Here is a 47571-nt window from a genome sequence, read left to right on the forward strand (position 1 = left end):
CCGCCAGGCGTGAGCGCCGCGCATCTGGCCGCCGTCACGCTCGCCTGCGCGTGCGCGGCGGGCGCGGTCCTCGGCATCGGCTACACCGCGCTCGCCGGTGTGCTGATCGGACGGTTCTTCAAACGCGCGGTGTCCGAGCCGACCGACTTCGTGCCGGTCACCATCGTCAAACCGCTGCACGGCAACGAGTGGGCGCTGCTCGACAATCTCTCGAGCTTCTGCCGGCAGAACTATCCGGGGCCCGTGCAGTTTCTGTTCGGCGTGCACGACTGCGCCGATCCCGCGCTGCAAGCCGTCGACGAGTTGCGGCGCCTGCATCCCGAAGCGGACATCACCGTAGTGGCCGATGCGCGCCTCTATGGGCCGAACCGCAAGATCAGCAACATCCTCAATATGCTGCCGCAAGCGCGGCACGACGTGCTCGTCTTCGCCGACAGCGACGTGAGCGTCGGAGCGGACTATCTGCGCCACGTGATCGGCGAACTGCAGAAGCCCGGCGTGGGGCTCGTCACCTGTGCGTATCGCGGACAGCCCGATCCCGGTTTCTGGCCGCGCCTGTCGGCCAAGGCGACCAACTATCAGTTCCTGCCAGGCGTCGTGACGGGCCTCGCGCTCGGGCTCGCGCGCCCGTGCTTCGGCCAGACGATCGCGATGCGGCGCGATACGCTCGACAACATCGGCGGCCTGACGCCGTTCGTGCGGCATCTGGCGGAAGATCACGCAATCGGTGAAGCGGTGCGGCTGACCGGCGAGAAGGTGGTGATTCCGCCGTTCACCATCTCGCATGCCTGCGTCGAATCGAGCGCGGCACAGTTGATCGAGCACGAGTTGCGCTGGAGCCGCACGATCCGCCGCATCGATCCGCTCGGCCATCTTGGCTCGGCACTGGTTCATCCGTTCGCGTTCGCATTGCTCGCGGTTATCTTCTCGGCGGGCGGCTGGTGGGCGTGGTCGCTCGCGCTGGCCGCCGTCGGCGCGCGGCTTGCCCTGAAGCTGCTGTCCGATCGCGCGTTGAAGCAGGCGCATCGTGACCTGTGGCTGCTGCCAATATGGGATATCGTATCGTTTGCGATTTTCGTCGCGAGCTTCTGGTCGTCGCGCGTGATCTGGCGAGGCTTCAGCTTCAAGGTGGACGGCGACGGCCTGTTGTCGGCGGCGCAGGACGAATGACGGACGAAGGGCAGCCTGGATCGGCAATGATGAGTCGTATTTTCGAAGCAGCTTTCAAACGCGAAGCAACGCGCCAGAAGCGCGCGTACGAGGTGGGCGCGTGATGAAACACCTCGGCCGCGTCGCCGCGCTAGTTGGCCTGCTGGTCTCGCTCTGGCTCGTCTGGCAGGATAATCCCGCCGCCGTGCTCGGCGCGCTGCGCGCGGCCGGCGTAGGACTGCTGCTGGCCGCGCTCGCCCACGTGCTGCCGATGCTCGCCAATGCCTGCGACTGGCGTTCGTTGATTCGCGGCGCGAACCGTCCGGGCGTGTTCCAGATGCTGCACCTCGTGTGGGTGCGCGAATCGGTCAACAGCATGCTGCCGGTGGCGCGCATCGGCGGCGAAGTAGTGTCATTTCGCATGCTCAGGCGTTGGGGCGTGCGGCCGTCCACGGCGGTGGGCAGCATCATTGTCGACATGCAGCTCACGGTGATCAGCCAGTTGCTCTTCACGATGGTCGGCATCGGCTTCCTGTTCGCGCATGCGCATTCCGATACGCTGCGGCTCGCCGGACAACTGGCATGGGGCGTGGTGGTGCTCACGCCGCTCCTCGTGCTGTTCTCGCTCGTGCAGCACGCCAGTCCGTTCGAGCGCATCACGCGTACACTCAATCATATGACGAGCGGCAAGCTCGCCGCGCTGGTCGGACAGTCGGCGCAGATCGATCAGGCCATCAAGCTGATCTGGCGCAGGCGTGGCGTGGTGGTGCGTTATCTGTTTTTCTGGCAACCGTTGCAGTGTTTCCTCACGTCGCTGGAAATCTGGCTCGCGCTGTACTTTCTCGGCGTGCACGTCACGCTCGTCGAAGCGGTGGTGATCGAATCGCTGATCCAGGCGATCAGCAGCGCGGCCTTCTTCGTGCCGGGCGGGCTCGGCGTGCAGGAGGGCGGCTTCATTCTGATCGGCGGCGCGCTTGGCCTCGATCCCTCCACCTGTCTCGCGCTGGCCGGCGCACGGCGCATTCGCGACCTCGTGATGTTCGTGCCGGGGCTGGTTGCGTGGCAGTTCGCGGAGTCGTCGAATCGGGCGCCGCAGCGAGCCTTCGAGCGCGCACCTTAGCGAGACGAACGGACAGGGCGCGCGGACGGCGTGGCGCGTATAGCGAGCAACTGCGGGTGAGGGGGAGGGCGCGCCGTCAGTTCGCGTCGCGATCTTCTCAGCTCACCTGAGCATAGGCGGGAAACGACACCTCGACCGTGAGGCCTCGTTCGCCGATGCCCGCACCCAGACGCAGGCTCGCGCCGAAGTGCTCCGCGATCCGCGCGACGATCGACAGTCCCAGCCCGCTGCCGGTGGCCTGATTGCCGGTGGCGCGAAAGAAACGATTCGTCAGACGGTCGAGATCGTCGGGCGCGACGCCGGGGCCGTCGTCGCGTACGCTCACCTGCACGCGGTCTTCGGCGTGCTGCACGGCCACTTCTATGTTGCCGCCGGCTCGGCCGTACTTGATCGCGTTATCGAGCAGATTGTCGAGCAGGATGCCGATCAGCACGGGCTCCGCGTTGATCTCGGCGCGCATGTCGCCCTTCAGCATGACGTGAATGTTTTTCTGCTGGGCGTTGCGCTCGTTGGCGAGCAGCGCGTCTTTTGCCACCGCGGCGGGTTTGAGCGGCGCCGTCGACATGGTTTCGTGCGCGTCCAGACGCGCGAGCAGCAGCAATTGCTCCGCGAGCCGCGCGCTGCGATCGACGCCTTGCACCACGCGTTCCATTGCCAGCCGTTGCCGCGCCCCGTCCGTTTCGGCCAGTGCGACCTGTGCCTGCACCTTGATCGCGGCCAGCGGCGTTTTGAGTTCATGAGAGGCGTCGGCGGTGAACGCGCGCTCGCGCTCCAACGAGTGCAGCAAACGCGACAGCAGCAGATTGATCGCATCGACGAGCGGTCGCACCTCGGTCGGCGCGCGGCCGATATCGACCGGTTCCAGCCGGTTCACGCCGCGCGTACGGATCGCACCCGAGAGCACCCGGAGCGGCGCGAGGCTCCAGCCGATGCTGAACCACACCAGCACCGCCAGCACCGGCAGCGCGATCAGCGTGGGGCGGGCGATCCGGCTCGCGACGCCGCTCACCAGGTCGCTGCGCGTGTTGGCCGGTTCGAAGACGCGCACGGTGTGGCCGAGCAGCGTGTCGCGCAAGGTGAACGAGTGATACATCTGGCCGCCGAGCGTGATGTCCCGCGCGCCGCTCGCGGCCGGCACCGGAAGATCCCATGCGTTGAGCGCGCGCAATTGCGGGCTGCCCGCCAGCACTTCGCCGTTCGCGCCGCGCACCTGAAAGAGGGCGTCGCGGGGCAGCGAATCGTCGTCGTCACTGTCGTTGGCGCCGGGATCACCGCCTTTTTCTTCTTCGCGCACGTCGATGCGCGCGTTGGCGAGCGTGGTCAGATTGCGCTCATCGAGCAGCGCGAGAATCTGCGCGAGTTCGGCGAGCCGCGCCCCTTCCCATTCGCTCACTTCGCGGACGGCCTGGCGATAGCTCGACACGAGCGCAATGCCCCACATCAGCACGATGCTCGCGAGAACCAGCAGCACGAGCCGCCGGCGGATCGACGCGCCCATCATTCTTTCTCCACCACGTAGCCGATATTGCGCACCGTCTTGATCAGCTTCGCGCCGAGCTTCTTGCGCAGATTGGACACGTGCACCTCGATCGCGTTGCTCTCGATTTCTTCCTGCCAGCCATACAGGCTTTCTTCAAGACGCGAGCGCGACTGCGGTATGCCCTGGTTGGTCAGCAACTGCATCAGGATGGCCCATTCGCGCGAGGTGAGCGGCACGCGTTTCGCGCCCACTTCGACGGTTTGAGCGGCCGGATTGACCGTCAGGTCCTGATAGCGGATCTGCTCGACGCTGCGGCCTTGCGCACGGCGCAGCAGAGCCCGGCAGCGCGCGATCAGCTCGGTCAGGTCGAAAGGCTTGCCCACGTAGTCGTCGGCACCCGCTTCGAGGCCATCGACCCGATCGACCACCGTGCCGCGCGCGGTCAGGACCAGCACCGGCACGTGCTTGCCCGAATCGCGCAGCCGTTTGAGCAGATCCATGCCCGATACGCGCGGTAACCCGAGATCGAGCACCACCAGCGCGTACGCGGTGGTGTCGAGCGCGAGACCGGCCTTGTGGCCGTCGCGGGCCCAGTCGACGGTGAAGCCGGCTTGGCGCAGTCCTGCTTCGACACCGCAGCCGATCAGATCGTCGTCTTCTACGAGGAGTACGCGCATGGGTCCATTCGTTCCATTCGATGTTTTTTGCATGGCGGCCGGCAGGTCAGGTGTCGAACCGCAGCCCGAAGTTTAACCATGCTGTTCATAACACGCTTTATACGCCTTCTTCCTTAAGGTTTCCTTCAGCTTGAATCGCTACTATCGGCCATCAACAGAACCTTGCCGCGGCGCCATTGCAAGCACGCGGTCTCGCGTCTGTTGCAACGTCTTTGCAGTTCAATCGTAGGCATCTCGATGGAATGGACGGTCGGCCGTTTTTCGGGCCGACGGGTCGCGCCGAGGCAAGGCGCCAGGCATTTCGTCAGGCAACGAGACCGAGTCATGAAGCCAGTCACCGTCGATATGCTGCGCGCCCACCTGCTGGTGGCTTCGCTTACGGCCATGGGCGCGGAGTTGCTCGTGTGCCTCGGGCTGCTGGTGTGGCCGGTTTCGGAGCACGCCTTCGGTTCCACGCCGTTCCGGCTTTTGGCCGTGGCGGTGATTGTCAGCGGTGTGATCGTCACGCGCCAGTTCGCGCACGCCGCTTTCGACTTCGCTCTGCAGGGTCATTACGCCACAGGCGCCGGCCGGCCCGCACGGTCTGTCGCGGTCGCCTCGAACTGTCCGCGGCGCTGGCTCGTGATTCTTCATCTGCGCCTGACCGGCAGACCGTTCGTGCTCGCCGAGCATTGACGGAATGGGACGATGGCGGCGCACGCATTAACAGCATGCCAATGGGTCCTGCTCGGCGGATGCGTCGGCGCTTCGCTGTACGCGCTGCTGGCGGCGGTTGCGATGCCGTTTTTCGCCTCTCGCCGGCGCGTAGCGGGTAGTCCTGCTCAAGGCGCTTCGCGCAACTCGCATGCGTTGTATCCCTTCAAACATGTCGGTGTCAGCGTGCTCAAGCCGCTGTGCGGCGCAGAGCCACGGCTCTACGAAAATCTGCGGACCTTCTGCGAGCAGCGCCATGGATACTTCCAGCTGGTGCTCGGCGTGTCCTCGCCCGACGACCCGGCCATTGCCGTGGTCCGCCGGCTTCAGGCGGCCTATCCATTGCACGACATCGAACTCGCGATCGATACGCGCGTGCACGGCAGCAATCTCAAGGTCAGCAATCTGATCAACATGGCGGAGCGGGCCCGCCATGAGGTGATCGTGATCGCCGATAGCGACATTGCCGTCGAAGACCATTATCTAGACAGCGTGGCCGCGCCGCTCGCGGATCCGCGCGTGGGCGTGGTCACGTGTCTTTACGTGGCCCAAGGTGTCGGAGGTTTCTGGCCGCGCGTGGGCGCGCTCTTCATCAACGAATGGTTCGCGCCGTCGGTGCGTGTCGCGCACGCGGCCGGTTCGCGCAGTTTCGGCTTCGGAGCGACGCTCGCTTTGCGGCGCGCGACGCTCGAGCGCATCGGCGGTTTCGAGGTGCTGAAAAACTGTCTCGCGGACGATTACTGGCTGGCCGAACACGTGCGCGCCCTCGGGCTGCAAACCGTACTCTCGCGCGTGATCGTGGCCACCGACGTGATCGAGCCGACGTTCTCCGCCCTGTGGCAGCGCGAAACGCGCTGGCTGCGCACGATCCGCTCGGTGAACCCGCTCGGCTTCGCGTTCCTCTTCATCACCTTTCCCACGCCCTGGCTGCTGACCGGCGCGTGGCTCACCGCCAGCCTTGCTGCGAATACGTCCCATGCGGCCCACGTGTGGGCCGAACTCACGTGCGCAACCAGCACGACGATCGGCCTCGCTGCCCGTCTGCTGTTGCATTGGCGCTCCGCGCGTCATGGGCGTACTTTCTGGCGTGATCTGCCGCTCGTGCCCTTGCGCGATGCCTTGCTGGCGTTGCAGTGGCTGGCGGGCGCGTTCGGCTCGCACGTGGTGTGGCGCGGTGCGCGCGTGCCCGTCGAGACTTCCACGTCGAGGGCGGCACGCGGCGGCGCGATGAACGTGATGGATGTCGCGGAGGCGTCCGATGGTCGCTAAGCCGCGCGGACTCATCGTGACCGCCGACGATTTCGGACTGCACGCGCGCGTGAACGAGGCGGTCGAGCGCGCGCATCGCGACGGCGTGCTCAGCGCCGCGAGCCTGATGGTCGGCGCGCCGGCCGCCGGCGACGCGGTGGCGCGCGCCCGTGCGTTGCCGCAACTGCGGGTCGGTTTGCATCTGGTGCTGGCTGACGGCGTCGCGAGCGCGCCGCGCGAGCGGATTGCGGCTTTGGTCGACGAACATGGCCGCTTTGGCAGCAACATGGTGTGGGACGGCGTGAGGTTCTTTTTCTTGCCGCACGTGCGCAAGCAGCTTGCGCGGGAAGTTCGCGCGCAGTTCGAGGCCTTCGCGAACACCGGTCTGACGCTCGATCATGTCAACACCCACAAGCACTTTCATTTGCACCCGACGGTGCTCGGGCTGATTCTGGACATCGGCCGCGAATACGGAATGAAGGCCATGCGCTTGCCGTTCGAGGCGAATGCGCCGCCATGGTTGCGGCCGTGGATCGCGCGGGTCGAGGCGCGTCTGGATCGCGCGGGCATCGCGCATAACGATTATGTGGTGGGGATCGCGGATAGCGGGCGGATGGACGAGGCGGCGTGGCTTGCGGCGCTCGCCGATCTGCCGCATGGGGTGGGGGAGATTTATTGCCATCCGGCGGTGGCGGGCGAGCGGGCGTTGAGCGACGGCATGCGCGATTACCGGCACGAGGCGGAATTGCAAGCGCTGTTGTCGGCGAAGGTTGCCATGGCGATTCGCGCGGCGGGAGTGCGGGTCGGCGGGTTTGGGGATGTGCTGGCCGGGTAGTTTTGCGGTCGGCGCCGGCGCTAGAGGGCCTAATGTTTCCCGGACGAAAGCGCCATAGGTGGCTCGCTCGACGCATCTCCAGACGGGGGACTCAGCGTCGCGTCCAGTTCCGACGCGCTCGACACCTGGCGCAATTCATCGGCGATGATCGACACGAGCGCATCCGCCGCGGCGCTCAACGGGCGTCGCGGATGGGTCACGCACACGATATGCCGCACGATGCGCGGCGCGAGAATGGGGTAGGCGCGCAGGCTGCCATGGCGCACCCCGCGCTGCACGGCGATACGCGGCAGAATGGTCGCGAAATGGGTACTCTCCACCAGTTTCACTATCGTGCTCAGCACGTCGATCTCGAAGCGCGGCGCGAGCAGCACGTCTTCATGCTGTGCAGCCGTATCGAGCACGCCCCGCAAGCCATGACGCTTGGTCGGCAGCACCAGTTCCAGTTCCGGCAGTTGCGCGAGTTCGATCGCGTGCGGCAACTCGGGTCCGTGCGCGGCGCTCGTCACCAGCACCATTTCCTCGTCGAGCAAGGGCTGCGCGTCGAGTGAGAGACGTGCGCGCGGTTTGTTGATCAGCGCCGCGTCGAGCTGGCCGCCCGCCACCCAGTCGATGAAAGTCGCGCTGTAGCCGTCCGCCACGGTCACTTCGACATGGGGGTAACGCGCGTGGAAACGCGACAGCGCATCGGCCAGCACGCTTTCCGTCACCGATGCGATCAGCCCGATCGACACATGCCCGGTCACCACCTCGTCGCGCTGCACGAGTTGCTGACGGGCGTGCGCGAGATCGCGCATGATCGGCAGAAACAGCCGGTACATCAGCCGGCCGGCCGCTGTCGGCGCCATGCCGTGCGCGTTGCGCTCGAAGAGCTGCTGGTGCAGTTCGTCCTCGAGTTTGGCGATCTGCATGCTGAGCGCGGGCTGCACGATGTTCAGGCGTTTTGCCGCCCGCGTGACCGAACCGTCCTCGAAGAGCGCGATGAAATACTGGATTTGCCTGAGGTCCATGTTGGTATGAATAAAACATCAGCAAACGTAATGAGAACGGCGCGCCGTATCAGATGAAAACGGGAGCCGCGCGCCACCAATGCCTGCAAAGCGTGGCTGCGGCCCTCCGCCATGGTCGGCGACCCGCGCGGTGGCTCGCGGTCTCCATTGATATCCTGCCTACAATTGCCTGTCATTGGTGCTAACACGCATATCATCAGGAATGATCCAGCGCATCAATAATCAATATTAGAAGTTATAAGCCGATCTCGTTACGCTTCCGTCATCAACTGGCCGTCCGGTTCGGACATGAAGCCGGGGCACGGATGGAGACGTAAATGAATACTCGCGATGCCGCATCGCCCGGCACTTTCCACCTGAGGTGGGGCCGCCCGTCGGGCGTGCTCACGCTGCGTGACTGGCTGGCGCACCTGGCGCACACAGGCCGGCTGGCCACGATCGACCAACCGGTTGCGCTCGAACACGAACTCGCCGCGATTGCGAAGTGCCTCGACGGCACGCAAGCAGCTTTCTTCACAAAGCCGGGCGCTCACGACGTGCCGGTGGTCAGCGGTTTCATGTCGCGCCGCGGCTGGATCGCCGAAGCAATGGGCGTGGCCGAGGCCGATCTGCTCGCGCGCTTTCGCGACGCGGCCGATCAACCGGTTGCCTCGAAGGAAATTCCACGCGCCGAGGCGCCCTGCCAGCAGGTCGTGCATACCAGCGGCATCGACCTTCACCAGCTGCTGCCGATTCCCACGCACAGCGAACACGACAACGGGCCGTATATCACCGCCGGTCTCGTGATTGCGCGTAATCCGCGTACCGGCGTGCAGAACGTGTCGATCAACCGCATTCAGGTGCATGGGCCGGACCGCATGGCGATCCTGCTGCTGCCGCGCCACTTGTACGCCTTCCAGAAAGCCGCGGAAGAAGCGGGTGAGGCGCTCGACGTCGCCATCGCGATCGGCGTCGATCCGCTGACGATGCTCGCTTCGCAAGCCATCTCCCCAATCGATTCCGACGAGCTCGAAATCGCCGGCGCACTGCATGGCGCGCCGCTGCCGGTGGTCAAATGCGTGAGCAACGGCGTCGACGTGCCGGCCTACGCCGAGATCGTGATAGAAGGGCGCATTCTGCCCAACGTGCGCGAACTGGAAGGCCCATTCGGCGAATTCCCGAAGTACTACAGCGCGCAGGAAGCGCGCGAGGTGATCGAAGTCACCGCGGTGACGCATCGCGAGAAGCCGATTTTTCATACGATCGTGCCGGCGGAAATGGAGCATCTGCTGCTCGGCGCGATTCCACGCGAGGCGACGCTGCTCGCGCATCTGCAACGTAGTCATCCCAACGTGAAGGACGTGCATCTGTCCGTGGGCGGCGTGTGCCGCTATCACCTGTGGGTGCAGTTCGAGAAGAAGCGCGAAGGCGAAGCGAAGAACGTGATTCTGTGCGCATTCGGCGCGCACTACGACATCAAGCAGGTCGTGGTGGTCGACACCGATGTGGACGTGCACGATCCGGCCGAAATCGAATGGGCCATCGCCACGCGCTTCCAGGCCGACCGCGACCTCGTCGTGATCGAAGGCGCGCAAGGCTCGCCGCTCGATCCGTCCACCACCGTCGGTCAGCCCGAGGACGCGCCGCCGCATCTGCAAGGCGTGAGCGCCAAGATGGGATTCGACGCCACGCGGCCCGTGGTGTATCCGTCGCACGTGTTCACGCGGGTGCGCATTCCGGGGCAGGACACGGTGAATCTGGAGACCCTCGTGGCCGCCGACAACGCCGCGTTCGACACGTATCTGGGTGGCGCACATGGCTGAGTACGGACACCAGCCTCAGCGCATCGTCGTCGGCATCTCCGGCGCGAGCGGCGCGCTGATCGCCGTGCGTCTGCTGGCGGCGTTGCGCCGCCTCGGCACGCACGAAACGCATCTGATCGTGTCGGCCTCCGGCGCGGTCACGGCGGCGCAGGAACTCGGCATGACGCGCGGCGACCTCGATCGTCTCGCCGACGTGGTCTACAACGTGCGCGACATTGGCGCGGCGGTGGCGAGCGGTTCGTTCATCACGGCGGGCATGGTGATCGCGCCGTGCTCGATGAAGACGCTCGCGGGCGTGGCCAACGGTTTCGCCGACAACCTGCTCACGCGCGCCGCCGATGTGATGCTCAAGGAGCGCCGCCGGCTCGTGCTGGTCGCACGCGAAACGCCGCTCAACCTCGCGCATCTGCGCAACATGACTTCCGTCACGGAGATGGGCGGGATCGTCATGCCGCCGGTGCCCGCTTTCTACGCGCATCCCAGGACGATCGAGGACGTGGTCGATCACACGGTAGGCCGTATTCTCGATCTGTTCGGGATCGAGCATCGCGAGATCGCGCAGCGTTGGAGCGGACTCGCGGACGAATTCGCGGCGCGCCGCTCTGGAGACGACGAATGAACCAGCGCGACTTGCTCCATTCGGGCGACGCGTCGACCCAGGAACGCCCCGCTGAGCCGGCGTTGGAGAATCGCCCGCAGCGGCATCTAGGCCGCCCGATGGAGCGTCTGGAGGATCCAGCGATTCTCACCGGCCGCGGCCGTTATGGCGACGACATCGGTATCCGGCCCGGCACGCTGCACGCCGCGATCTTGCGCTCGCCGCACGCGCATGCGGAACTGGTGTCGATCGATACCGATGCCGCGTCGAAACTGCCCGGTGTGCACGCGATCCTGACCCGCGACGACCTGCGCGCCTGGTCACGGCCCTTCGTGGTCGGCGTGAAATCGCCGATGGAACAGTGGGCGCTTGCCATGGACCGCGTGCGCTATGTCGGCGAACCGGTGGCGGTGGTGCTGGCGCAATCGCGCGCGCTGGCCGAAGACGGTCTGGATCTGCTCAAGGTCGAGTACGCGATGCTCGAGCCGGTCACGTCGATCGAACAGGCGGCGAGCGATCAGTCGCCGGTCTTGCACGAGAAAGTGGGCAGCAATGTGATCAGCGACCGGCACTTCCGCTACGGCGAGCCGGAAGCCGCGTTCGAGCAGGCGCCGCATCGCGTGAAACTGGTCGCGCATTATCCGCGCAATAGCTGCGCGCCGATCGAATGCGGCGTGGTGATCGCGGAGTATCTGGCAGGCGACGAAGGCTATGACGTCACATCGAATTTCATGGGGCCGTTCTCGCTGCACGCAGTGATGGCGATGGCGCTCAACATCCCGGCCAACCGTTTGCGGCACAAGGCGCCGCGCGATTCGGGCGGCAGCTTCGGCGTGAAGCAGGCCGTGTTTCCGTACGTCGTGCTCATGTGTCTCGCCTCGCGCAAAGCGGGCGCGCCGGTCAAGTGGGTCGAGGATCGACTCGAACATCTGAGCGCGGCGACCTCCGCGACCGCGCGCGTTTCGACGCTCGAAGCGGCCGTGGAAAACGACGGCCGCATTACGGCGCTCGCTTACGACCAGCTCGAAGATTGCGGCGGCTATCTGCGCGCGCCCGAACCGGCCACGTTCTACCGCATGCATGGCTGCTTGACCGGTGCCTATGCGATCGACAATCTGCTGGTGCGCAACCGCGTCGTGCTGACCAACAAGACGCCGACGGGTCTGGTGCGCGGCTTCGGCGGACCACAGGTGTACTTCGCGCTCGAACGGCTGATGCAGCGCATCGCGCTCGAACTGAATCTCGATGTGCTCGACGTGTACCGCCGCAATTTCGTCGCCGCCGATGCGTTCCCGTATCGCGCCGCGGCCGGCGCGCTGCTCGACTCGGGCAATTATCAGGAAGCCTTGCGCCGCGCACTCGCCGAAGGCAATTACGAAGAACTGCGCGCCCGCCGCGACGCGGCACGCCGGCAAGGGCGGCTGTACGGCATCGGCTTTGCGGCGATCGTCGAGCCGTCGGTGTCGAACATGGGCTACATCACGACCGTGATGCCCGCCGAGGCGCGCAAGAAAGCCGGGCCGAAGAGCGGCGCGATCGCAAGCGCGACCGTGAGCGTCGATCTGCTCGGCGGCGTGGTGGTGACGATTGCATCGACGCCCGCGGGCCAGGGGCATATGACGGTGTGCGCGCAAGTGGTTGCGGACGTGCTCGGCGTGTCGCCGCATGACGTCGTCGTCAATGTCGAGTTCGATACGCACAAGGACGCGTGGTCGGTGGCGGCAGGCAATTATTCCAGCCGCTTCGCCGGCGCGGTGGCGGGCACGGTGCATCTCGCGGCCGTGCGCGTGCGTGACAAGATCGCGCGCATCGTGTCGAAGCAGTTGGGTTGCGCGCCGGACGAGATCCGCTTTGAAGATGGCCGCATCTTTGCGAAGGGCGCAGAAGATCGCGCGCAGCCGTTCGGCCGTGTCGCCGCCAATGCACCCCATTGGGCGCCCGCGCTGTTGCCCGAAGGCGAAGAGCCGGGCTTGCGCGAGACGGTGTTCTGGAATCCGCCGAACATGGCCGCGCCGGACGAGAACGACCGCATCAATACGTCGGCGGCCTACGGTTTCGCTTTCGACATGTGTGGGATCGAAGTGGATCGCGCCACGGGCCGCGTGCGGATCGATCGCTACGTCACCGCGCATGACGCCGGCACGCTGCTCAATCCCGCGCTCGCCGACGGCCAGATTCGCGGCGCGTTCGCGCAAGGGCTCGGCGCGGCATTGATGGAAGAGTTTCGTTACGGCGCGGACGGCAGCTTCCAGTCGGGCACGCTCGCCGACTATCTGATGCCGACCACCTGTGAAGTGCCCGATCCGGTGATCGTGCATCTGGAAACGCCGTCGCCGTTCACGCCGCTCGGCGCGAAAGGACTCGGCGAAGGCAACAACATGAGTACGCCGCCATGCATCGCCAATGCGGTCGCGGATGCGCTCGGGGTCGACGACATTCGCTTGCCGCTGACGCCGTCGAAAGTGATGGCGCTGATCGGCATCGACGACCCGGAGCCGTCGCGTCCCGAGTTGCGTGAAGCGCGCGCGGCCAAACCGGCGACGCCAGGTGGCGGCAAGGCGCTCACCGCGCAAGGCAGCGTGGATTTGCCGGCATCGCCAGCAGCGATTTTTGCCGTCCTGCTCGATCCGAACGCGCTCGCCAAAGTGATACCCGGCTGCCATGCGCTCGAAGCCGAAGGCACGAACCAGTATCGCGCCGACGTGACGGTCGGCGTCGGGATGATCAAGGCGCGTTTCGAAGCGAAGATCGGCCTGTCGGAAATCGACGCGCCGCATCGGCTGCGTCTGGCGGGCGCGGGCATGTCGTCGCTCGGCAGCGCACGCGGCAGCGGCCTCGTCGAACTGACGCCGAGCGAAAACGGCACGCGTCTTTCCTACGACTACGAAGCCCAGGTGTCGGGCAAGGTCGCGGCGGTGGGCGGACGCATGCTCGAAGGCGCGGCCAAGGTCGTGTTGCGGCAACTGTTCGAATCGCTCGGCCGTCAGGCGGCGGGCAAGCCGGTTCACACCGGCGGCTCGTGGCTCTCGCGCCTCTTGGCCCGTTTCAGGAGACAGTCATGAAACCCGCGTCGTTCGATTATCTGCGCGCCATGACGACGCAGCATGCACTCGACGCCCTCGCGCAAAGCGGTGAGGACGCTCGCGTGCTGGCCGGCGGCCAGTCGCTGATGGCGGTGCTGAACATGCGGCTCGCGCAACCGCGCGTGCTGATCGACATCTCGCGCACCGACGAGCTGAACTCGGTGCGCGTCGATCACAAGGCCGGCTTGCTGATCGTCGGCGCGACGGCGACGCAAGGCAGCGTCGAATGGCGCGCGACGCTGCGCGACGAAGTGCCGTTGCTGGCCATGGCGTTCCCGCATATCTCGCACTTCCAGATCCGCAATCGCGGGACGGTATGCGGCTCGGTCGCCCATGCCGACCCGAGCGCGGAACTGCCGCTGGTGCTGGCCGCGCTCGGCGGCGACGTGTTGCTGCGCTCGAAAAGGAAACACCGTGTGCTGCCAGCCCACGAGTTTTTCCAAGGCATGTTGATGACCGCGCGTGAGCCCGATGAGCTGGTGGAAGCCGTGCGCTTTCCGCTCAAGCGGCCGGGCGAACGCTACGGCTTCACGGAATTCTCCGCGCGCCACGGCGACTTCGCGATGGTCGCCTGCGCGGCGGTCGTCACGAGCGATTCGATCCGCCTCGCGGTCGGCGGCGTCGCGGACCGGCCGGTGGTCGAGCAATGGCCGCGTCTGCGCGACGACGATCTGCGCAGCGCATTAAATGATTTGAGCTGGAAGCTGGGCGCGCAGGACGACGCGCATATCAGTGCGGCGTATCGCCGGCATCTGGTCCGGCAACTGGGATGGCGCGTGATCGAGGAGGCGAAGTGAGCAACACATCGAACGGCAATGTCGTGCACGTGATGCGGCAGGGCGAACGGCAATGCGTCACGCTGACGCTCAATGGCCATGAACGCAGCGGCTATTGCGAGCCGCGTGAACTGCTGTCGGATTTCATCCGTCACGAACTGGGCGCGACCGGCACGCACGTCGGCTGCGAGCACGGCGTGTGCGGCGCGTGCACGGTGCACGTGGACGGCGTGGCGGGACGCTCGTGCCTGATGCTGGCGGTGCAGGCCGACGGCCGCCGCATCGACACGGTGGAGGGACTCGCGCCCGACCTGAAGCTCGGCGATCTGCAGCAGGCGTTCCAGCGTCATCACGCGTTGCAGTGCGGCTTCTGCACGGCCGGGATACTGATGTCGTGCGCCGACTATTTGCAGCGCGTGCCCGATCCGAGCGAAGCGCAAGTGCGCGACATGCTGTCGGGCCATCTGTGCCGCTGTACGGGCTATACGCCGATCGTCGCCGCGGTGCTCGACGTGGCGGCGCGGCGCCGGCAAGGCAACCCGGCTAGTGAAACCGTGGAGGCCGCTCATGCTTGACCTCGGCCGAACTTTTCTGCAAGCCGTGGAGCGCAGCCCCAACGCGCTCGCGTTGGTCGACGGCGAACTCGCCTTGACGTATGCGCAGTGGCACCGCCTCATCCTGAAGGTTGCCGAAGGCGTGCGCTCGCTCGGTCTCGCGCATGGCGACCGCTTGCTGGTAGTGCTGCAAAACCGCTGGGAAATGGCGACCCTGCATTGGGCCTGTCAGTTCACCGGTGTGGTGATCGTGCCGTTGAACTGGCGCGCCAAACCCGATGAACTCGAGTACTGCGTGATCGATGCCGGGGTGAAGGCCATCGTCTATGAGCCGGTTAGCGCCGAGGCCGTCGCGCAAAGTCCTGCCGCGCAAGCGCTGCCGCGCATCGGTCTCGACGGCGCGCAAGGCGGCACCGCGAGCTTCGAAACGCTGATGGCGCAGAGCACGCAGAACTCGCTGAACGCCGGCCGCACCTGCGCGAATGCCGACGACTATTCGCTGATTCTCTACACGTCGGGCACCACCGGCAAGGCCAAAGGCGTGCCGCGCCGTCATCGTCATGAACGCGCCGCGGCGCTCGCACATGTCGCGCAGAATCTGTACGGACACGGCGAACGCACGCTCGGCGTGATGCCGCTTTATCACACCATGGGCGTGCGCTCGCTGCTCTCGATGGCGCTGGTGGACGGCCTGTTCGTCTGCGTGCGCCGCTGGAATGCGCGCTTCGCACTCGATGCGATCGCGCGGCACAAGCTCACCTGCCTTTATCTGGTGCCGACGCTGTATCACGATCTGCTGGCCGATGCGGCTTTTGCCGCGACGGATACGTCGACGGTGAAGAAGCTGGGTTTCGCCGGCGCGCCGATGAACGACGGTTTGCTCAAGCGCCTCTCGGCGGCGTTTGAACCCGACCTGTTCGTCAATCACTACGGCTCGTCGGAGGTCTACACCTTCAGCATCGATCAGGACGCCACGCGCAAGCCGGGCAGTGCGGGGCGCGCGGGTATCAACACGCGTTTGCGCGTCGTCACGCTCGACGCCCATACGCCCGAAGACCTCGCGCAAGTGGGCGAAGAAGGCCAGATCATCGCCGACCTGCTGGGTGACGAAGCTTTCGAAGGCTACTGGAATCGTCCCGACGCGAACGCCAGGTCGCTGCGCGACGGCTGGTACTTCACCGGCGACACCGGGTTCTTCGACGCCGACGGTGACCTGTACGTATCGGGCCGCGTCGACGACATGATCATCAGCGGCGGCGAGAACATCTCGCCAGTCGATATCGAGTCGGTGCTGTCGCTGCATCCCGCGGTCGACGAAGTCGCGGTGGCCGGCGTGAAGGACGAGCGCTGGGGCCAGCGCGTGGTCGCTTTCGTCAAACGCCGCGATTACGTCGACGCCGACACGCTCGACGCGCACTGTCGCACCTCCGAGCTCGTCAACTTCAAGCGTCCGCGCGAATACGTGTTCGTGGACGACATACCGAAGTCGCCGGTCGGCAAGATTTTGCGCCGCAAGCTGTCCGCGGGCGAATACCAGCGAGACACGCACGGCGAAGCCATTGCACCTCACACGCAAACCACCAAGGAGTAACTCATGACCGACCTGACCCACCGCGGCCAGAGCCTGCTGCAGGATCTCGACGGCTTTTCCATCGAGATCGACGCGCAACGCGAGCGGGCCGACATCATCCTGCACCGGCCGCCGCTGAATGTGATTTCGATGCACGCGCGCGACCAGTTGCGCGCCGCTTTCGAGGCGCTCGACGAAGATCCGCGCGTACGTGTGATCGTAGTGCGCGCCAAAGGCGAACATTTTTCGAGCGGCGGCGATATCAAGGGCTTTCTCGAAGCATCGCCCGAAACCGTGTCGAAGCTTGCCTGGAATATTGCCGCGCCCGCACGCTGCTCGAAGCCGGTGATCGCGGCCAATCGCGGCTTCTGCTTCGGGGTGGGCTTCGAACTGTCGCTCGCGTGCGATTTCCGCATTGCCACCGACACCACCTTCTACGCGCTGCCGGAACAGAAGCTCGGCCAGATTCCGGGGTCGGGCGGCTCGGCCCGTTTGCAGCAGATGGTCGGCATCGGCCGCACCAAGGACATCGTAATGCGCTCGCGCCGGATTCCGGGCAAGCAGGCATACGAGTGGGGCATCGCGGTCGAATGCGTGGCCGACTCCGAACTCGAAGCGACCACCGACGCGCTGGTGGATGAACTGCGCGCGTTCTCGCCGCTTGCGCAACGCACCGCGAAGAAGCTGCTGAACGATACCGAGGACGCGCCGTTGTCGATCGCGATCGAACTAGAAGGGCATTGCTATAGCCGTTTGCGCACCTCTGATGATTTCCGCGAGGGCGTCGAGGCGTTTCATGGCAAGCGCAAGCCGGTGTTTCGCGGGAGTTGAGGCGAACGGCGGGCGTGGTCGGATTCAAAAATTGCGTTGCATGGGATCGGAGTAAGCGCTAAAGCGCTAACTCCGGTCGACAGCGGTGCATGGGACATTAGTAAGCGCTAAAGCGCTAACTACTGTCGACAGCTTTGCATGGGATCGGAGTAAGCGCTAAAGCGCTAACTCCGGTCGACACAGGAGACAGTCGTATGGAGCGCTTCGATTACGTGATCGTCGGCGGTGGCTCGGCAGGATGCGTGCTCGCGCATCGCCTATCGGCCAATGCGTCGTTGCGCGTCGCGCTGATCGAAGCGGGCGCGGATACGCCGCCCGGCAAAGTGCCTGCGACCATCCTCGACAGCTATCCGATGCCCGTCTTCTGCGGCGACCGATACATCTGGCCGGAACTGAAAGCCAGCGCCACGCGCAACGCCGCGCCCCGCGTGTACGAGCAGGGCCGCGTGATGGGTGGCGGGTCGAGCATCAATGTGCAGTCGGCCAACCGCGGCCTGCCGCGCGACTACGACGCCTGGGCCGCCGAGGGTGCGAGCGGTTGGGCATGGCAGGACGTGCTGCCGTATTTCCGCAAACTCGAACGCGATGTGAATTTCCCAGCCGGCGAACTGCACGGCAGCGACGGGCCGGTGCCGATCCGCCGCATTCTCCCGGCCTACTGGCCGGCGTTCTGCGATGCTTTTGCCAGCGGCATGCGGAAAAACGGTTTCGCGGCCTTGCAGGATCAGAACGCCGAATTCGGCGACGGCTATTTTCCCGGCGCGTTTTCGAATCTCGACGACCGGCGCGTATCGACGGCAGCCGCGTATCTGGACGAGGCGACGCGCCGGCGCCGCAATCTGCACATCTATGCGGACTTGCGCGTCGAGTCGATCGTCATGGAAGGGCGTGTGGCTCGTGGCGTGGTCGCGGTGGAACGCAGTGGTGCGCGTATCCGTTTCGACGCCAATGAGGTGGTGGTCAGCGCGGGCGCATTGCAATCCCCCGCATTGCTGATGCGGGCCGGCATCGGCGCCAAGACGGAACTCGACGCGCTCGGAATCGGGTGCAAAGTCGATCTGCCGGGCGTGGGCCGCAATCTGCAGGATCATCCGTCGCTCACGTTCTGTCATTTTCTCGAGCGGCGTTTTCGCATGCCGCTCGCGCGCCGCCGCGCGAGTATGACGGCCGCGCGTTTTACCTCGGGTGTCGCGGACTGCGACGAATCCGATCTGTATCTCTCGAGTGCGACGCGCGCTGCATGGCACGCGCTCGGCAATCGGCTTGGATTGTTTTTTCTCTGGTGCAACCGGCCTTATTCGCGCGGCCGTGTGCAACTCGTATCCGCTGATCCGGCGGTGGCGCCGCGGGTCGATCTGAATCTGCTCGACGATCCGCGCGATCTCGCGCGCCTCGCATACGGCGTGCGCATGCTCGCGAAAATCGTCGAAGCTTCGGGTCTCGGCGACAACCCGCGCGACTTTTTTCCGGCCGCGTTCTCACCGCGGGTGAAAGCGCTGAGCCGCGTCAGCAAGGGGAATGCGATGCTGACTTCGCTGCTCGGCGCGTTGCTCGATACGCCCGCGCCAATGCGGCGTCTGTTGATAGAACGTTTCTTCACGCGCGGCCAGCGCATGTCCGCGCTGCTCGCCGAGCCAGCCGCGCTCGACGACTTCATCCGCGCCAACGTGTTCGGTGTCTGGCATGCGAGCGGGACTTGCCGGATGGGCAGCGCGCACGACGTCATGGCGGTCACCGACACGTCGGGCAGCGTGCACGGCGCGCAGGGCCTGCGCGTCGTCGACGCCTCGCTGATGCCGCGGCTGCCCTCGGCGAACACGAATATCCCGACCATCATGATGGCCGAAAAAATCGCCGACACGATGCTCGCGCGGCGCGCGGCTTGTGCTGGATCGAATACGGCGCCGCTCACCGCGGCCTCGTCATAAGGTTTTTTAACACCACCAAGAGCACGCGCAAAAGAGCGTGCCTCAAACGCGGACGATCGAAAGACGGCCCGCAGATAGTCAAGGAGATGACGATGTCCGTAGCAGCGCAAAATGGCGCCGCCTTGCCCGCGGTAGATCAGCGGCAAGTGATGGGTGCGGTAATGGCCTCGTGCCTCGGCTGGGCACTGGATCTGTTCGATCTGTTCGTGTTGTTGTTCGTCGCGCCGGTGGTCGGCCGGCTGTTCTTCCCTTCCGAGCACGCGATGCTCTCGCTCGCCGCCGTCTATGCGTCGTTTGCCGTGACGCTGCTGATGCGCCCGCTCGGTTCGGCATGGTTCGGCTCGTACGCGGATCGCCATGGACGCAAGGGCGCGATGATCATCGCGGTGGTCGGCGTGGGGCTTTCCACCGCCGCCTTCGGCCTGCTGCCAACCGTCGCGCAGGTCGGCCTCGTCGCGCCGATCCTGTTCCTCGTGCTGCGGCTCGTGCAGGGCGTGTTCGTGGGCGGTGTGGTGGCCTCGACGCATACCATCGGCACCGAATCGGTCGCGCCGAAGTATCGCGGCGCGGTGTCGGGGCTGATCGGCGGCGGGGGAGCCGGCCTCGGCGCGTTGCTCGCCTCGCTCACCTATCTGGCGATGTCGGCGCTGTTCCCCGGCGCGGCGTTCGAGGTATGGGGCTGGCGCTGCATGTTCTTCACCGGCATCATCAGCTCGGTGCTTGGCCTGTTCGTCTTCAGCAGTCTGGAAGAATCGCCGCTGTGGAAAAAGCTCGCCGCCGAAAAGGCCGCCAAGGCCGCGGCGCAGAAGCTCGACGCGCCGGTCGAAATCGTCCGCTCGCCGGTGCGCACGCTGTTTTCCCGCGACTATCGCTCGATCCTGTTCGTCAACCTGCTGCTCACCGTCGGCGGCGGCAGCGGCTATTACCTGACCTCGGGTTATCTGCCGACCTTTCTCAAGGTGGTGAGCCATGCGCCGAACGGCGCCGCGGCGGCGATCCTGCTGATCTGCAGCGTGGCGGTGGTGATCGCGTCGGTGGCGGCGGGGCATCTGAGCACGTTCATCGGCCGCAGGAGCGCTTTCATCTGGCTCGGCGTGATTCGCCTGTTCGCGTTGCCCGCGCTGTTCCTGCTGTTGCCCACGGCACAAAGCATCACCATGATCGGCGTGTACGCGGTGGTTCTCAGCGCGCTCGGCAGCGCGGGCTACGCGCCAATCCTGATCTTCCTGAACGAACGGTTCCCGACCGCGATTCGCGCGACCGGCACCGGGCTCTCATGGAACATCGGCTTCGCCATTGGCGGGATGATGCCGACCGCCGTCTCGCTGGTCGCCAAAGACGCCAGCGAGTTGCCGATGACGCTGGCGATCTTCGTCGCGGCAATCAGCGTGATTTTCCTGATCGGCGCGTTCGTCGTGCCGGAGACGCTCGGCCGGCTCGAACAGGGCGCGGCGCGCGACGCGGTCTAGCTCGCGGACGGGTCGGCGGGCACGCCCGTCGTCACGCGCCGGATCTCCTCGCCGATGATCTCGATCAGCGCGTGCGCCGCGGGCCCGATCGGCCGCTTCGGATGGCTCACGCGGATGATGTGCCGGATGATCGGCGGCGACGTGATGGTGCGCGCGCACAGCACGCCTTCGTCGACCTTGCGCTGAACCACCACGCGCGGCAGGATCGTCGCGACGCTGCTCTGTTCGACGAACTGCACGATGGTGTTCAGCAGATCGATCTCGAACTTCGGTTTGATGACCACGTCTTCGGCCAGCAGCGCCGCGTCCAGCACGCCGCGCAGGCCGTTGCGGCGGGTCGGCAGCACCAGTTCGATGCTGGCCAGCTGCGCGAGATCGATGGCCGGCGGCAGCTCGGGGCCGAGCGCGGCGCTCGTCACCAGCACCATTTCCTCGTCGACCAGCGGCACCACGTCGAGCGTGAGGCGCCCGCGCGGCTTGTTGATGATGGCCGCATCCAGCCGGCCGGCTTCGACCGCGTCGATCAACTGCGCGCTGAAGCCGTCGGCGACCGACACTTCGACCTGCGGGAACATCGCATTGAACCTGGCGAGCGACTCCGGCAGCACGCTTTCCGCCTCCGACGACACCATGCCGAGCGACACGCGCCCCGTCACGATCGCGTCCTGTCGGCTCAACTGGTCCCGCGCCCGTTCGATGTCGCGCATGATCGGCGTGTACAGGCGGTACATCTGGCGCGCCCCGTCGGTTGGCGTCATGCCGTGCGGGCCGCGTTCGAACAGTTTCTGGCGCAATTCGGTTTCGAGCTTCGAAATCTGCATGCTGAGCGCCGGTTGCACGATATTGAGCCGCTTCGCCGCGCGCGTGACGGAGCCGTCTTCGAAAAGCGCGATGAAATACTGGATTTGCTTGAGGTCCATGAAGCGCGGAGGCGGGAAGGGGCGAAAGATTGGCGCAAAGCGATTGGCGCAAAGCGTCTCAAACATCGAGTTTAACCGCACCGCGCGGCGCGGCTCGCGGCATCGTCACGAACGGCTTTCCTTACGCTGCTACAATCTCGTCTTTCTCGATCGATTGTGCGCTATGGGTTTCGAACAACTCGCTGAACTGAAGAAGCAATTGGCCGCGGCTCGCCGCGAGGCTGCGCCTGCCGCGAAATCCGGCGCCAAGCCTGCTTCGAAGGACGCTGCCAGGCCGGCTAAGGAGGCTTCCAAGCCCGCTGCCAAAGACGCGTCCAAGCCGGGCGCGAGGCCTGCCCGCAAGCCCGCGCCGCCGCGCCGTGCCGCGCCCGCAGTCGCTCCCGGCGCCAGGCCGGCCGCGGAGGCCAGGCCGGCAGTGGACGCAAAGCCGGTGGACCCGGTGGTGAAATCGATCGGGCGGCTGCAGAAGCGCTTTCCCGTTGCTTTCCCCAAGAATCCGGCGCCCAAGCTGCCGCTCAAGGTCGGTATTTTTGAAGATCTGATGGTGCATGCGAAGGAATTGTCGCTGAGCGAAGCCGAATTGCGTGATGCGATCAAGACCTGGTGCCGTGGCAGCCGTTATTGGAAATGTCTCGTCGAAGGCGCGGCTCGCGTCGATCTGACGGGCGCCGAGGCAGGCAAGGTCACCGCGCAGGAAGCCTCCGGCGCGCAGCGTCTGCAGGCGCATCGGGCGGGCAAGGGCGCGCCGAAGGCGGCCGGCGCGGCGAGCCAGAATGCAAGCGCAACTGCAAACGCAACCGGCGAGGCCGCGGCGGAAGCGGGCACGCAAGCCACTGCCGAGGCAGCAACCACGCAGGCCGAGGCGCAGAATGCTCCTGCCGGGGCGGAGGGTGTCCCCGAGGCCGCAGCAGCCTCGCAAGAAGGCGTTGCGGACAAGCCGCAGGCCGGCGCGGCGGATACGACGGCGGATCGTGAGGCCACTCACGAAGCAAGTCACGAAGCCGCTACGGAACCGGCCAGCACGCCGGCCACCCGCGAAGCGTAAAACCCGCCACCCCGCCTAGGGGTGGCTGCCTTGCCGCGACGCAGCCCCCAGCCGGCTGCGCACGAATCCGACGTGTTCGCGCAGCACATAGAACGCGTCGGCGTAGGCGAGCGGCATGCGCAGCCGGTTCAACGAGTCCTCGATCCGATCCAGTTCCGCGAAGAGCCGCTTGCGCTCCTCTTCGGTCGAATCGGCGAGCGCGCCGCGTTCGATCGCAATCAGCGAACCATAAAAGCGATAGATGCGCGAGCGCACCCGCCAGCGGTAGAGCGCGGGAATCAGCCGCATGGCCGGAAACAGCAGCACCGCCACCGGCAGCAGCAGAACGAGCGTGCGGTCGCCGATGCTCGCCAGCCAGAACGGCAGCGTACGGTAGAGAAAGCTTTTGCCCGTCCTGTAGTAACGCTGCGCGTCCTCGCTGATCTGATATTCACGCGCAACCGGACTCGGAAATTGCCCCGCGCGCTGCAATAAGCCCGGCATGCCGTGCACTTCCTGCGCTGCTTCGATCAGCAGATCGGAGATGGCTGGATGCAGCGTGTTGCGGGCCACGAGCTCGACAGTCGGACTGATCAGATGCACCGTTTCAGGCGGGATCGTGCGTTTCAGGTCCAGCACGCCCGGCGGCAGGTCGATCTCGTCCAGATAGGGAAAAAGGCGCGTATAGGCGCTCGCCTCGGCAAAATTCATGACCGACACACCGGGCACCTTGAGCAGGCGCAGCATCAGGCCGCGGGTCGCGGAATCGCCGTTCAGGATCGCCGCGTCCACTTCGCCCGTCACCAGTTGGGTGGCGGCCTGCAAGCCGTCGGTCGGCACCAGTACGGTGTCGCCGCCCGGCTCGATACCATTGGCATCCAATAGTTTGAGCGAGAGCAGCCGTGTGCCGCTGCCTTCGCGTCCCACTGCGATCCGTTTGCCTTCCAGTTGCGAAAGCTGGCTCAACCCCGAGCCGCGATAGAACACCACCACCGGGATATAGAAGACGCTGCCGAGCGACATTAGCGACGCAGTGTTGAGGCCATCGGCCACGCCGCCTTGCACGAAGGCGATGTCGACATGCTGCTTCGGGTCCAGCAGGCGCTGCAGGTTCTGTACGGAGCCGTCCGACTCCAGCACGTTCAGCTTGATGCCGTTGCGCTCAAGGATTTTCTTGTACTGTTCCGCGGCGACAAAAAACGAGCTGTCGTGCGGGCCGGCGCTCATGGTGATCGTCTTGGGCGGCGCCGGATCGACCAGCCAGACGATCAGCGTGACCATCAGCACGACGAGCGCGGCCACGACGATATAAGGCAACGTGTGATCGCGCCACTCGGCGTGGGGTTGAACGCCTGAAAAATGCGGGGGACGCGGGCGCTGCTCTTTCATGGGGACTCGGTGCCGGGGCCGGGATGAATGCATTGTCCACTGTCCGCGCCCCGTTTGCCGTCGGCAGTTTGCTCTATTGACGGGGCGTAGGCAAAGTTTGCACCAGACGTGAATGCAAACGGAATGGCCGGAGCGGGGCGGCCAACGCCAGACGTCCAACGAAGCGCCGCAGCCACGCAGCGGATCGGTGAAATGTCCGGCATAACGGGCGCGCCGGCAAGCGGAAGGCGCGGGTCGTCGTGGCATAATCCGCGACAGCTTCCCCTCGTGTCGCCGGGCGCATCGTGAGTCGTTTCTATCGGAAGATCGGCAGTTGGCTGGGATTGTTCGCGATCCTGATGGCCACGCTCGCCCCGACGATCTCGCACACGCTGGCCGCACGCAGCGCTGAAAGCGCCATGGCGAGCGAGCATTGTGACATGCCGTCGATGGCCTCCATGGGCTCCATGGACACGATGCCCGCGATGGACACGATGCAGGAAGACGTGCCGCACGCGTCACCAGTCGCATCCAGTACGCCTGACCACCCCGGCAACCACCACACCCAGCACTCCACCCTGTCCGACGGCGACGCCTGCGGCTATTGCAGCCTGCTCGCCCACATGCCCGTCGTGCCGAGCGTCGAGGGACTGTTCGTCGTTACCGTCCGTGCTTTACAGCACACCGTCGCGACCCGCTTCGACAGCGTGCGCCGCGTCGAACCGCTCACCTTCGCGCAGCCCCGCGCCCCTCCGTTCGCATCCTGATTCGAGTCTTCACGCGCGATGCATCGAGTGCATCGCGGCTGCCGCCGCACGTCCGTCGCGACTGCGCGCGCCGGCCTTGTCACGACCTAGAAACAGGATGAATCATGCTGACCCAGACAACGCGCAGCGGGAAACCGCCGCGCGCGGCGGCGCTTGTCGCTGCCGCCAGCGTTTTGTTGTGCGCGCCTTCGCTCGCCAGTGCCCACGCGATTGCGGGCAATCGCGTCTTTCCGTCGACGATGGCCGTCGACGACCCCGGCGTAGGCGACGAAGCCAACCTCCAGTTCGGCCATCAACGCGTGCCGGGCGACAACGGCGACCAGAGCATCAACACCTTCGACTTCGAGTACGACAAGCTGATCACGTCGCGGCTCGCGGTGTCCGTGGACGGCACCTATGCGATGCAGAACAATCCGCGGGCGCACGGCTTCGACAACTTCGGCGTCGGCCTGAAGTACCTGCTGTATGTCAATGACGCGCACGAGTTCATGACCTCGATCGGCGTGGATGCCGAACTCGGCGGCACGGGCAGCCGCGCGATCGCCGACAACTTCTCGACGATCTCGCCGACCGTGTACGTGGGCAAGGGCATGGGCGATCTGCCCGAGTCGCTCGCGTATCTGCGTCCGCTCGCCATTACCGGTGAAGCGGGACCGGCGCTGACCACTGGCGCGGGACAGCCGAACGCATTCAACTACGGCTTCACGGTGCAATACAGCTTGCCGTATCTGCAGCAGCACGTGCGCGATGTCGGCCTGCCGCAGCCGCTCGCGAACCTGATTCCGCTAGTGGAGATTCCGCTGTCACGCAGCCAGGGGCAGACGACCGGGACGGTCAATCCGGGCTTTATCTGGATCAACCGTTATGGGCAGTTCGGCGTGGAGGCGCAGATCCCGATCAATCATGCAAGCGGCTCGCACGTGGGCATTCTTGTCCAGGCGCACATCTTCTTCGACGATGTTGCGCCGACCACGATCGGCAAACCTTTGTTTCAGTAACGCGGGAGAGTCACGATGATCATGAATGGCACGATCGGCAACCATCGCGGTGACGCGAGGCTCGCTGCCGCGAAACTGGCGGTGTGGTTCGCCGGTCTCGCAGTCGCGAGCGCGGCTTTCGCGCACGTGTTCCCGCAGAAGCAGGAACCCGGAGCCGGTGCGACGGTGGCCTCACCCGCGCAGGTACGGGTGATTTTTGACGGACCGCTCGAAGCGGCGTTCAGTTCGCTGACGGTGACCGACGCGAGCGGCAAGCAGGTCAACGCGCAGAAAGCCGCGGTCGACGAGCATCAACCGGCGCTGATCGCCGTGCCGCTGCCGCCGCTCGCGGCGGGCCACTATACGGTGCACTGGGTGGCCGTGGCGTCGGATGGACATCGCACGCACGGCGACTATGCGTTCAATGTGAAATAGCGGCACGCGGTGATGCGCTGCGTCATCCGTCGAGGTATGGCGCGCGGTCGGTCGCATCATTCTGTTGCAATGACGCCGACCGCATGCGCATGCCCGGGATATCGCTTGCGGTATCAATGAGACGCGCCCGTCGCTTCGGCCGGAATTCCCGGCGGCAGTCCCGGCGGTGGTGCGCTGTCGGTGAGGGTGAGCATCGGCATCGAACTCGGGCATTTGAACGTTGTCAGCACATCGCTCGTCAGCGGATTGGCGACGCTGCCCGCACCCGCGATATCGAGCACAGCCTTGCGGCCGTCGAAGTCGAAGGCCACGCGTGTGCGTCCCGGCGTCGCGGTCTCGGCAACCTGGCCTTTCTGAACCAGTCGCATTAGCGCCCACGGCCCGTCCGTTGCGAGCGTCGAAGTCTCCGGCCGGATGCGCGGCTCGGCCGTCACCTCCGCATGCACCCCGCCGCGTGTGCCCGGCCACGTCACCGGGAACGGCGTAACCGGTCCATGCTGATAGAGCGTCGTCTGACCGTCGATATCGATCATCAGTCCGGTAATCGTCGGATCGAGCTCGGGAATCCGGATCTCCGCCTTCCATGACAGCTGTTTCCGATCCGGGTCGGCGAAGAAGATGTCGCGGATCGCCTTCGCATGCTGGAACGGTTCGAGCTCCGGCCCCTGGACGGGTTCCGTCGCGCCGGCCAACGTCTTGTAGCGCCACGGTGTTGCCGACGTATCCACGAAGGCCGAGAGTGTCTTCACGAAGAAGTCGTCGATCACACCGCCTTGCGCGAAGACCCGCGTGAAGTCGTCGATACGCACCTCGCGCTGGCTGGCCGCCGCGAACGGATAGTTGCCTTCGATCGTCAGCCGGCAGGTGTCGCCGACTACCGCCTGCATCTGTCGCGAGAGTAACTGGCCGATGCCCTGATTCACCTCGCGCGAGCCGTCCGCCGCCAGCGCCAGCAACACGGCGCGAAGCGGAGGCGGCATGGTGTTGGCGGTCATCTTGAGTCTGGCCGCCGTGTCGCTCGCCGGCGGCATGCTGTTGTTGGCGAGCGCATTGTCGGCGACCGTCAACGCCGTGTAGTAGTCGTTCAGCAGGTTCCCCACGCCGTCGAGCCCCGTCTTGTCCACTTGCGCCGTGCCTGCCTGCACGGCGGCCTGTCCGTCCGTGTTGCCCGTAACGACCTCGCGCAGCGCGGCGAAGTGACTATCGACCAGTTCACGTTCGATGATTTCCGAGGCCCGGATGCCGAGCGTCTTATCCGCTTTCTCGCTCAGCCGGTCGGCGGCCTTTTGCAGCAGGGAGGCGTCCGCTGCCGCGACGGCTTGCGTCAGCGTGGTCTCGCGCACGGCCGCGCGCGCCAGCCGGGCAAGCGGGGAATCGGGCGCTGCGAAGCTGCGCAGCACCTGTAGATCGAACTGCAGACTGGTCCCGTTGACAGTGCGAATGTCGCCGAGAAACGCATCCCACTGTCGCGCGTATTCCGTCAGATATTGGCGGCGGATAGCCTCCGTGAGCGGGTCGTCGGCGCCGCTCGCCGCGCTGACGAACTCAGCCGTTTTTTTTTGAGCCTCGCCCAGATAGGTGCGGCCCATTACCCAGGCGTCGTCGTCGCGCGCGGCCTCGACGAACTCGGGCACACGCTTGTCGAACAGCTGCCGGTAGCCGTCGAAGGTGAAGAGTCCCGGCACGCCGCGCGACAGCGGCGCGCCGCTCGCCCGCGTGAAGACGAGTCCGGCTTGCGGGCCGACCGCGCGGATCAGGGTGAATTCGTCGGGCGCCTCTTTCTGCATCGCCGCTCTGGCCCGTTCATACAGACGCGCGGTTGCATTGCTGCCATCGAGAAACGAGCGGGCCTGCTGCACCAGCGAATCGTTTCGGATCAGCGGTGACTGAACCACGCGGCTGCCTGAAAAGAGCTGCTGCACGTGCTCGATCATCGAGGCCCGGCCGCCGAACACCGCTGCGCTATCTGTGTTCGCCCAGTCGTCGAGCACCCAGGCTTTCACGTCGTCGGCGTGGAATTTTGGCTTGTCGTAGAGCATCAGGTAGACGCGTAGCGCGTCGTAGGCGGTCTTCGAATCCTTGTTCGCCACCGCTTGGGCGATGACGTTCTCCATACGCCGCACAATAGGCGGCAGCAGCAGGTTGTCTTCGAGCACATCGTAGGTGCGGCGGCTCTCGGCGACCACAGCAGGCGCGGTGTAAAGACCGAACCGGTACGCGCTATCCGGGTCCGCCATGTCGAGCCCCGGGAAGGTCGGCAGGTAACGCGCTTCGGTGAGCGTATCGGGGATCGCGTCGGGTTTCGGCTCCTTGTAGAGTTGCGCGACCTTCGCGGCCAGCGCCTGCGACTTGCGGCCGATTAGGGAAAGATAGTCGCTGTTATGCGCGAAGCTGAGCCGCAGGCCGATTGCAAGCCATGCGAAGAGAAGCACGGCGAGCGCATGGCCGGTGAACCGCAGCAAACGGAAACGGAATTCCCAGCGCAGATTGGGACGCACCAGTTGCGCCTCGGCGAACACGACCTTGGTGAGCAGATCGTGCAGGAAGTAGCTTTGATTGCCCGCCGGCCTGGCACCGCGCGTACCGGGCACCCTATCGAGCGATGCCGACAGCCGCCGTGCGATAGTGCGCCGCCCGGCGACCAACGCGTCGCCGGTCTGACTCGCGCTCGTGAAGTAAACGCCGCGCAGGGTGGCGTGAAGTTGCGTGGCGTCGTAACGTGAGTCGAGGAACACGCGTTCGACCAGCTCGCCCAGCGGTTGCGACAGTGCCGCAAACTCTTCGGATAGCGCGACGAGCTGCCGGCGCCGGGCCGGATCGAATTCGTCCTGCAAACGCGTGTTGACGCCGTCGGCGAGGCGGTTCGTCAACAGGGCGAGTTCCTCGTCGCAGCGCGTCCGCACGCCTCGGGCGGCAAGCGACTCCTTGCCGTAGGGCAGCGTAAAGCCCCAAGGTTGGGCTCGTCCCTCGGCCGTCAATGAAGCGAAGTATTCGTTGAAGCCGCACAGGCGGTCCATTTTGGTCACGACCAGATAGACCGGAAAGCGGATGCCGAGCGTTTCGCGCAATTCCCCAAGACGTGCGCGTAACGCCGCCGCTTCGGCCATGCGCGCGTTGTTGTCGAGACTCGTCAGCGCGGCAAGCTCGACTGTCACTATCGCGCCGTTGATCGGCGCGCGAGGCCGGTGTTTGCGCAGCATCGCAAGAAAGCCGAGCCATTCGTCCGCATCCGTTTTTTCGTGCAACCGGTTCGAGTCCGGATGATTAGCGTCGGGCGACGCGACCATTTCGCTCGTGGCGGCCGCGTCTTCATGCCTTGACGTGGCCGTCGCCTTGTCAGCAGCCTTGCTCGTCACCGTAGCGAGCGTCGACGCCGGTCGCCCGTTTTGCGAGGTGCCATGACGGGTGTAGTGCCCCGCGGTATCGATCAGCACCGCTTCGTTGGTCAGCCACCATTCGACGGACTCAGTGCCAAGGAGAGCACCGGCAGTGCGCTGCATCTGCGCCGCGAGCGGAAACGGCAGTCCGGCATTGAGCAACGCGGACGTCTTGCCGGAGCCTTGCGAGCCGAGCGTGATGTACCACGGCAGTTCATACAGGTAGCGTTTGCCCTGAAACAGACGCGCGATCCCACGCGCTCCCGTGCGCATGGCTTTCAAACGCGCGAGCGCCGCCGAGACGATCGCATGCACGTTTTCCAGTTGCACCGCAGCCGGCGATGCCTCCTTCCTGCGGCCAAATTCGAGCAGGCTCTGGAGGAATTGCGGTTCGCTGCGCATTTTCTGCAAGAGCAGGAACGCCCAGTACACGACGGAGATCGCCAGCAATATCGCAATGGCGATCATGCGCGCCGAAGCGGACACGAACGGTTGTTCGCGGCCGACCGTGACGAGTGGCGACGCGTGCCAGATCAGCAGGCACAGCAGCGCCACGAAAAACACACTGGCGGACCAGCCCGCCAGCCACAGCAGCACGCCTGCCAGCATGAGTGCTATCACCAGCACACGCATGCCGACGGGGGCGAGCGGTTTCAAGCCGCTGAACGCCACCAGTGGACCCACAAACCAGATCACCAACGCGATAACCAGCAGCGCGGCGAGAGCGAGGAACTGGCGCGATACCAGAAACGACAACTTCTTCATGCCTGAATTTCCCGAGTGTCCTGGTTGATCCGTCATTGCGCGACCGTGATCTCGACGCGGCGATTTTGCGCGCGGCCCTGTACGGTGGCGTTATCGCCCACTGGATCGGCGGCACCTTTTCCTACGGCTTCGAGGCGCGTCGCCGGCACGCCGGCTGTCTGAAGCAGTTGCATGATCTGCGTGGCGCGCTCCTCCGAGAGGGCTTCATTCGAGGCGAACTGACGGCTTCGGATCGGCAGATTGTCGGTGTAACCCAACACGGCGACCTTGCCCGGCACCTTGACGATTTCGCCCGCGAGCCTGGTGATGAGTGGCGTCATCGCGCTCTTCACCGCCGCGGCTCCCGGCGGGAACATGGAATCTCCGCGGAACGTTACCGAGCTGTGATGGTCGTCTTCGTCGACACTCACTGTGCCGGCGGCAATCTCGTTCTTCAACAGTTCCTTGAGGTGCAGTGCGCGCGGGGGAGGCGGGGGTGTCATGCGGCCAATGTCGGCGATCTGCTTTTGCACCTCCGCGCTGTGGTTCAGCAATTCGTATTTGAAGTAGCCGAACAGAGCGATCAGGATGACTGAAAGAACAAAAAGCGTGATCCATACCGGGAAGTCGAAAAACGACACCCGGTTGCCCTTCGCATCCGATTGCCAGTGTGGCGACAGCGCGACGGCCAGACTCCCGTGCCGCGGCATGATCTCGTTATAGATCCGTTGACGCACGGTTTCATGTTTGCGTCGTCCATCGGCCTCGTAGCGGTAGCGGCCTTCGAAGCCCAGACTAAGAATCCGGTAGATGAGTTCGAGCAGGTCGAGATGTTCCTGCGACTCGCTCATCAGCCGCCCGACCAGCAGATAGACCTTGGTGCCGCCTTGCCGATCTTCGTGGAAGAGCGTGGCAAGTCCATGGGTATTCCATTCGACGCCGGTTTCTCCGCCTTTGCCCCATACCGTTTGCATGGCGGCTTCGTCGAGTGCCGTGCACAGGCAATAGCGCGCACCGAGCATATGATCGCGCCGGATGTTGGTCTGATCGCAAAGCTTCTGGAAAGCCCGCACTTCCTGCTCAAGCAGCACCCGCAACTGTTCTATCCCGTCCTGCTGCAACTGGTCAGGCAGGTCCGCCAGCGCGCGCAACAGAGGGCGGGCCGCCTCGAGCAGCGGGTTGCGCGAGGCCCTGATCGCGGCAAGGCGCTCCGCGGTCGATTCACCCGGCGGCGCGTCTCGATGAGGGGACGGGCCGGACGCCGCCGCGCTCGCGGCTCGGGAAGACACTTCTGCCTGGGCGAAATGTGAGGCGGCGGCCTGCATGCCGCCCTGATCGCCAGGCCACGGGGCACGCTCGCGCGAGCGGTTTGCTACGTCTGAATGCACTGACTGACCTTTTCTCTCTGGATTGTCGTTGCCCCTTGTTATTCGAGGCTTTAGCGTCTCACGCTGCCTGGTACCCGCTGATGCGTGCTAGCCGCGCACGCCCCACAGTTCGAGCTTCAGCGACGGGAATTCGCCGGCGACATGCAAGGCAAGTCCACCGTGTCGCGCGACTTCGTCCCACAACGGGCCGCCACGGGCGAACTCGTAATAGACAAAGCCCGCGTTAAAGGGGATCTGTCGCGGCGGGACCGGCAACGCCTGTAGCGCGATGCCCGGCAGATGTCCCCGCACCAGATCGGGCAGCCGTTCAGAGGGGCCGGCTTTCGCCTGAGCGGCAAACTGTTGCTGGAGCAGGTCGGGCGGCATCGCGGCATGCACCGCGAGCACCACTGCCGTGAAGCCGCGCATGTCGACGGGATCGACCACCGCGTTGCGCATTCCATGTCCCAGCTCTCTTAGTTCAATGTGCTGTGCGCTGCGCACCAGCACCGCATTGAGCAGTAGATGCGTGTCGTCCACCAACGGCTTCAGACACAGGTGCGGCGTGGTGTGCTGGTAAGCCGGATGGGAATCGAGCGGCCGCCGGCTATCGGTGCGCACGTAGGTCGACAGTTCTCCCGCCATGCCGAGCAGCAGTGCGTAAAGATCGGCCGGGGACGTGGCCGGCACCCGGCGTAGATGCTGGAGCAAGGGCTCGTAACGGTTGAGCGTTTGCAACAGCAGATAGTCGGAGACCTCCGCTGTGGTCCCGGCGTTGCCGTTAGCGCCGGTCAGCCGGGTTGCGAGCGCGGTTGCACGCAGGCGCGTGAGTTCGTGAATCTTCGCGAGCCAGCTCGTGAGCAGTTCGCTCGCACCGAAGCCCGCCACCGGCGGAATCAAGGTCTCGTCCAGCGCGATGCTGCTGTCCGCGTGAATCGTCTTGACGCGAGTGAGCGCGAGGCCGATCCATGCATCGGTCAATTCCTTCTCCGGCACGAGCCGCAGGCGCAGGTTCGACAACTGCACGGTCTTCGGACCTTGTCCGATCGAATTCGTGTCGCGCAACTCGGTGTCGAATACGGCGTTGCGCGCGAGCGAGTCGGCGGCGTTGTCGAAGTTCGTCTCTTCGCCGTTCGGCACACGCACGGGCACCGCGAGATAGATCACCTGATCCAGGTGCTCCGCGCGGACGGTGAGCGGCGCGGGCGGCGACGTGCTGGCGGGCATATCGAACGGTGTGCCGTCGGCGAATACGCCACTGGCCGACTTCACGATCACCTTGCCGAGCGCCAGCGCTTCGCTATCGAGACTGTAGTGACTGAAGCCGAAGAAGAACGGCGAGAGCGTTGCTGCGCGTTTGTGCGCATAGTGCTCGAGGTATCGCTCCTGTTGCTGAAAAAGCTGCGGGCGCAGAAAGAGCCCCTCGCTCCAGACCACCTTGTTATGCCAGCTCATGCTTTTATTCCACTATTTTCTTTCGGTGATCCTGATTGCGTTCGGTTCAAGATCGATGGTCAGTTTCAGTTTCGGCGAGCCGCGATACCACGCCGCATCGGGCGCGGACGGTAGCGGATAGGCCGCGCGCCATACCGAGCTGGGCAGATCCCGATAGGCCGCGAGTATTCCGATCACGGTCGTGGCGGGATCGGTTTTGGTCCGGATAAATTTGCTCTCGCCTGGCCGCAACTGGAATTGCGCGCGCGTGACGAGATCGTCCGCGAGGGCTGTCCTGTCTTTGTCCTGCAATGAAAAGAAGTCGGCGGAATTGAATGCCGCGTCGGTTTTCAATTCATAAACCCGTATGACGATCGGCGCCGCACGCTTCTGGTCGTCTGGATTGACACCCGACGACGCAACGACCGACAGTTCGAGCTTGACGGGTTCTTTCGCGGTGTTCGGATCGCGGCTGGCGCACGCGGTCAGCGCACATGCAAAGGCGAGGGCAATAACGGTGGCGAACGGGCGCATTGGGCAACGCAAAAATGAGGCACGATAGAAACGCAGCAAGGACGCAACCCGGCGAGGCCAGGGAACTCTAGGACCTACCGGGGACGGGGCTGCGCGTGAACCGGCAACGCGGCTCAAGTTTCCTTATTGCCCTTGATGTCGTAACCGGCTGTCACTGCGCCGCCGCTACCGCCCTGTGCGTTCTGAACGACATACTCCTGCTTGACCTTCGCAAACGAAAGGCGAACATGCTCGTGAATACCGTCGTCGGCGTTGCTGCCGGACGGATGAACCTGGGTGACGATCACATCGTTCATGGTGATCTTCAGATATTCGAGCGGGTTGCCGCCGGCTTTGCGCACAACCAGCACAGCCTGGTCGACGTGCTTACCGGTCAGGCAGTATTTCATCAGGTTCGGGCTCGCCCGATCCACGAGGTGTTCGAACTCGAGGTCGTCCACGGTCGCTTTTCCTGCGCCGCCGCCGGAGCCTGCATGCATATTCGCTTGCTGAGACACTCGCCAGCCCCAACTCCTGACCTCGATTTCGTTCTTGTGCGAAGCATCCGGCGATTCTCCATCAATACCGTTGATCTTGAGAAAAATGTCTTGTGCCATATAGAAAGTGCTCCTTGCGCGTTGAATTTTGACAGTCTGGTTTTCACTACTTGCTGGCTACATCCGCAATCTCTGCCTGCAGTGCCTCACGAAGACTACGGCGATCGTCGGCGGCCCTGATATCGTCGATAAGCCATCTGCCACGAACCCAAACCAGATCGAACTCCACCTGGTGTGGCTCCTTGAAGTTTGTAAACGACACGACGGCCTTCGCCGTGTGACGCTTCGCGACCGTGACGTCGATGCCGGTCGTCGTGATATCGAAATCCTGGCAACGGCAAACCGGATCCATGCCCAGATAGCCGGCCTCTCCCTTCAATGCCCGCTGATCCTTCCTGATGACCCGCATGAGTGAGGGCGACGCAATGGCATGAGAGCCGGACGTATCGATGCCGGGAGGATCGCCGTTGAACGTGTAGGCGCCATAGACGGTTTGCAGAAACCGCTTCGCCGAATCGACGCTCTGTGCAAGTGCCGGTTGCATGCCAAGAGCGGCCCACGCAACCGCCGCCAAAGTGCAGCTTCGCCATTGCCTCATTGCGCCCCCTGCCAGCGATACACCTTGTACGCCGGCTTCTTTTGACGATAGCCCGGACCGCCCCACATATCGTTCTGGCGAAAATCCGAGACCCACTGCAAGCCGTTGTACATGGTGATATGGCCGGCGATATTGCCGCCGGGATAAGGCTGAATAACGGCCGTGTCGCCTTTGCGTGGCGTAATCAGGTCGCCCACGGATACTTCGACAAACCCATGCGCGCGCAAAACGGGACCGTAGTTCCTGGCGAACTCGACCGCCGGTCCCTGAGAAATGACGATTCCGCCGGCCGCAAGCGCTTGCCTCACATAGGTCGCGCATCGGCCATTGGAATCCGCATGGGCGTGAGTATTCAGATGCCTGACCGCTGCATCGACATCGTAATTTTGATCGGACATATCAACGTGTTGAATCGGATCGCAATCGGTTGAAAATCACGAACGGAAAGCGGGGCGAGATGCGGACGCACACCTGTTTTCGTAGCGCTAACATGGTCTGCATCCAGAAGCCTGCTTCCGGCCGTTTCAGTCAGGCGGCTTCCTTGATGGACGGCAGCCGCGCGACGAGGCGCAGGGACACCGTCAGCCCTTCGAGCTGAAAGTGCGGGCGCAGAAAGAACTTCGCCTGGTAGTAGCCGGGGTTGCCTTCCACTTCCTCCACCACCACCTCCGCGGCGGCGAGCGGCCGCCGTGCCTTGGTTTCCTGCGATGAGTTGGCGGGATCCGCGTCGACGTAATGCATGACCCACTCGTTCAGCCAGCGCTGCATGTCTTCGCGCTCCTTGAATGCGCCGATCTTGTCGCGCACGATGCACTTGAGGTAATGCGCGAAGCGCGAACAGGCGAACAGATATGGCAGGCGCGCGGACAGATTCGCGTTCGCGGTGGCGTCCGCGTCGTAATATTCAGCGGGCTTCTGCAACGACTGCGCACCGATGAAAGTGGCGTGATCGGTGTTCTTGCGGTGGATCAACGGGATGAAACCGTTCTTCGACAATTCGGCTTCGCGCCGGTCCGAGATGGCGATTTCGGTTGGGCATTTCATGTCGATACCGCCGTCGTCGGTGGGAAACGAATGGCACGGCAGATTCTCGACCGTGCCGCCCGATTCGACGCCGCGGATCAGCGAGCACCAGCCATACAGCTTGAACGAGCGATTGATGTTCACGCCCATCGCGTAGGCCGCGTTGGCCCATGCATAGCGATGGTGATCGGAGCCGTTGGTGTCCTCTTCGAAATCGAACTCGTCGACGGGGTGGGTTCTCGCGCCATAGGGCAGCCGGGCAAGGAAGCGGGGCATGGCAAGCCCGACATAGCGCGCGTCTTCGCTATTGCGCAGCGAGTTCCACGGCGCGTACTCCAGGTTTTGCGTGAAGATCCTGGTCAGGTCGCGCGGGTTGGCGAGCTCCTGCCATGATTCCATTTGCAGGACCGCAGGCGACGCGCCGGAAATGAACGGCGTGTGCGCCGCTGCGGCCACCTTGGCGATCGAGCCGAGCAGATCGACGTCGGGCGGCGTATGGTCGAAATAGTAGTCGGCTACGAGGCACCCGTAAGGCTCGCCGCCAAGCTGGCCGTACTCCTGTTCATAGATCTGCTTGAAGAGCGGGCTCTGATCCCACGCCATGCCTTTGTAGCGTTTCATCGTGCGCCGCAACTCGTCTTTCGACACGTCCATGAAACGGATTTTCAGACGCTCGTCGGTCTCCGTGTTCGAGACCAGATGGTGCATACCGCGCCAGGCGGACTCCAGTTTCTGGAAGTCGTCATGGTGAAGAATCAGATTGATCTGTTCGGAAAGCTTGTGATCGATCTGCGCGATGATCGCCTCGATGCTTTTATACGCGTCGTCGCTGATCGTGGCCGACTGCAGCAATGCCTGTTCGGCGAGCGTCTGCACGGCGTGTTCGACAGCCACGCGGGCCTGTTCCGTTTTCGGTCTGAATTCCCGGTTGAGCAACTGGGTAAAGTCGGACGGCGTATGCGCTTCCGCAGCCCCCGCGTGGATCTGTTGTGTTGCCATGTCATGTCCTCCGGATCTGTTCTGCTCAGGCGGTCAGATGGTCGTGACCGTATCCACTGTGTCGTGGTCCGCGTCTGTCACGAGCGGTTTCGGTGTGGCCGCAAGCGATTTCAACAACGCCGGATCCTGTAGCAATCTGTTGACGAGTGATTCCGCACCGGACTTGCCGTCCATATACGTTTGCAGATTCGCGAGTTGCGTGCGGGCTTCGAGCAGTTGGCGCAGCGAATCGACCTTGCGGGCAACGGCCGCCGGCGAGAAGTCTTCAATGCTCTCGAAGGTCATGTCGACCAGCAACTGTCCCTCGCCTGATAGCGTGTTCGGCACCGTGAATGCGACGCGCGGCTCGATCGCCTTCATCCGTTCGTCGAAGTTGTCGATATCGATGTCGAGGAAACCGCGCGCGGCTACCGGCGGCAGCGCCTCGACGGGCGCGCCGGAAAGGTCCGACAGCACGCCCATCACGAACGGCAATTCGACCTTTTTCTCGGAGCCGTAGACTTCGACGTCGTACTCGATCTGCACACGTGGCGCCCGATTGAGCGCGATGAATTTCTGCGAACTGCTGGGAACGGACATGGAGGTCTCCGTGGACGGTGGTGAAGAGTCGGCAGCGGTCAGTCAACCTGCTCGACGGAAGATGTGTGTGACATGGTGGCGGGTGAGGGCCTTTCCGGCGCTGGCGCAAGCGCATACGTGCATTGGAAAGCGAGCGCCGCGATGGGTAGCGCGCTCGCGTCGACGAGGTCGATCTCAATGCGTGTGACCATTCGTTTCGACGCAAAGGCGTCGAGCCATAACGCGGAAAGGCGCGGTAGCACGTGTTGTTCGATGAAGCCGATCAGCACGCGAGCCCCGGTTTCCTGAACAAGGCACCTGCCGACGATGTAGTCCACCACTTGCCGGCTGTACGCGAGCGCCATGTCGTGAACGTCAGCCATGCGTCTGGCAACGCGCTTCAGATGGAGCCGCACGATGCGCGCAAGCGATTCGTGCGCGAGAGGCCGGTACGGCACTACGGTGACGCGGCCGAGAAATGCCGCGGGAAATGCCTTGAGCAATTCGGGTCTGAGGGCTTCGCGCAATTGGTTTGCATCGGGTGAGCGCGACGCATCGGCGCACAGGGTGGCCGTGAGTTCCGACCCAGTGTTGCTGGTGAGCAGAATCGTCGTATTGCGGAAATCGATGTAGCGGCCGTCTCCGTCTTCCATATAGCCCTTGTCGAAGACCTGGAAGAACACTTCATGCACGTCGCGATGAGCCTTCTCGATTTCGTCGAGCAAGACCACCGAATAAGGGCGGCGCCGCACGGCCTCGGTGAGCACGCCTCCCTCGCCGTAACCGACATAGCCGGGCGGGGCGCCTTTCAGTCCGGAAACGCTATGGGCCTCCTGATACTCGCTCATATTGACGGTGATCAGGTTCTGCTCGCCGCCGTAGAGCGCCTCGGCGAGGGCGAGCGCGGTTTCGGTCTTGCCCACACCGGAGGGTCCGGCAAGCAGGAAGACGCCCAGCGGTTTCTTCGGATCCGTGAGCCCGGCGCGCGCGGTTTGCACCCGTTCGCCGATCTGACGCAAGGCGTCGGACTGCCCGATCACGCGCGCTTCGAGCGTGGCTGGCAGCGACTGCACGGCGGCCACTTCGTCGGTGACCATGCGGCCGACGGGAATGCCCGTCCAGTCCGACACAACCTGGGCGACGATCGCCTCGCTCACGTCCGCGAACACCAGTGGCGCATCGCCCTGCAATTGCGTGAGGGCGTGCTCCAGATCTTTGAGCGTGTGAAGCGATGCGCGCGCCTCCATGCTCGTGTCCGCGCGTGGCACGCCGCTATCGACGCCGAACGCATCACGAGCGGTGAGCAAGGCCTGCGCCGCTGCGAGCTGCGCTTTCCAGCGGGCTTCGATGCTCCCTTCAACGGCGACGAACTCATCGACGCGCGTCTGGGCCGCCGTCAGTGCGCGGCCGGTGTCCAGCCCGATACGCGATTCCGCGGTGAGCAACTCGCTTTCGACGCGTGCCGCCCGTACGCGCTGACGCACGTCCTGCAACTCTCGCGGAGGTGCGTGCTGGGAAAGTGCGACACGCGCGCACGCGGTGTCGAGAAGACTGATGGCTTTGTCCGGCAGTTGCCGTGACGGGAGATAGCGATGCGACAGCGTCACGGCCGCGCGGATCGCCTCGTCGCGCACGACGACATCGTGATGCCGCGAGAAGGTCTTTGCGAGGCCGCGCACCATATCGATAGCGGCCGGTTCTTCCGGTTCCCGTACCTGCAGGACCTGGAAACGCCGGGTGAGCGCCGGATCTGTTTCGATGTGGCGCTTGTACTCCGCCCAGGTCGTGGCGCCGATCGTGCGAATCGCGCCACGCGCAAGCGCGGGTTTCAGCAGATTGGCAGCGTCGCCAGTGCCTGTCTGACCGCCCGCACCGATCAGCGTGTGGATTTCGTCGATGAACAGGATCACCGGCACGGCCGTCTTCAGCGCGGCCTCCAGCACGCCTCTCAAACGGGACTCGAATTCGCCCTTCATGCTCGCGCCGGCGAGCAGCGCGCCCACGTCGAGCGTCAGCAAGCGCACGCCCACCAGTTTGGGCGGCACGTCGCCGGTGGCGATGGCGCATGCGAGTCCCTCCACGACAGCGGTCTTGCCGACGCCCGCTTCGCCAGTCAGCAACGGATTGTTTTGCCGACGGCGCAGCAGCACGTCGATCATCGTGCGAATTTCCAGCTCGCGCCCGATGACCGGATCAATTTCGCCGTTGTGCGCACGCGCGGTCAGGTCCGTGCAGAACTGTTCGAGCGGCGAAGCTTTTGATTGCGCGGCAAGCGCATGCGAGGTCTCGCCTGGCACCGCCGGTGAAAGATCGCTGTTGTCGTAGGGCGCTTCAGCGGTTTCTGGGGACGCGCCTATGGATGCCAGCAGAGATGGGTTCAGACCTTCGGCGGTTAGTCTCGCGAACGCCGGTGAAATGCAAAGCAGCATACGCCGCAATTCCACCGTCTGTACGAGTGCCGCGACGAGCCATGCGCTGCGAATGCGCCGGTCATTGAAGCTGAGCGTGGCCAAGACCCAGGCTCGCTCGATCGCCATTTCGACGTGATGCGAGAAATCGCTGATCGAACTGGCACCTGCGGGTAGTGCGGCGAGCGCGCTTGCCATGTCACGATCGAGCGCTTCCCGGTCGATACCACAGTGCCGCGCAATCCGATGCAGGTCCGAGTCGGGCTGTTGCAGCAGTTGATGCAGCCAATGCACGAGTTCGATATACGGATTGCCGCGCAGCTTGCAGAAGACGGTGGCGGACTCGATGCTTTTGTATAGCGTAGTTCCGAGCTTGCCGAAGAGCGCCTGTCGCGTAGTCGTCATGGGGTTTCTCTGCGTCGCTGTCATGCGTTTTCGTGCTTTCGCTCGTTGTCGGGCGAAGCAATTGCGGATCGGCCCAAATCAATCTGGGATCAATCTGAAAATAGGGCTGCGGGCTATTCGATCCATTGCGGATCAATCAAATTGCCATTCTTAAGTCATGATATTTTTTTTAAGTGAAATAAAATCGTCAGGATTGTATTAAGCGCATGACTTGATTCATTCGTCAATTGATGTCTGTCGAAATAGATTGAAAATGGATGGCGTTGTGAAAATTCCGAGTCGGATTGGGATCGTTCTTCATGAAAGTGTTATTTTTTGATTCTATTGTGCATATAGGTGATTGTTTTTATGGAGATTTATGGATTTACACCAATGTCTTGAAATTACGGGAGAGTCGTGAAAATATGTGAAATACCGTGCCCTGAAAGATTTTTATCCTAATTTTTATCAAAAAAATAAGAGGTAGCGGTGAAATAGAATTTCATTCTTTTTGAAATGGACTGATGCCCGGGATTCGTGTTTAGAATGCGACTCCCGCCAATCAGGAAAGCACGGGCAATGACATGTGGGTGAGAAGATTTATCAGGCATGAAGTGAGGGTGTCCCCGCGCGTTGAAGCGGGCCCGACACAAACGGAACGCAAACTGCCTGGAGACGGGCGCCTTGCACATCAGAGCGCCGACGATCATCTGCGCGCCCCCGAATACGATTCCGAGTACCGCAAAGACGAAGATCTGCTTGGAAGCAGCGCAATATTCGGCCTGATCGGCGCCGCCCTGGCGTCTGATACCGGCGAGTCGCGGCGAGATCGCAGCGAAGCAAGCAGCGGTATCAACGATCTGATCGAAACGTTGCACGAGCAGTACCTGCGCGTACTTTGCGATCCCCATGCGTCTCTGTCTGGAGGTTGGGAAGGGCAATCCGCCCTTTCAGCCGGCGTGTATCCGGCTTCGCACTACGAGGCGCAATCCGCTGCACGGACACCGCACATCGCGTCGATCGAAGCACCTGTGTCCGGGGCGCGTTTCATGGAAGACGCGTTCGGCCCGCTCGCCGCGGACCTGGAAGCCGACTTCGACGTGGCGGAGCCGGCGCCCGAAATCCTCGGTCTTTTCGCACCGGCGGCACACCTCGCCGTGGCCGCACGGCGCGCGCGCGTGTTGCCGCCCGCGCTGGCACGACGGGACCACCATGCGTTGGGTCTGGACAGCCCGTTGCCGGCCCCACGTTCAATGACACACGAAGAGACTCGATGACCGCATATCTATCCCGCAGCAAGAAGACAGAGTGGCAGCAAGGCGCCGCAGATGGACAGGCCTAAGGCGCCTGCTTCCTGGGCCGTGCAACGCGAGGCGCGTTCCGCGCGCGAAGGCGCCGCCACGCCCCGACGAGCGAGCGCGCATCTGTTGCCAACGTTGCTCGACCGTCTGCGTGACGATGCGCCGCGCAGGCACACGGAAGCGCCCAGTGAATACACGGTGACCCGTTCGCAGATGCGCGACATCGTGCAGCGCGATCTGGCATTCCTGCTGAATACGACCAGCATGGAGGATCTGATCGATCGCGAGCGATATCCGCATGTGGCTTCGTCGACGGTGAATTTCGGCGTGCCGCCGCTTGCGGGGGCCTTCACGGCAACGCGCAAATGGGAACACATCGAGAAGATCATCCGGTCCGCGATCAACGAGTTCGAGCCACGGCTTATCGCCGAATCACTCAGCATTGCGCCGCTCGCCGGTGTCGATGCCGAGGTTCACTACAACGTGCTGGCATTCGAGGTCCGCGGCATGATTCGCATGGATCCGTATCCGCTCGAATTCATGGTGCAGAGTTCCCTCGACCTGGAAACGAGTCAACTGAACGTCACTGGAATGCGCGCGGGCTGAGCGTGATCCTGTATCTAGGGAGATGCACGAAGAACAACCGCAAGTGCCGATGGCCAAGCGGGATGAAGGTCAATGATGAGCAAAAGCAGAAAACACCTTGTGCAGAGCGCGGGGACAACGAAAGCACCTGTGCCTCACAACTGGATGACCCCGGTCGACTCCGCGGCACCGTGCGGCATCGACCTCGAATACGACCCGGAATTCGTCGTTCTCGCGGCGAAAATCACCACGAGGCCGGACGCGCAATACGGCGATTTCGTGGGATCGCCGGAGCCCGTCAACTGGAGCGACGTCGATCGCGACTGCCGCCGTTTGATGATGCGCAGCAAGGACATGCGTCTCGCCGTGCTGTTCACGCGCTGCCGCACCCGGCTTACCGGTGCGGCGGGACTCGCCGAGGGCGTGGGCCTGCTCGCCGCGTGGCTCGCGGCTTTTGCGGATCAGATTCATCCGCAGCCCGGCGTCGACGCGGATCGCGAGGCCGCGCTCGAAATCCGCATGAACGCATTGCAGGCCCTGACCGACGTGGATGGTCTGCTTGCGGATGTGCGAGAAATCGCGTTGACGAAGTCGACTGCCACGCGCCTTCAGGTGCGCGACATTGAGCGTGCGTTTGCTTATCCCCGTCTAAACGATGCGCTTGCGCCGGAATCGGTGACGCGGCAACTCGACGATCTGCGCTCACAGCAGCAGGGCACGTTGACGGGCTTCGACGAGGCGCTCGTCAGCCTCGCCGCGATCGACGCATGGAGCCGCGAGCACCTGGGCGTCCACGCGCCGAATCTTTCGGCGCTGACCCGGTTGCTCCAGCATGTTGCGCGAGATGGTGCGTACGCGGACAAAAGGAAAGCGGACATCGCTATGAGTGACCCGCCGACCATCGAACGCGGCGTGGATGAAGCGCCTCCCGATTCGTTGGCCGGGCATGAAGGGGAGTCGGCGCGCGGGAACGTCGATGTGATGGCAGGTGAGAGCGGCGGCACGCCACTTACCGATCGCCACACCGCTCGCGAGCTAATCAGGCAGGCCCGTGAGTGGTTTGAGAAAAACGAACCGAGCAGTCCGGTTCCTTTGCTGCTCGGGCGCGCCGAGCGACTTGTGGGTAAGCGCTATGCGGAGGTGGTCAAGGCCATTCCCGCTGAACTGCTTGTTCAATGGGAGAGCGAGGGGTGAGCGCCCCACGTGGGAGCGGCGGCGCAGGCCGCCTGAACAAATCAAATAGACATCGGTACGCTTCGCCACGAAGTAGTCGATACGCGAAGCGAATTGATGATAGGTCGCTCCCGTCATGCCCTTCACCGAGCTTCCTTTTGTATAGTCGTATGCGAGTCCGCATAGCCGCCGACACACCGCACGCAACCCTCCGCCCACTAGCATGAGCGGCCACGCCGCACCCATGAAGAAGGCGCGAATCATCGCGCCTTTTTTTCGCCCGTGCATCCGGTGCACTCGGGCCGACCCGTGATCTGTCAACTCCAGTGCGCATTGTCATGCGGCGCGCATTAGTCGCATTGCTTTTCCGACTTATCCCATGTACGCCGCTGCCGGCCTCCACAGATGATTTTGTGCCTGCAGTGGCTAAGCCGCTGCAGCAGCACCGGTGGCTTGGCTCGCCGGTCGCCTTCGTCTATTTCATGGAGTCGTGGAAATGTCGGATCAGGAACGTAAAGGCACGTTTTTATCACTTCGTCACTGTAGGCACGCTCACCGGGCACGGCGGGCGTGTCACCACCGGGCGGTCTATCACGCTGGCCGGGCTGCCCCTTGCGTGTGTCGGAGATATCGTGACATACAGCGACGGCGCGCGTGCCGTGATCAACGACAGTCCGCATCGCAGTTGCACACATCCACCCTGTTCGTGCCGCTCGATGAGCATGGCAACCAGCTTCAACTTCAGTGAGGGTGTGCAGGTATGAAACGACGCATAGCAGTTGTGGGCGACACCTTGAGCGGCGGGGGCGAGGTTCTTGACTATGTGCAGGGCACCGGCTTTCGCTTTCACGGCCATAAGGCCGCACTACTCGGCAAGGAAGCATTCTGTCTGACGTGCAAAAGCACCGGGATACTCGCGAAAGCGGGCGGCCCGTATCGGCTTCAATACGAGACGACGCACCATGTGGCACTCGATGGAGATATCGTTCTGTGCCAGTGTTCAACCCCACCGCGCGTCACTGCGAGTCTGGCAGGAGAGTCGTGGTGCGAGGACCGCGATTATGAATACGCGCGACGCGTGGAGCTTGATGGTGAGCACGCGTCCCAAGTCGAGTATGCACATCAACGCCACGATGAGCAGTTTGCGCTTGTTGACGCCGCACATAACGTAGTCCCTGACACGCCTTACACCGTGTTTCTACCTTCGGGCGAACGGATTCACGGCATGACCGATTCGCGCGGACGAACCCGGCGCTATCAAACGGACAGCGCGCAATCCATCAAGATTTACCTTGGACACAGATAGGAGGTTTGATGCCGGATGCACTTGGGACAGCAATAACGAACACCAATTCTAATTCGTGTGTGATCGTACGCACGGATCGGCTTTGCAAGCCGTGGCGAATCTCTCAGGCGGGAATCGGTTTTATTGAAGCATGGGAGGCTTTCCGGCCACATCTATACGACAACGATGGCGGTGGGCGCGGTGGAAATACAACTATTGGCTTCGGGCACCTGGTTCATATGGGTCCGATATCGGGTGTATCCTCTGAAGCCCCTTTTTTGAGGGGTATATCGTTGGAGCGTGCGCACCAATTAATGCATCAGGATTTGATAGACCCTGAACGGATCGTGAATCAACGCATAAATGTTCCGCTCTTTCAATACGAGTACGATGCATTAGTCGATTTTGTTTATAATTTGCGCAGTCACAATGAGGGACTTTTGCATCTCGTAAACACCGGCCACTACGACCAGGTGCCAGCAAAGTTTTTGGAATATTCGTGGGCAGGCGACGTACAACCGCGTGGCATTTTAAGGCGGCGCCGTGCAGAGGGAAACATGTTCAAGGATGGGAATTACGATGCGAGCCATTAAAGCAATCATTGTAGCGACTGGCTTTGCCTTTGCCACGTCTGCATTTGCTGACGCGGCTTGTGAGAAACACGCTAAAAAGCGTAATGATTTTCTCGAATGTACAAAAGCTGACGCAGACAAGATGCTTTTTGACTCGAAAAGTCTATATCTTAGAATTAGAGAGCAAGCCAAAGGAGACAGGCGGGCCGCGATAGACCAAAATTATCAGATATGGAAAGACAAGCTTGAATCAGATTGCACAGTGTTAGGCTATTCATTCAATGGGTGGGGGGGAGACTACACGCCGGATACTGATTTCCAGATTGCAGAATGTCGAAAGACCATCGCGACTCAGGAATTTGAGTTTTATAAACGGCTCACATGCCCCGGCGATATGGAAACGTCTCCAGTTCCAAAGTGTGCGGCCATAAAAAAGGCGCTTGACGAGAGCCGATAGAAAAACACGATCCCCGCTACGGCGGGGATTTTTATTGGAACGAAGACCTGCGTGAAAACCGATGAGGCATGGCATCCCCTTGTCAAATGGAAGTAGTCTTTAGGAGTTCTCTGATGTCATACATGTCTGCCATGGGGATAAGTTTGCATTTGTAGTGAGAGCTACATTTGCAAACGGCGCAAGCCACTCAATCAGAGAAAAACGATGACAAGCAGACGGTTATTTTTGCGTAATAGCGCATTATCTCTCGTGGGAATCACATCGCAAATTGCCCGCGCCACCCCCGAGTCGCCCCAGCTCCCTGCAACGTCGAACCACGGCTATGCGCTAACCAATGGCGCGAGCGCACTGAAGCGCGACGATGGGTCATGGATTTTTTGGGTTCGCATTATCAATTATGATAATCCTGATGATGATATTAACGCAAGTCTTGAGCTGGCAACTGATAGGGCATTCTCGCAAATCATCGAAAACCTTCCTTTTACTCTTACGAATTCACGATCTTTCATTGCCCAGCCGGTTTACACGCCAAAATCCGGAAGTTCGCAACTCTTTTATCGCTATGTGATCGGATCGAATCCTTCGACTTCTCGTTCGGTAAGTTCGGTCGTTAACTCAATTTCCCCATGGGATACTGAATCAAAGGCTGAATAACAAATGGCAAAAGTAGAGTTGGTGTTGCAATGGGTCGAAACGGGGTCGAATTCGATGGGATCTTATCAGGCGTTCATGTCTGCAGGAAATAGTCCAAGCGACTCGCTGTCAATAATCCAGAACGGCAGCAATCTGATTGCGACCGTATCAAATGTCAGCAATATGCTGAAACCGATCCGCATCATTACTAACGGCTTATCAGCCACGTCCGCACTAACCCGGATCGTGACTGACTGGAAAGACCCAAATAAAATGGTTCAACCCGGGGATGTGCTAACTCTTGTCAGTGCGACTGGTACAATCGCCGTTACGCTACTTATATGGGCGGAAATTGGACCCGGCGCGGCAGCGGCAATTGGAGCACTCGCCCTTGCCGCTGACTTGCAGTCTTCGTTTCAACCGTATGTGAGTGCCGCTAAGGTATGGCTTGGAGCTGCATTGTCGAAGACGCTGCAGCTTTCAAAACCAGCATCCATTGCCAGCGCATCGCTTTATTGGGGAAGCGTCAACCACGGGAACGGGTATAACCTTTACACATATGATGAGATAATGTCCGGTAAGGGTCTATTCGTCTATCTGAGTGATAGCATGACAGCGCCGGGTTTGATAAGAATCTCTGGAACCCCAGTGCCGGGTAGTTTTACACCGGTAGCAGACTCCCTATATAAGCAGAGTTACTGCCGGGCGCTGTATGACGAGAGGGGAGGCTCGGACCTTACCAGCTGGATGAATTATTGTCAGAGTACTATGTTCCGATGAAGACGCCTGCAATGCCACTCAGTATTCGAGCTGCCATCGTCGCTTTTTTTCTTGCCTTTTTATGTGAGGTATCGGTAGAAGGCGTTTTGTTATGGAGTCTGCCTTTAAAGCCGACAGGATGGGTCGCCATAATCGCAAGCCTTATAGCTAATCCGTTGGCACTGGTGTATGCAATGAAACGCCGAAAATGGGCCTTTGATCTTCTCAAGTGGATCGCAGCGTTTAGCATTGTATGGACCGTGTCCGGTGGACCCTATCTTTCGGTATTAGGCGTGTGGTCTATCGCTCTTATTGCGCTTTGCGTATGGCTTCGCGTTCTAGCGTTTATCATGCTACGGCGCGAGTCGGCGAGAGAGTGGATCGACTCCGCTATGGCGGCACGCCACCTGTAGCGCAGGACAAGCGACGAATCTGCGCCGCGGATATTGACGCCCGCTTCGTGCGGGCGTCTTTACGTAGTTTCTCAAGGGTCGCTTTCGCAGGAGCGGGAATCGACCCTCTCGACACTT

41 protein-coding genes are annotated in these 47571 nt (G+C 63.1%); 26 read left to right on the forward strand and 15 right to left on the reverse strand.

Translation table 11 applies throughout. The features are described from left to right. Positions 1–9 precede the first annotated feature (9 nt). Both hpnI (P0D70_RS26535) and P0D70_RS26540 read left to right on the forward strand, forming a co-directional pair. A complete protein-coding gene (gene hpnI, locus P0D70_RS26535) occupies positions 10–1170 on the forward strand; it encodes a bacteriohopanetetrol glucosamine biosynthesis glycosyltransferase HpnI (RefSeq protein WP_408186677.1) in 1161 nt (386 codons plus the stop codon). Positions 1171–1273: 103 nt separating this feature from the next. Further along, entirely contained in the window at positions 1274–2269 is a 996-nt protein-coding gene (locus P0D70_RS26540) for a flippase-like domain-containing protein (RefSeq protein WP_091793841.1), read from the forward strand. Between the two features lie 97 nt (positions 2270–2366). Here the strand turns inward: P0D70_RS26540 and P0D70_RS26545 are convergent, their stop codons facing one another. Both P0D70_RS26545 and P0D70_RS26550 read right to left on the reverse strand, forming a co-directional pair. Beyond that, positions 2367–3770 (reverse strand): ATP-binding protein, encoded by a 1404-nt coding sequence (locus tag P0D70_RS26545; protein WP_408186645.1) that lies wholly within the window; start codon positions 3768–3770, stop codon positions 2367–2369. Beyond that, positions 3767–4426, reverse strand: coding sequence for a response regulator (locus P0D70_RS26550; protein WP_091793845.1), 660 nt, complete (start codon positions 4424–4426; stop codon positions 3767–3769). The genes P0D70_RS26545 and P0D70_RS26550 overlap by 4 nt, the downstream gene beginning before the upstream one ends. Positions 4427–4750: 324 nt before the next feature. Here P0D70_RS26550 and P0D70_RS26555 point away from each other — a divergent pair, with 324 nt between their 5' ends. The 3 genes from P0D70_RS26555 to hpnK are packed head-to-tail and all read left to right on the forward strand — an operon-like array spanning position 4751 to position 7202. Next, positions 4751–5101, forward strand: a complete 351-nt coding sequence (locus tag P0D70_RS26555) for a hypothetical protein (protein WP_408186646.1) — start codon at positions 4751–4753, stop codon at positions 5099–5101. A gap of 12 nt (positions 5102–5113) precedes the next feature. Then, entirely contained in the window at positions 5114–6388 is a 1275-nt protein-coding gene (gene hpnI, locus P0D70_RS26560) for a bacteriohopanetetrol glucosamine biosynthesis glycosyltransferase HpnI (protein ID WP_091793849.1), read from the forward strand. Beyond that, entirely contained in the window at positions 6378–7202 is an 825-nt protein-coding gene (gene hpnK / locus P0D70_RS26565; RefSeq protein ID WP_408186647.1) for a hopanoid biosynthesis-associated protein HpnK, read from the forward strand. The genes hpnI (P0D70_RS26560) and hpnK overlap by 11 nt, the downstream gene beginning before the upstream one ends. A 29-nt stretch (positions 7203–7231) precedes the next feature. Here the strand turns inward: hpnK and P0D70_RS26570 are convergent, their stop codons facing one another. Continuing rightward, positions 7232–8212 carry a LysR family transcriptional regulator gene (locus P0D70_RS26570; protein ID WP_408186648.1) on the reverse strand — a complete coding sequence of 327 codons (981 nt, stop codon included), beginning with the start codon at positions 8210–8212 and terminating at the stop codon, positions 7232–7234. 317 nt (positions 8213–8529) lie between these two features. Here P0D70_RS26570 and P0D70_RS26575 point away from each other — a divergent pair, with 317 nt between their 5' ends. The 9 genes from P0D70_RS26575 (at position 8530) to P0D70_RS26615 (ending at position 20823) form a co-directional block, all read left to right on the forward strand. Beyond that, positions 8530–10014 carry a UbiD family decarboxylase gene (locus P0D70_RS26575; protein ID WP_408186649.1) on the forward strand — a complete coding sequence of 495 codons (1485 nt, stop codon included), beginning with the start codon at positions 8530–8532 and terminating at the stop codon, positions 10012–10014. Further along, positions 10007–10633, forward strand: a complete 627-nt coding sequence (locus P0D70_RS26580) for a UbiX family flavin prenyltransferase (protein ID WP_408186650.1) — start codon at positions 10007–10009, stop codon at positions 10631–10633. Before P0D70_RS26575 ends, P0D70_RS26580 begins: the two co-directional genes overlap by 8 nt. Continuing rightward, positions 10630–13674: a xanthine dehydrogenase family protein molybdopterin-binding subunit gene (locus tag P0D70_RS26585; RefSeq protein WP_408186651.1), complete on the forward strand. Its 3045-nt coding sequence runs from the start codon at positions 10630–10632 to the stop codon at positions 13672–13674. Before P0D70_RS26580 ends, P0D70_RS26585 begins: the two co-directional genes overlap by 4 nt. Then, a complete protein-coding gene (locus P0D70_RS26590; RefSeq protein ID WP_408186652.1) occupies positions 13671–14492 on the forward strand; it encodes an FAD binding domain-containing protein in 822 nt (273 codons plus the stop codon). Before P0D70_RS26585 ends, P0D70_RS26590 begins: the two co-directional genes overlap by 4 nt. Next, the gene (locus tag P0D70_RS26595; RefSeq protein WP_408186653.1) at positions 14465–15046 is read left to right on the forward strand and encodes a (2Fe-2S)-binding protein; all 582 of its coding nucleotides are present in this window, start codon (positions 14465–14467) and stop codon (positions 15044–15046) included. The genes P0D70_RS26590 and P0D70_RS26595 overlap by 28 nt, the downstream gene beginning before the upstream one ends. Next, positions 15039–16616 (forward strand): AMP-binding protein, encoded by a 1578-nt coding sequence (locus P0D70_RS26600; protein WP_408186654.1) that lies wholly within the window; start codon positions 15039–15041, stop codon positions 16614–16616. Before P0D70_RS26595 ends, P0D70_RS26600 begins: the two co-directional genes overlap by 8 nt. A 3-nt stretch (positions 16617–16619) precedes the next feature. Continuing rightward, positions 16620–17426: an enoyl-CoA hydratase/isomerase family protein gene (locus P0D70_RS26605; RefSeq protein WP_310815005.1), complete on the forward strand. Its 807-nt coding sequence runs from the start codon at positions 16620–16622 to the stop codon at positions 17424–17426. Between the two features lie 194 nt (positions 17427–17620). Further along, complete coding sequence (locus P0D70_RS26610) at positions 17621–19354, forward strand: GMC family oxidoreductase (RefSeq protein WP_408186655.1); 1734 nt, start codon at positions 17621–17623, stop codon at positions 19352–19354. A gap of 92 nt (positions 19355–19446) precedes the next feature. Then, the gene (locus tag P0D70_RS26615; RefSeq protein WP_408186656.1) at positions 19447–20823 is read left to right on the forward strand and encodes an MFS transporter; all 1377 of its coding nucleotides are present in this window, start codon (positions 19447–19449) and stop codon (positions 20821–20823) included. On the opposite strand, the gene P0D70_RS26620 is transcribed toward P0D70_RS26615, so the two are convergent. Further along, the gene (locus P0D70_RS26620; protein ID WP_408186657.1) at positions 20820–21743 is read right to left on the reverse strand and encodes a LysR family transcriptional regulator; all 924 of its coding nucleotides are present in this window, start codon (positions 21741–21743) and stop codon (positions 20820–20822) included. The two genes, P0D70_RS26615 and P0D70_RS26620, sit on opposite strands and share 4 nt — an antisense overlap. Positions 21744–21906: 163 nt before the next feature. Between P0D70_RS26620 and P0D70_RS26625 the strand changes: the two genes are divergently transcribed. Further along, positions 21907–22788, forward strand: coding sequence for a ProQ/FinO family protein (locus tag P0D70_RS26625; RefSeq protein ID WP_408186658.1), 882 nt, complete (start codon positions 21907–21909; stop codon positions 22786–22788). A gap of 15 nt (positions 22789–22803) precedes the next feature. Here the strand turns inward: P0D70_RS26625 and P0D70_RS26630 are convergent, their stop codons facing one another. Then, positions 22804–24156, reverse strand: coding sequence for a TAXI family TRAP transporter solute-binding subunit (locus tag P0D70_RS26630; protein ID WP_408186659.1), 1353 nt, complete (start codon positions 24154–24156; stop codon positions 22804–22806). A 284-nt stretch (positions 24157–24440) separates the two neighbouring features. Here P0D70_RS26630 and P0D70_RS26635 point away from each other — a divergent pair, with 284 nt between their 5' ends. The 3 genes from P0D70_RS26635 to P0D70_RS26645 all read left to right on the forward strand — a co-directional run bounded on the left by P0D70_RS26635 (position 24441) and on the right by P0D70_RS26645 (position 26314). Beyond that, positions 24441–24902, forward strand: coding sequence for a DUF2946 domain-containing protein (locus P0D70_RS26635; protein ID WP_408186660.1), 462 nt, complete (start codon positions 24441–24443; stop codon positions 24900–24902). A 104-nt stretch (positions 24903–25006) separates the two neighbouring features. Continuing rightward, positions 25007–25900, forward strand: a complete 894-nt coding sequence (locus tag P0D70_RS26640) for a hypothetical protein (RefSeq protein WP_408186661.1) — start codon at positions 25007–25009, stop codon at positions 25898–25900. Positions 25901–25915: 15 nt separating this feature from the next. Beyond that, entirely contained in the window at positions 25916–26314 is a 399-nt protein-coding gene (locus P0D70_RS26645; RefSeq protein WP_408186662.1) for a copper resistance CopC family protein, read from the forward strand. Between the two features lie 113 nt (positions 26315–26427). Here the strand turns inward: P0D70_RS26645 and tssM are convergent, their stop codons facing one another. The 10 genes from tssM to tssH all read right to left on the reverse strand — a co-directional run bounded on the left by tssM (position 26428) and on the right by tssH (position 40297). Continuing rightward, complete coding sequence (gene tssM, locus P0D70_RS26650) at positions 26428–30456, reverse strand: type VI secretion system membrane subunit TssM (protein WP_408186663.1); 4029 nt, start codon at positions 30454–30456, stop codon at positions 26428–26430. A 32-nt stretch (positions 30457–30488) separates the two neighbouring features. Beyond that, positions 30489–31823, reverse strand: a complete 1335-nt coding sequence (tssL, locus tag P0D70_RS26655; RefSeq protein WP_408186664.1) for a type VI secretion system protein TssL, long form — start codon at positions 31821–31823, stop codon at positions 30489–30491. 87 nt (positions 31824–31910) lie between these two features. Further along, complete coding sequence (gene tssK / locus P0D70_RS26660; protein WP_408186665.1) at positions 31911–33257, reverse strand: type VI secretion system baseplate subunit TssK; 1347 nt, start codon at positions 33255–33257, stop codon at positions 31911–31913. A 12-nt stretch (positions 33258–33269) separates the two neighbouring features. Beyond that, complete coding sequence (tssJ, locus tag P0D70_RS26665) at positions 33270–33770, reverse strand: type VI secretion system lipoprotein TssJ (RefSeq protein ID WP_408186666.1); 501 nt, start codon at positions 33768–33770, stop codon at positions 33270–33272. Between the two features lie 113 nt (positions 33771–33883). Beyond that, positions 33884–34366 (reverse strand): Hcp family type VI secretion system effector, encoded by a 483-nt coding sequence (locus P0D70_RS26670; RefSeq protein ID WP_091793890.1) that lies wholly within the window; start codon positions 34364–34366, stop codon positions 33884–33886. A gap of 46 nt (positions 34367–34412) precedes the next feature. After that, positions 34413–34880, reverse strand: coding sequence for a DUF3828 domain-containing protein (locus P0D70_RS26675; protein ID WP_408186667.1), 468 nt, complete (start codon positions 34878–34880; stop codon positions 34413–34415). Between the two features lie 20 nt (positions 34881–34900). Then, the gene (locus P0D70_RS26680) at positions 34901–35302 is read right to left on the reverse strand and encodes a hypothetical protein (protein WP_091793894.1); all 402 of its coding nucleotides are present in this window, start codon (positions 35300–35302) and stop codon (positions 34901–34903) included. 130 nt (positions 35303–35432) lie between these two features. Then, positions 35433–36926 carry a type VI secretion system contractile sheath large subunit gene (tssC, locus tag P0D70_RS26685; protein WP_408186668.1) on the reverse strand — a complete coding sequence of 498 codons (1494 nt, stop codon included), beginning with the start codon at positions 36924–36926 and terminating at the stop codon, positions 35433–35435. 33 nt (positions 36927–36959) lie between these two features. Further along, positions 36960–37505 (reverse strand): type VI secretion system contractile sheath small subunit, encoded by a 546-nt coding sequence (tssB, locus tag P0D70_RS26690; protein ID WP_408186669.1) that lies wholly within the window; start codon positions 37503–37505, stop codon positions 36960–36962. A gap of 38 nt (positions 37506–37543) precedes the next feature. Beyond that, on the reverse strand, positions 37544–40297 hold the full coding sequence (gene tssH / locus P0D70_RS26695; RefSeq protein WP_408186670.1) for a type VI secretion system ATPase TssH: 2754 nt from the start codon (positions 40295–40297) through the stop codon (positions 37544–37546). A 599-nt stretch (positions 40298–40896) separates the two neighbouring features. Here tssH and P0D70_RS26700 point away from each other — a divergent pair. The 8 genes from P0D70_RS26700 to P0D70_RS26735 all read left to right on the forward strand — a co-directional run bounded on the left by P0D70_RS26700 (position 40897) and on the right by P0D70_RS26735 (position 47062). Further along, on the forward strand, positions 40897–41553 hold the full coding sequence (locus P0D70_RS26700) for a TagK domain-containing protein (protein WP_408186671.1): 657 nt from the start codon (positions 40897–40899) through the stop codon (positions 41551–41553). A 51-nt stretch (positions 41554–41604) separates the two neighbouring features. Continuing rightward, positions 41605–42183 carry a type VI secretion system baseplate subunit TssE gene (gene tssE, locus P0D70_RS26705; protein ID WP_408186672.1) on the forward strand — a complete coding sequence of 193 codons (579 nt, stop codon included), beginning with the start codon at positions 41605–41607 and terminating at the stop codon, positions 42181–42183. Between the two features lie 75 nt (positions 42184–42258). Then, complete coding sequence (locus P0D70_RS26710) at positions 42259–43356, forward strand: type VI secretion system protein TssA (protein WP_408186678.1); 1098 nt, start codon at positions 42259–42261, stop codon at positions 43354–43356. Between the two features lie 739 nt (positions 43357–44095). After that, complete coding sequence (locus P0D70_RS26715) at positions 44096–44641, forward strand: PAAR domain-containing protein (RefSeq protein WP_408186673.1); 546 nt, start codon at positions 44096–44098, stop codon at positions 44639–44641. An 8-nt stretch (positions 44642–44649) separates the two neighbouring features. Then, positions 44650–45213 carry a lysozyme gene (locus P0D70_RS26720; RefSeq protein WP_408186674.1) on the forward strand — a complete coding sequence of 188 codons (564 nt, stop codon included), beginning with the start codon at positions 44650–44652 and terminating at the stop codon, positions 45211–45213. Continuing rightward, entirely contained in the window at positions 45200–45649 is a 450-nt protein-coding gene (locus tag P0D70_RS26725) for a hypothetical protein (RefSeq protein WP_091793913.1), read from the forward strand. Before P0D70_RS26720 ends, P0D70_RS26725 begins: the two co-directional genes overlap by 14 nt. A gap of 204 nt (positions 45650–45853) precedes the next feature. Beyond that, the gene (locus P0D70_RS26730; RefSeq protein WP_408186675.1) at positions 45854–46303 is read left to right on the forward strand and encodes a hypothetical protein; all 450 of its coding nucleotides are present in this window, start codon (positions 45854–45856) and stop codon (positions 46301–46303) included. 3 nt (positions 46304–46306) lie between these two features. After that, positions 46307–47062 (forward strand): hypothetical protein, encoded by a 756-nt coding sequence (locus P0D70_RS26735; RefSeq protein ID WP_408186676.1) that lies wholly within the window; start codon positions 46307–46309, stop codon positions 47060–47062. Positions 47063–47571 lie beyond the last annotated feature (509 nt).

It is taken from the genome of Paraburkholderia sp. RL17-381-BIF-C (genome assembly GCF_046026435.1).
In the GTDB taxonomy this organism is placed as follows: Bacteria; Pseudomonadota; Gammaproteobacteria; order Burkholderiales; family Burkholderiaceae; genus Paraburkholderia.

Bases quoted from the DNA above. Each gene is read 5' to 3' on its own strand.
- P0D70_RS26540 (WP_091793841.1), top strand. From the start codon at position 1,274: ATGAAACACCTCGGCCGCGTCGCCGCGCTAGTTGGCCTGCTGGTCTCG.
- P0D70_RS26545 (WP_408186645.1), bottom strand. From the start codon at position 3,770: ATGATGGGCGCGTCGATCCGCCGGCGGCTCGTGCTGCTGGTTCTCGCG.
- P0D70_RS26550 (WP_091793845.1), bottom strand. From the start codon at position 4,426: ATGCGCGTACTCCTCGTAGAAGACGACGATCTGATCGGCTGCGGTGTC.
- P0D70_RS26555 (WP_408186646.1), top strand. From the start codon at position 4,751: ATGAAGCCAGTCACCGTCGATATGCTGCGCGCCCACCTGCTGGTGGCT.
- hpnI (WP_091793849.1), top strand. From the start codon at position 5,114: ATGGCGGCGCACGCATTAACAGCATGCCAATGGGTCCTGCTCGGCGGA.
- hpnK (WP_408186647.1), top strand. From the start codon at position 6,378: ATGGTCGCTAAGCCGCGCGGACTCATCGTGACCGCCGACGATTTCGGA.
- P0D70_RS26570 (WP_408186648.1), bottom strand. From the start codon at position 8,212: ATGGACCTCAGGCAAATCCAGTATTTCATCGCGCTCTTCGAGGACGGT.
- P0D70_RS26575 (WP_408186649.1), top strand. From the start codon at position 8,530: ATGAATACTCGCGATGCCGCATCGCCCGGCACTTTCCACCTGAGGTGG.
- P0D70_RS26580 (WP_408186650.1), top strand. From the start codon at position 10,007: ATGGCTGAGTACGGACACCAGCCTCAGCGCATCGTCGTCGGCATCTCC.
- P0D70_RS26585 (WP_408186651.1), top strand. From the start codon at position 10,630: ATGAACCAGCGCGACTTGCTCCATTCGGGCGACGCGTCGACCCAGGAA.
- P0D70_RS26590 (WP_408186652.1), top strand. From the start codon at position 13,671: ATGAAACCCGCGTCGTTCGATTATCTGCGCGCCATGACGACGCAGCAT.
- P0D70_RS26595 (WP_408186653.1), top strand. From the start codon at position 14,465: ATGGCGCGTGATCGAGGAGGCGAAGTGAGCAACACATCGAACGGCAAT.
- P0D70_RS26600 (WP_408186654.1), top strand. From the start codon at position 15,039: ATGCTTGACCTCGGCCGAACTTTTCTGCAAGCCGTGGAGCGCAGCCCC.
- P0D70_RS26605 (WP_310815005.1), top strand. From the start codon at position 16,620: ATGACCGACCTGACCCACCGCGGCCAGAGCCTGCTGCAGGATCTCGAC.
- P0D70_RS26610 (WP_408186655.1), top strand. From the start codon at position 17,621: ATGGAGCGCTTCGATTACGTGATCGTCGGCGGTGGCTCGGCAGGATGC.
- P0D70_RS26615 (WP_408186656.1), top strand. From the start codon at position 19,447: ATGTCCGTAGCAGCGCAAAATGGCGCCGCCTTGCCCGCGGTAGATCAG.
- P0D70_RS26620 (WP_408186657.1), bottom strand. From the start codon at position 21,743: ATGGACCTCAAGCAAATCCAGTATTTCATCGCGCTTTTCGAAGACGGC.
- P0D70_RS26625 (WP_408186658.1), top strand. From the start codon at position 21,907: ATGGGTTTCGAACAACTCGCTGAACTGAAGAAGCAATTGGCCGCGGCT.
- P0D70_RS26630 (WP_408186659.1), bottom strand. From the start codon at position 24,156: ATGAAAGAGCAGCGCCCGCGTCCCCCGCATTTTTCAGGCGTTCAACCC.
- P0D70_RS26640 (WP_408186661.1), top strand. From the start codon at position 25,007: ATGCTGACCCAGACAACGCGCAGCGGGAAACCGCCGCGCGCGGCGGCG.
- P0D70_RS26645 (WP_408186662.1), top strand. From the start codon at position 25,916: ATGATCATGAATGGCACGATCGGCAACCATCGCGGTGACGCGAGGCTC.
- tssM (WP_408186663.1), bottom strand. From the start codon at position 30,456: ATGAAGAAGTTGTCGTTTCTGGTATCGCGCCAGTTCCTCGCTCTCGCC.
- tssK (WP_408186665.1), bottom strand. From the start codon at position 33,257: ATGAGCTGGCATAACAAGGTGGTCTGGAGCGAGGGGCTCTTTCTGCGC.
- tssJ (WP_408186666.1), bottom strand. From the start codon at position 33,770: ATGCGCCCGTTCGCCACCGTTATTGCCCTCGCCTTTGCATGTGCGCTG.
- P0D70_RS26670 (WP_091793890.1), bottom strand. From the start codon at position 34,366: ATGGCACAAGACATTTTTCTCAAGATCAACGGTATTGATGGAGAATCG.
- P0D70_RS26680 (WP_091793894.1), bottom strand. From the start codon at position 35,302: ATGTCCGATCAAAATTACGATGTCGATGCAGCGGTCAGGCATCTGAAT.
- tssC (WP_408186668.1), bottom strand. From the start codon at position 36,926: ATGGCAACACAACAGATCCACGCGGGGGCTGCGGAAGCGCATACGCCG.
- tssB (WP_408186669.1), bottom strand. From the start codon at position 37,505: ATGTCCGTTCCCAGCAGTTCGCAGAAATTCATCGCGCTCAATCGGGCG.
- tssH (WP_408186670.1), bottom strand. From the start codon at position 40,297: ATGACGACTACGCGACAGGCGCTCTTCGGCAAGCTCGGAACTACGCTA.
- tssE (WP_408186672.1), top strand. From the start codon at position 41,605: ATGGACAGGCCTAAGGCGCCTGCTTCCTGGGCCGTGCAACGCGAGGCG.
- P0D70_RS26710 (WP_408186678.1), top strand. From the start codon at position 42,259: ATGAGCAAAAGCAGAAAACACCTTGTGCAGAGCGCGGGGACAACGAAA.
- P0D70_RS26715 (WP_408186673.1), top strand. From the start codon at position 44,096: ATGAAACGACGCATAGCAGTTGTGGGCGACACCTTGAGCGGCGGGGGC.
- P0D70_RS26720 (WP_408186674.1), top strand. From the start codon at position 44,650: ATGCCGGATGCACTTGGGACAGCAATAACGAACACCAATTCTAATTCG.
- P0D70_RS26725 (WP_091793913.1), top strand. From the start codon at position 45,200: ATGCGAGCCATTAAAGCAATCATTGTAGCGACTGGCTTTGCCTTTGCC.
- P0D70_RS26730 (WP_408186675.1), top strand. From the start codon at position 45,854: ATGACAAGCAGACGGTTATTTTTGCGTAATAGCGCATTATCTCTCGTG.
- P0D70_RS26735 (WP_408186676.1), top strand. From the start codon at position 46,307: ATGGCAAAAGTAGAGTTGGTGTTGCAATGGGTCGAAACGGGGTCGAAT.